Genomic DNA, 57,671 nt, shown 5'->3' with positions numbered 1-57,671 from the left:
TGCTGGACAAACGCTGGAGTATTCAGCGGCTATCATTCCCATTACGGCCCTGATTGACTATTATTTTACGGAGGGGGTTCTACGACCCTATGTTGGGGCTGAAGTAGGGGCTTATTCCGTGGGTACACGCATCAAGTTCAACGGACAGGAAAGCAGTAAAATTAATTCGACCAATGCGGGTGTGGCACCCAAAGTGGGACTTATGCTGGCCGTCGGAAATCTGGGAATTTTTGCCGAAGGTGCCTACAATATCATATTCGGCAACAACGACGGGAGCGCGAGTGTCGGTACGATTGGTAATGTGAATTTTGATCAGACCTCGAAGTTCTTTACCGTGAATGTGGGCCTGCAAATCGGCATCCCCAAAATGAAATAAAAAGCCTCGGTTAGAACCGGGGTCGAATCTATAGTGGTAGCTATACCACCATGGCTTCGACCCCGGTTCATGTTCACTGATCGAAGTCCGGTCTATTCAATAGGCACCGTTACAATGGTTCCATCTGGTTTATAGACGAGCAGGAGTTTCTCATCTTTATCCTTGGTCACCGTGTCGCCCGGGGCAATGGCTGGCTGAGATCGGTAATTCATCCGGAAGCTGGCCGCTTCTTTGGTGTCAAGATCCGTGTAGGTTATTTTAAGTGAAGCGAGTGCTGAATTAGCTGTTGCCTTAGTGCTTGCGGTATCCGTAACGATAGCGTTCAGCCGCTTATGTATGACTGGATTTGTCAGATTCCCAGCGGTTGGGTCTGTGTCCTCGCCCATGTATTCCTGATAGAAAAAGATCGCGAGCAAGGCTAACGTAGCCATGCTGGCAAGGAGTAAATAGCGTAGTATGGATTTCATGAGAACGGCGGGCTTATTTCAAGGCTTCCATGGCCTTCTTCACCGCGGCAAACTGACGCTTTTTCTGCAAGACAGTAGGGGCCGCTACGCGCTCACGGCAGTCGAAAATGCCGCATCGTTCGCAGGTTTGATTCACGATGCGAAAGGGGATTTCGTGTAGGGCGTTGATATCCTTCGCTGCATTAAGAAACTTCATCTTGCTTTTCAGGGCGTCATTTACGGCAAAACACATCGATACACTCATGTTTTGCTGTACCTGCGGCTGAAACGGATGGGCTACCGAAATAATCAGATATTGATGACCCGAATCGGCATATTCTGACAGTTGCGCCCGGCAAAGGGTACGGTCGAATCCCTTGTTTTGTTGCAGGAACTGAAGCTCCTGCAGGATCGTCCAGGCAATCCACCGCCGACAAAAATGCTCGTCTACGATGCCGCGTGGCCCCTGTTGCCGCGACAGGTGCATCTCTTTGGTCAGTTGAAACGTCGTTTGACCGGCCGTGTGATTGAAGCGGTAAAAAAACAGTTGATCAATGCCAAAATGGCTCGGCAGTACGTTGCTCAATCGGTAAAAGAACCGTTCGGGCGTGGCGCCGAAGTCGGTGATGAGTTGCAGGAACGCGTCGTTGCTCCAGGTTTCCTGAGCGAACAGTTCGGTCAGTTTTGCCACCAGGGTATCCCGGCGAATGAGAATCGCCCCGGCAAAATACGATGCTTTGTAGTTGTTGAGCATCTGCTCGAACGACTCCGCTTCGACCCACGAATACGTATACGGTCGATTTTTCAGGTTCATGAACTGGAATCCGACTTCCCGGGCCAGAATAAACGCCCGCTGCTCCTGAGACAGGCCAGCGTTGAGGTGCAGGGTTCGATGTGCGGGCCGATAGACCGATCGAAGGGACTCCAATTCTGGATTGGCGAGTGGATCAAACTGCTCAATGCGTACGTCATAGCGTGTTTTAAGCAAGTTTGCCAGCAACGTTTCGCTAACGACGGGGTTCGATGATAAGCCGGTTGGTGGCGAAAATTCAGTTAGAAATCGATCGGCATCGGCTTCAATATCGAGGAAATAATTGTCATGCATTTCCTGATACGAACGTAGCATGGTCAGATACAGCCGCTCCACGCTCATGTTATAACTCAGGGCAATATCCATGAACGTACGGATCATGGCACTGACTTTGGCGGGCGCTTCGGCCAGCAATTCGAGCAGATCAGACGGGTCGATGCCGAAGAGTTCGAGCGGAATCTCGGTCAGGAATTTCGACCGCAGTAAATCCGAAATGGGCTCCAGTTTTTTGCTCAGTTTCAGGGATACGAGCGTATCGTAGTCCACCTGCATGGCATTGGCCAGGGCCGAAATTTTATCCGCTTTGGGGTACTTTCGTCCCTTTTCAATTTCGGTTACGTACGAAACCGATAAGCTGGACTTTTGTGCCAACTCGCTGACCGACAAGCCTCTGTCGATTCTCAACTGGCGTAGTTTCAGGCCAAACAGCAGGCGGATATGATCGGTAGGAAGATTCAACGGATAGGTAAGTAATTAGTGGGATGCCGCTCCGGATTTATTAACCGCCAGGGAGCCGAAGTTCCAGAGCCGGGCCGGATCATAGTGCAAACACCCGTGGTTAATGTATAACGGACTATCGACGTTATTATGGTATAATTGACCCGTTCCCAGTCCCTGTGGCAACAAATGTTTGAACTGTGCCGTGTATTGAGCCACCGCGTTCAGGCCAATATTCGATTCCAGGGCCGATGTGATCCACCAGCCAATATTGAGTCGTCCAGCTACTTCGATCCATTCGTCGCAGTGGTGTAAACCACCCAAAAGCGTTGGTTTGAGGATAATGAACTGAGGTTGAATTTTTTTCAGCAGTTTGAATTTGTTCACATATTCCATGTGGCCAATCAATTCTTCATCAAGGGCAATGGGCACCGGCGAGTGCTGACAGAGGTCAGCCAGCAGGTCGGTCTGTCCCGCGCGAATCGGCTGCTCGATCGAGTGCAGATCGTAGGTGGCCAATCGGTCCAGTTTCGCCATGGCTTCGCCGGGTTGAAACGCACCGTTGGCATCGACCCGCAAGGTAATCTGGTCGGCGGTAAACCGATCCCGTATCATGGCCAGCAGGTCGCACTCCTGCTCAAAATCAAGGGCACCAATTTTGAGCTTTATCGTTGTGTAGCCTGATTGAAGCTTTTCGTCAATCTGCTGACGCATGAATGCCGGACTGCCCATCCAGATCAGGCCGTTGATGGGTAAGGCCCGGTTCCCCGCCGTAAAGTCCGATGCCTTGATGATACGTTGCCCACCCCCCAGAAAGTCGAGCATGGCCGTTTCAAAGCCGAATAAAATGCTCGGAAAGCGGGGGCTGATGAGCTGGTCGAGCACAATGGGGACGTTCCAGCTGAACAGCTGAAGATCTAACTCATTGAATTCCTGGCAGTACTGTTGTAGGGTATCCTCAAAATCGGGCCGATCATCATAACTTAATCCTTTAAGGGGCCCGCATTCACCATACCCAACAACCGCCGGATCGTCGTCATCGAAGATCCGAAGAATATAGGACATTTTTTCCGTAAGGGTGCCGCGCGACGTACCCGCTTCGAAGCGAAAATGCAACGTGTATGTTAGGTAGTCGACTTTTAAACTCATTGTACCGGGCGGTGAGGACGGGTGTTCCCAGTCCTAAAAGTACTACTTTTGACTGCTCAAGCGGGCAATATTACGAAATTATTAATGAAGCATTTGTTTAGCCAATGGCTGCTCTTGCCACTCAGTGGACTATATGGACTAGTAACCGATTTTCGTAATTGGCTATTTAACAATCAGTTATTGAAAACGATACGTCCCTCCGTCTATACGGTGGGTATCGGTAATTTAACGGTGGGCGGTACAGGAAAAACGCCAATGGTTGAATTTTTGATTAAATGGTATCAATTGACAGCTACGGAAAGGAGCAACTGGACCGCTACACTCAGCCGCGGATATGGTCGACGCACGACGGGATTTCGCATCGCAACCGATTCGGATACGGCCGCGACCATTGGCGACGAACCGCTCCAGCTCTACCGTAAGTTTAGGTCGAAGGTGCGTATATGCGTGGGGGAACGCCGGGTCGAGGCTATTGAAGCCTTACTTCAACGGCATCCTGACACCCAGCAGGTGCTGCTCGACGACGCATTTCAGCACCGGGCCGTGCAGCCGCACCTGAATATTCTCCTGATGGATTACAACCGACCGTTTTACGACGATTACCCGTTTCCGGCCGGTCGACTGCGGGAGCGACGGAAGGGTGCCCGGCGGGCCGATGGGATTGTCGTGACCAAATGCCCGGCGAATCTGTGGGCCACGGAGCAGGAACGTATCGTGTCCCGCATCCGGCCGTATGCCCGCCCCGGCACGCCTGTTTTCTTTGCCGGACTGCACTACAGTCCACCCGTTTCGTTCGCTGATCATCGGGCCAACTCCAGCCTGACCAGCGTAGTCCTCGTGTCGGGGCTGGCCAATGCCGATCCGCTCGAGCACTACGTTCGGCAGGCGTTTCACCTCCATCATCATTATCGGTTTGCAGACCACTACAAGTACACCCGGGCGGATCTCGATGAGCTGCTGGACGGGTTACCAACTGACACGGCGATCCTGACAACCGAGAAAGACTGGGTAAAGCTGGATGCCCTGCTAACGCCCGCTGAACGCGAGCCACTCCCGTTATTTTACCTGCCGGTGGCCGTGCAGTTTTTACCCGGTCAGGAAGCGCAATTTCTAGCCTTTCTAGACGAACATACCCTTAAAAATCGTTAACTGATGACGCCGGATTTCGGCCATCCGTCGTTTTGGTGTACTTTTGATCTGATGAATCGGAGTTTTCTTGCCTTACTTTTTATACTGGGTCTGTCGCTTATTGGCCGGGCGCAACAATTTCCGGGTTCGCCTACCCAGAATCCCAATAGTTTCGGGGGGCGGCAGGCCATGCCGACCTCAACGACGGGTAACCGGGGCCAGGGGATCATCGACGACTCGACGAAGGTAATTTATGGTCCGAAGTCAACGCGCTACGTGCTGGAGGGCGATATTTTCAATAACCGCCGGAAACTTTACACCATGGATACCACCATGGACGATGTGCACCGGTATACCTACGTACAACGGTATCAGAATCTGTACCAGGACTTAGGTAACCTCGGAACGCCCATGCGCCCCGTGTTTGTGCAGGAGCCGCAGCAGTTGGGGGCTCAGTCTGGTTATTACGTATTTTCGCCCTACGCTTACCAGACGATGGACGTTAAATACTTCGATACGAAATCGCCATTCACGGATATGTACATTGCCCTGGGCGGAAACAACCAGAATATTCTGCGCTTCGATATGGCCCAGAATATTAATCCCCGCCTGAACGTCGGCTTTAACGTACAGCGGTTTACGTCGCAGAAACAGTTTGGTACCGCAGGAACCAATGACACGTATAAACTGCTGACCCAGAACTGGGGACTCTTGCTGCACACGAACTACCGCTCGAAAAACGACAAGTATATCCTGCTGGCGCATTTTAAGAACATGAATCACAGCCTTGACGAGCAGGGGGGCGTGTTGCCGGGACAGAGCACCGACGGGTCAATCATCATCTATAACTACACCGGTGATTCCCGCTTGCGGAGCGGTAGCACGTCCATCCATGGCCCACACGGCTGGGAAATTCGAAACGACCTGCATGCCTACCATCAATACGTGCTCGACAAGGGGTTTCAGGTTTACCATCGATTTGATTACCAGACACAGAAGAATTTTTACCAGGACGATACGTTGCGGCTGAATCAGTCGATTACCCCGCTAGGCAGCAATTCTCCGCTTCGTTTTTACCCGTCCATTGTGGGCGATACGTCCCGCATTGAGCAGCATACGCGCTTTCGGCTGTTGGAAAATCAGTTTGGCTTAAAAGGCATTGCCCAATATAAAGGCGCGTCGTTCAATTACCGGGCCTACCTGCGCGTCCGGAATTATAAACAGACCACCCTCTACAATACCGCTCGGTATACGTATAACCAATATGAAATTCCACGTACCGAAACCTTCCTGGGTGGCTGGCTGGGGTATTATTTTCCTGACAGCCTGTCCCGGATCACCGCTGAACTTGAGTACCAGGTTGGGGGTGGGTATCGGCTACAGGGTCAGTTGGAGAGTAAGTTGCTAACCGCCGGGTACTCCTCGGAACTGGTGAACCCAACGTTGTTGCAGGAACGCTATCAGAGTATGATTTATAGCTGGCGCAATAATTTCAGCTTGCGGGGTTTCAACCATGCCTATGGAAAACTGAACCTTCGGTATAAACAGCTACGTATCGAACCGGGACTGGATTATTACCTGCTCAGTAACTACACCTATTTCGATACGGCCGCCGTAGCCCGCCAGGCCGCCGGTTCGTTTAGTGTGCTCAGAGCCGGGCTGGGGTATCATCTGCCAGTTGGTAAATTTCTGATCGCCGGGCAGGCCTATTACACGGTTCAGTCGCGGACGGACATTTTGCGGACACCGCCTTTGTTTGTCAATATGCGCCTGCAGTATGAATTTCTCTACGCGAAAGTGCTGTACATTCAGGCCGGGATTGATTTACATTATAAGTCGTCTTATTATGCCGATGCGTATATGCCACTCAATCAGCAGTTTTACCTTCAGAATCGGCAGGCTGTCGAAGGCGCTGTGCTGGCGGATCTCTACGCAAATCTACGGATCAACCGCACCCGCTTGTTTGTGAAACTGACCCACGCGAATCAGGGCCTATTCTCACCGGGCTATTTTGTGGCGCCCGATTATTTGCAAATGCGCCGGGGCTTCGCCTTCGGTGTCGACTGGTATTTATTTGATTAATTTACCTTGACAACAGGTAAGGAAAAACGAAATTCTACTTATTAAATTATTTAAGAGACAATTGCGCGTCTCGTTGGCTTTGAGTGAGTGTTGTTTGATTGCTTTTTTGATTAGAACCAATAAATCGTTAATTTTTACATGGACCCATTTCAGATTCAAAAAGCTCCTGTCCAGTACGACGTAGCCATTATTGGCTCGGGGGCCGGGGGAGGTATGGCGGCTTACACGCTGGCAAAAGCCGGGGCGAAAGTCGTGCTGCTGGAAGCGGGCGGCTACTTTGACCCCGCCGATCCGAAGTATATTACACAACTGAAATGGCCGTGGGAGTCGCCCCGGCGGGGGGCAAGTACCACACGGGCTTTCGGCGATTTCGATGCCGCCTGGGGGGGCTGGGAAATTGAAGGCGAGCCGTATTCAGCTAAACCGGGCACCGAATTTCACTGGTTCCGCTCCCGGATGCTGGGCGGACGTACCAACCACTGGGGGCGTATCTCCATGCGATTCGGCCCCGACGATTTCCGCCGTAAATCCCTCACCGGTGTCGGCGATGACTGGCCAATTACGTATGAGGATTTTAAACCCTTCTACGACCGTGTCGACAAATTAATCGGCGTTTTTGGGTCAAATGAGAATTTTCCGAATGAACCAAACGGGTACTTTCTGCCGCCACCCAAACCGCGTCTGCATGAGCTGATGCTGCGGAAAGGCGCGCAGAGTATTGGCATTCCCGTTATTCCGTCGCGGTTAAGTATCCTGACCAAGCCCATCAACAACGAGCGTGGTTCCTGTTTCTACTGTAGCCAGTGCGGGCGTGCCTGTCAGGCCTATGCCGACTTTTCATCCTCGTCGGTGCTTTGTATCCCCGCGGTTAAAACCGGGAACGTAACCCTTATCAACGGGGCTATGGCCCGTGAAGTGTTAACCGATCCGCAAACGGGTCTGGCCACGGGCGTTAGTTACGTAGATACCCGGACCCTGGAGGAGGTGACTGTGCGGGCAAAGTCCGTTATCCTGAGCGCCAGTACCTGTGAGTCGGCCCGGCTCCTGCTCAATTCCAAATCATCTCGCTTCCCGCAGGGGCTGGCTAACAGCAGTGGGGTGGTCGGTAAATACCTGAACGACTCCACGGGTGCCAGCCGCTCCGGGTTCGTTCCCGCGTTGATGGATCGCAAACGGTATAATGAAGATGGCGTGGGCGGCATGCACGTATTTACGCCCTGGTGGCTTGATAACAAAAAGCTGGATTTCCCGCGTGGGTATCACATCGAGTACGGTGGCGGCATGGGGATGCCCGGCTACGGGTTTGGTGGCGGTATTGAGAACATGAACGGAAAAGTGCCGGGTCGCGATGGTAAAATGAAACCCGGTGGCGGGTATGGCGCGAGTCTGAAAGATGACTATCGTCGGTTCTACGGCGCGTACGTCGGCATGGCAGGCCGTGGCGAACCCGTCCCCCTCGAAAGCAACTACTGCGAAATTGACCCGAACTCCGTCGATAAATACGGGATTCCGACCCTACGTTTTCACTACAAATGGTCGGACTACGAGATCAAGCAGGCCAAGCACATGCAGGATACCTTCGAGCAGATCATTACCTCGATGGGAGGCACGCCACTGGGCAATAAGCCCGGTCCTGAGACCAATTACGGACTGGAAGCACCCGGTAAAATCATCCATGAAGTAGGTACCGTTCGTATGGGCAATGACCCTAACAAATCGGCGCTGAACAAATGGCAGCAGGCCCACGATGTGAAAAACCTGTTTGTTGTGGATGCGGCTCCTTTCGTTTCACAGGGCGACAAGAACGTAACGTGGACGATTCTGGCGGCTTCGATGCGGACGAGCGAATACTTGATTGACCAAGTCAAACAGAAGAATATTTAGGGTTTACGGTTTTTGGTTTACGGGGAGAGACCAGGGTAATGGCAACGATTAATCGATTTGAGGATTTGGACGTTTGGAAATTGGCTCGCCAATTGTCGGATGACATTTATTGGCTAACGCAGAAAGATACTTTCTCAAAAGATTTCGAGCTGAAAAATCAGATTAATCGGGCAACTGGTTCAATCATGGATAATATTGCTGAAGGATTTGGACGAGCGAACCGGGCTGAATTTATTTTGTTTTTGGGCTATTCACTAGGCTCGGGTACTGAAGTGAAGTCTCAATTGTATAGAGCTTTTGATCGTCACCATATTGATCTGGACTGCTTTAATGACCTGTATGCCCGAACTGATCGTATTGGTAAAATGCTGTTTGGTCTGGTTCAGTCTTTGAAAAAATCGCCCGTCCGCGGACTGAGATACAAAGTAGATGAGTCCGAAATCGTTTATTTGGTCGAGGATTTTCCAGGCCTGGCACCGTAAACCGAAAACTAAAAACCGATAACCTTACTATTTATGAAACGCAGAGATTCCTTAAAAGCCATTTCTCTTACTGGTTTCGGTCTGGCTGTCAATCCTGTCGAAGCCGCTGTACCCGCTCCACCGGATGTTAAGCCGTTAAAAGTTCCGGGTGGCCGTCAGCAGTTTGAAGCGGAGCGCGATGCCAAACTGAACGCCGAAAAATTCTTCACACCGCACGAGCTGCAGACCGTAACCCTCCTGTGTGACATCATTATTCCGGCTGATGCCAAATCGGGGAGTGCCTCACAGGCGGGCGTGCCGGCCTTCATCGAATTTATGATGAAAGACCAGCCCAGAAACCAGACACCTATGCGAGGGGGGATTCGCTGGCTCGACAATACGTGTGTTAAACGCTACGGAAAGAAATTTGCCCTTTGCACCAAAGCGCAGCAGATCGACATGGTAGAGCAGATTGCCTATCCAGCGCAGGCTAAACCCGACATGACGCAGGGCGCTTCTTTTTTCAGCTTTATGCGTAATATGACGGCCTCTGGCTTTTTTACGAGCCAGATGGGCATCAAAGACCTTGGCTACGTGGGTAATACGCCTAATCAATGGGACGGAGTTCCAGAGGACGTACTGAAGCAATATGGGCTTGCCTACGAAGAACGTGAGATAAAGAAGGATTGGCCGGAAGATTATAAAAAGTAACCTACAGAAAGGGCCTTGTCAGACGATGAGGCCCTTTTCGTTTAGGTGTAGGGTGCTGGAGTGGGCTTGTTCGCTTCGATACTACGTTAGTTTGATCGTGCCAGTATGGCTACTTGCTGCCTTCGTAAGTCTACCGGGAAAATTTAATGAACAGCTGACTGATGACCAACTGATTAGCCAAAACCTACTAACTTTCTCCTTATTTTTTCACCCTTTCCGCCTTTTTTCCTGTACCTTTACATCCCGTAACGACCTAAACAGGTTTCAATCATGGCGGCTACGGGACCAAAATCCGCAAAGTATATTTTTGTTACGGGCGGGGTAACTTCATCACTGGGCAAGGGCATTATCGCTTCTTCGCTGGCAAAATTGCTTCAATCACGGGGGCTTACGGTAACGATTCAGAAATTCGATCCGTATATCAATATCGACCCTGGCACCCTGAATCCTTACGAACACGGCGAGTGCTACGTTACCAACGACGGAGCTGAAACCGATCTTGATCTGGGTCACTACGAGCGGTTTTTGAACCGCCCAACGTCTCAGGCCAATAACATCACCACAGGACGTATCTACAACAATGTCATTACCCGCGAACGTCGGGGCGATTTCCTGGGTAAAACGGTGCAGGTTGTACCGCATATCACCGATGAAATCAAACGGAACATCCGGCTGCTGGGCGAAACGGGCGAATACGACATCGTAATTACCGAAATTGGCGGTTGCGTGGGCGACATCGAGTCGTTACCCTTTGTGGAAGCGGTTCGCCAGTTGAAGTTTGAACTGGGCGAAAAAGATACCCTCGTCATTCACCTGACACTGGTGCCTTACCTGCGTTCGGCGGGTGAATTGAAAACCAAACCGACCCAGCACTCTGTTCGGATGCTGCTCGAAAACGGGGTTCAGCCCGACATTATTGCCTGCCGTACCGAGCATCCACTGCCGCAGGACATTCGCCGGAAAATTGCCCAATTCTGCAATGTGCAGGTGAGTTCCGTTATTGAAGCCATCGACGCCGAGACAATTTACGACGTACCGTTGCTGATGCAGAAAGAGCGGCTCGATCAGCGGGCGTTGTATATGCTGGACCTATACAATGATAAAGATGCGGATCTTGATTCCTGGAAGGCGTTTCTGGGACGGCTCAAGAATCCGGGCGACACCGTCAAGATCGGGCTGGTGGGTAAATACGTCGAATTACACGACGCCTATAAATCCATTGCCGAATCGTTTATCCACGCAGGTGCTACCAACGAATGCAAAGTGCAACTGGAATGGATTCAGTCCGAGACGCTGGTCGATGAACACCACTGTGCCAACGTACTGGCGCCCCTGGATGGCGTGCTCGTGGCACCTGGCTTTGGCGAGCGGGGTATCGAAGGGAAGATTAATGCCGTTCGCTACGTTCGCGAGCACGGAATTCCGTTCCTGGGTATTTGTCTGGGTATGCAGATGGCCGTCATCGAATACGCGCGTAACGTGATGGGGATTGAGGATGCGCACTCGACCGAGATGGAGCCTCATACACCGAACCCCGTCATCAGTATGATGGAAGAGCAGAAAAAAGTCACGGATAAGGGCGGTACGATGCGGTTAGGCGCCTATGCCTGTAAGCTCAAGCGGGACTCGAAGGCGCACCAGATTTACGGCAAAACCCAGATCAGCGAACGCCATCGCCATCGGTACGAATTTAATAATAATTACCTCGATGCGTTTGAAAAGGCCGGTTTTCGTCCAACGGGTATCAATCCCGACACCGGGCTGGTCGAGATTGTTGAACTCAATAACCACCCCTGGTTTGTGGGTGTGCAGTTTCACCCGGAACTAAAAAGTACGGTTATGACTCCGCATCCACTTTTCGTACACTTTGTGCGGGCTGCTCTCACCTATAGCCAGCAGAAACGAAATGCCTCTGAATCAAGCTCAGAACTCACTACATCCGACATTTCTACCGCCCGTGTAGAAACTGCCGAGGTGGTTGATTAAGCGGCCAGATTGCCGTAATTTTGCAAAAAAATAGTTTTCAGTTTACGGTTTTCAGTTTTCAGTTCGGGTAACCGGCTTTTCAACTGAAAACTGAAAATTGAAAACCGTAAACTCAAATAATGGATCGTAATCAACTTATTGGCATTGTCCTGATTCTGGCGATGCTGGTCGGCTATCAGCTACTGGTACCGAAACCCGCGCCCCAAAAGGAACCGGCCCAAAAAACACAGACTACCAAACCGACGACGGCATCGGGTGCGGCTGCTGCCATCAGTAAGGCAGAACAACCACTCGATTCAGCCGCTGCCCAGGCCCAATTTGGCGATTTTGCCACGGTTGCTACGGGTGAAGCCCGCGACATTGTGGTTGAGAATAAAGAGATCAAAGTAACGTTCAGTACCCTTGGTGGGCGTGTGAAAGAGGTTGTGTTGAAAAATTACAAAACCTACGATCAGAAACCGCTGATGCTGATTGACGGGCAGAGCAGCCGAACGCTTCTTGAACTGCCAACCAATCGGGGTAAGGTTGATCTGCATAAAATCTATTACCAGACAACCGCCCAGAATAGCACCCTAAACGGCCAGCCGCAGAAAATAACGTTCCGGGCTGAAATCGCACCGGGTCAGTCGGTTGAACAGGTGTACACCATACCGGCTGAAGGTTACGTACTGGAGTATGACCTGAAACTGAATGGGCTGGGTAATGCGGTAGCGGACGGCAATATTCGGTTCTTCTGGGAAGATAAGATGCGGCAGTACGAGAATGACCTGGCTAACAACCGCCGGGCCGCTACGATCGACTACCTGACGGCGGATGATAATTTCGATAAATTGAAGGAGAGTGAAGCCAGTGAAGAAGCTACCCTGGAAGAGCCCGTGCAGTGGTTTGCCATCAAGCACAAATACTTCCTGTCGGCCTTTGTGGCTAAAAATGCCCCCTTACAAAAAGCCAGCTTCAAGGCATTGGCTGATCCCGCTGACAGTAGCGTAGTGAAAACCGCCCTGGCTGATGTGTTTCTGCCGATGGCCGATGTGAAAGCGGGCAAAGGGAATTACAAATTTTACTACGGCCCGAACGATTTTCAATTGCTGGGCAGCGTAGCCCCCGAATTCGATCAGAACGTTTACCTGGGGTATTCGGTCCTGAAGCCAATTAACAAATACTTTTTTGTACCGGTATTTAACTTCCTGGAGAAATTTATCACAAACTATGGCCTGCTGATTATTGCGCTGGTCGTCTTCGTCAAGCTCATCATCACCCCATTAACCTACAAGTCGTACGTCAGTATGGCGAAGATGCGGGTGCTGCAACCCGAGCTGAATGAAATGAAGGAACGCGTTGGCGATGACATGGCCAAGCAGCAGGCCGAGCAAATGAAGTTGTATCAGGAAGTGGGCGTTAGTCCATTGAGCGGTTGTGTACCGGTACTGGCTACCATGCCGATCCTGTTCTCCCTGTTCATGCTCTTCCCGAACCTGATTGAGTTGCGGCAGAAGTCATTCCTGTGGGCCAATGACCTCTCGACCTACGATGCATTCCTGACGTTCCCGGCCATTCCGTTTATTGGCAGTCACCTGAGTTTGTTTACGGTACTGATGACGGCTTCGTCCATCGCCTACGCTTATTACAATAATCAGACAACCCCAACGCAGCCGGGTCCGGTTAACATGAAAGCGCTGAGCTACGTCTTCCCGCTCATGTTCATGTTCGTGCTGAACTCATACCCCGCCGGTTTGACGTTCTACTATTTTGTTTCGAACGTAGTGACGATCTTACAACAGCAGCTCATTCGCCGGTTTGTCGACGAGGATAAAATCAAAGCGGTGCTGGACGAAAATCGCCGGAAAAATGCGGCTGGTCTGGGCAAGAAACCGGGTGGATTTCAGGCACTGTTACAGAAGCAGCTTGCCGCTGCTGAGGAAGCCCGTAAACAGGCTGACGAAGCCTCAAAAAGAGCCAGGCAGAAAAAATAAGAGCAAGGTGGCATGAACCATGTTACGAGGCAGAAATGCATCCGTCATATCTTCATCAAACCATTGTCTAGAACAAAAGCAACGCGAGGGCGTTGCTTTTGTGTATGAACGCTTAGTATTTATGACTAGTAAGCTTTATTGGCTAACCATAGTGATCACTTTTTGGGGATTGTTGGGTGGGCCCGTTGCCAATGCGCAGGTAACTGTCGATGCCCAGAAACGGTACAAGGCCGCCGTACAACTGCTACAGGCCGGCGACTATGAGCGAGCCAAATCGGAATTGAACAGTTTCACGCAGCAGGAGAGCCCGTTAGCCCCTTACGCCCATTATTACTACGCGCTGGCTGCGTTTCGGCAGAAGAATTACAGTCAGTCCCGGCTCATGCTGAAACAATTAATGACGCGCTTTCCCACCTGGCGCAAGCTGGACGATGCCCATTATCTGTTCGCGGCTGTGAACATGGAACTGAGTCAGTACGAAGATGCGCTAACCACCATCCAGCAAATTAGTGACCAAACGCTGCGGCCGGACGTAACGAAACTCGAACAGTATTTTATACCGCGCCTTACGGACCTGAACCGGTTGAAGCAGTTGAACAGGGATTTTCCGAATGATCGAATTATTGGCCTGGCGTTGATCGACCTGATTCAGCGGACGGCCAGCGATAAGGATGATCTGGAATTGTCCGATCGGCTCACGAACCGGTTCGGGGTACCGGGCATGGTCGCTACGTCTGCCAGCAGTACGACCGTTTCTTCGGCCACCCGGCCACCATCGGCCGTAATGCAACCAAGTCGTAATGCGCGCCCCAAAGGATATTATAACGTAGCGGTGATGTTCCCCTTTCGATTGGATGAGTTCGATGCCCAGAAACGGGGGCGCTCCAATCAGTACGTATATGATCTGTACGAGGGCATCAAAATGGCTAAGGCGCAGTTGCAGGAAGAAGGAATCACGGTGAACCTGTTTGCTTATGACCTTGACAACGATGCCAATAAGACGCTGGAGTTAGTAAACAGCCCTACGTTTGCCCAGACCGACATGATTATTGGACCGCTCTACGTTGAACCCAACCGGATTGCTGCGGCCTATGCCAATCAGAAAAGTATTCTGCTGTTGAATCCTACGGCAACGAGTAGTGAGTTGATTGCCAACCAGCCAATGTCGTTTCTGGCGCAACCATCGCTGAATCAGCAGGCGTTGAAAGTAGTCGAACAGGCCATTAACCTCAATACAGGGCGTCGGGCTGCCATTTATTTTGGTACGTCCCGCAAGGATTCACTAATGGCTGTAGCCTATCAGAATGAACTGAAGCGGCAGAATTTCCAGGTTGTTGACTTTCGGAAACTAAGTGGTAATGCCCAGATGATGGCCAATGCCATGCAACCCGCCGGTCCGGTCACGGCATCACGCCCGGTGAATATGACGGCCACCATTAGCCTGGGTCATGTTTTTTATGCCAGTAGTAATGACGAGGATGGGGCCCGCCTGCTGGATGCTCTAAGTCGCCGGAAGGTGAGTGGCCCACTGATTGCCACGGCTTCTGCCTTTGACTTTTATCGAAATTCCCTGTCGACATTCACCCGTCGGGAGCTGTATTTACTCTATCCTGATTTCATAGATTCATCCCGGGAGCCGGTCATTGCGTTTGAGGAAGAATACGTAGCGAAGCGCAACACCATCCCCTCTGTTTTCGCGAGTGAAGGCTACGACATGATGCTATTCTTTGGACGACAGCTGGCTAAGAATGGTACCCAACTGCGCAATCGAGCCAATCTGCGTTCCGATACGGATGACTATTTACTGTCGGGATTTGATTATACACAAACTAATGAAAACCAGATCGTTCCCATCGTGAAGTACGAAGACGGGCGGTTTGTGAGAATTAATCAATGAAAGAGTGCAAGAGCGGAAGAGCGAAAAACTGCCTAAGCCAATTTGCTCATTCACCGCTACGGCGGACCGTTCATTCACTCTTTCGCTCTTTTACATTATGACAACGAGCGAGCAACTGTTTGAAAAAGCCAAAACACTGATTCCGGGTGGAGTTAACTCACCGGTTCGGGCGTTTCGGGCGGTGGGAGGATCACCGGTCTTTATTAAATCGGCGAAAGGGCCATACCTCTATGATGAGGATGGACGCCAGTATATTGAGCTGATCAACTCATGGGGCCCCATGATTCTGGGTCATGCGTTTGAACCCGTTGAAAAAGCGGTTCGCGATGCCATTCAGCATTCGTTCTCGTTTGGAGCACCCACGCGAAAGGAAGTTGAAATGGCTGAATTAATCACCACGATGGTTCCTTCTGTGGAGAAGGTGCGTATGGTCAATTCCGGTACGGAGGCTACGATGGCCGCTGTTCGGGTGGCACGGGGATTTACGGGCCGCGACAAGATGATCAAGTTTGAGGGGTGTTACCACGGACACGGCGACTCCTTTCTGATTGCGGCCGGGAGTGGTGCTATGACGATGGGGATTCCGGACAGCCCGGGCGTGACCAAAGCTACCGCTGCCGATACGCTTACGGCGCCTTTTAACGACCTGGCCGCTGTTGAAGCCTTATTGGATAACAACCATAACCAGGTGGCTGCCATCATTCTGGAGCCCGTTGTGGGTAATATGGGGTGCGTACTGCCCGAGCCAGGTTTTCTGGAGGGCATCCGTGATCTCTGCAATAAACACGGTATCATCCTGATTTTTGACGAGGTGATGACCGGTTTCCGCCTAGCGAAAGGGGGCGCTCAGGAACGGTTTGGTATCACACCCGACCTGACCACAATGGGTAAAATCATTGGTGGGGGAATGCCCGTCGGCGCCTATGGCGGTCGGGCTGATATTATGAATATGGTGTCGCCTGCCGGGCCAGTCTATCAGGCGGGTACACTTTCGGGTAATCCAATTGCCATGTCGGCGGGATTGGCCATGCTGCATCATCTGAATGAGCATCCGGAGGTGTATACACGCCTGGATGAAATCGGCGAAAAATTAACAACAGGTTTTCGGGCCGGATTGCAGAAGGCGGGTCTGAACTATACCATCAATCATATTGGGTCGATGTTCACCCTGTTCATGTCTGAGCGGTCCATAACGAACTTCACGGAAGCCAAGACCTGTGATCTGCCCGCATTCGGTCGATATTTTCACGCCATGCTGGATCGGGGTGTTTACTTAGCTCCGTCGCAATTCGAGAGTCTATTCATGTCTATCGCGCTAACGGATCAGTTGATCGACCAGATTATTCAGGCGAATGAAGAAAGCCTTCAACTAATGATGAATGATTAAGGTGAATGATGAATGATGAATGATAAATGATTTTGTCGAAAGGCAGTTATTTATCATTCATCATTCATCATTCATCATTCAAAAGATGCGCTACTCCATTATCATCCCTGTCTTTAATCGTCCCGATGAACTTCGTGAGCTGCTGGCTAGTCTGACCAGACAGACGTACCGAAATTTTGAAGTGCTGGTCATTGAGGACGGTTCCGAAAACCGGGCCGATGGGGTGGTGGCAGAGTTTGCGAATCAACTCACGATTCGCTACTTCTTTAAAGAAAATTCCGGACAAGGATTTACCCGCAACTACGGCTTCGAGCGGGCCTTGGGCGACTATTTTGTTATTTTCGATTCCGACGCGCTGATCCCTGAGCATTACTTCGCCGTTGTGAATGAACGCCTGACCAATGATTGGCTGGATGCCTATGGGGGACCAGACGCGGCTCATCCTGACTTTACGCCCGTTCAGAAAGCCATCAGTTATTCCATGACCTCACCCTTTACGACGGGTGGCATTCGGGGGAGCAAGAAAAATCTGGGTGGTACGTATCATCCCCGTAGTTTCAATATGGGACTGTCCCGAAACGTTTGGGAGACCGTAGGCGGGTATAAAATGAGTCGGATGGGCGAGGATATTGAGTTTGCCATCCGAATTATCGAAAACGGTTTCACGACGGGACTCATTCCACAGGCGTTCATTTACCACAAACGCCGGACGAACTTCGGGCAGTTTTTCCGGCAATTACGTTTTTTTGGGCGCTCCCGCATCAACATCTCGCGTTACTACCCGGCTGAGTTAAAACTTGTCCATGCCATACCGGCGCTGTTTACGTTGTTTCTGGTGTCAATTCCTGTTTGGGCATTGATTAGTTGGGTACTTTTCAGTCTGGCGATCGGTGCATTGATAGGGATTACTCTCCTTATTTTTGTAGATGCTACACGCAAAGAAAAAAGTCTGAAAGTCGGTTTGTTGAGTGTAGTAGCCACATTCGTTCAACTGACTGGCTATGGAGTAGGTTTTTTGAGTGAAGGCTGGAAGCGGTTAAGGGAACCGAAAGGCTTTCGCGAAACGGGCGCCAGTCTGGAGTATCCGTCATGAACGTATCCAATCACTACGTCTCACTACGTCAATTGCCACTAATTCCGGCCATTGTATCGAATATAATAGTAAATTCGGCTTGTTCGTCGTTTACAATTCAGGAACCTACATTCGATATAACGCACTATGGCAAAGCTTGCTAAACCACCCGGCCAACGATTAGTTAAACAGATGAGCACGCGCACAAAGGGACTTATTGCCGCTCCCGTGGGTCTGCTTCTGTTTAGTGTGGGCTTGTGTGTGTTTAGTGCCGCTGCGGATGCTAAATATGCCGGTGCTCCGTTCCGGCAGTGGTTTTTGTGGGGTGCTTACAGCCTTATTTTAATCAACGGAGGGCTGTTGCTGTTCGGTCAGGCCGTTCGGTATCGAGCTCAGTTAGACTACCGTCGTTTTGTGCGTCGCGAACTTAAAAAGCGGGATCGTGAATGGAGTCGGTTCCGCCAAAAACGAAAAACCTCGCCGAGTAAGGGCGAGGCTTGATACGCTACAAAATACCTGGGTACTTGGTCGTTGCCAGATTATGCTGTTTTTTTCTCGGCGAATGATGCCTTGATGGCTTCTATATCCACATTTTTGATCGTTGGCTTGCGCAACAGTTGCTTGATAGCATTAGTCTTGTTGTTGGCAATGGCCCGATTCCGACGCGCTTTACGCTTTAATTCCGTTACTCCCATGATGGTATCTTTTTATATATCAGTTCAAATCAATTCGCCAAACCTGTTGAGGTGGGAGCGATTAAAACGCAAAAATAGCGTTTTTACAGGAAAAAGTAAATTATAGTGGCTCATATATAAAAAAAAGTCCCTGTACGTAGTAGGATACATAAGCTATACTAAATTCAATTAGCCATTCAGCCAGTGCGTATACCCCAACCCCCTGAAGGGGGCTTAGCTCGACTATTCTCTACCTAAGCCCCCTTCAGGGGGTTGGGGGTATACACAATAGCCATATCAAACCAGTATTATTTGTAGCGTGTCCTTGTAAAGTCGGTAACCGATTCGACCTGGTAAGAAATTATAGTCAGTTTATATTGACCAATACTGTATTTGTCTCCTTTGATAACTCGATTTTATGCATAGACTATAAAAAGGTAATTATATTTTAACAATTGTATCAACTGGACAATCGATCGCATAAATTGAGTTTTCTGATCGCTATAATGTATTTTATATGAAAGGGTATAATAGCCTATAGGCAATCGTTAACTGCCTGTATGTGAATTGATTATTTGAGTAGATAGGCGCTAGCGACTGCTTTATTTTCAGCCGGTCAAATGCGTTTGTTCCGTTACCTATAGAACGTGAGTACGTCATGAATACCTTCTTTTTGTTTAGTATTATTGTAACTGGAAACAAGGAAACGGGCCGTAATATATCCTCCACTATATGACTTTATCGCAGCGCATACGCTTATTGTCGTTCGATGACCTGCTAACCATAGCTGACACTGTTGAAAAGGAAACTAGCCGAAGAAACGACTTCATTAATTGCCTGGCGGATAGGCAGGTGAAGGCGTTGCAACTCACGATCAATACCCGGGATCTTTTATACCGTATTGTTACTACCAAAGCAATCGTCCCGACCTCTAAGCCCCATGGCGACCTGACGATCAAGGACTTGTTTGCCCTGTTAAAAAAAGAAGATTGGCTGCACATCGAGTACCTTAACCCCCGGGCTTTTCTGGAAATTAAAGAGTCGTTGATTCGCCATAAAGCGCCACTGGAAGAATACTACGGTGTATTCGTCAGGAAAACGGTTAAATCAGCGAAAGTACTGCAGCAGCAGCTTACACAGATCGTTGATGATGAGCTGTACAAATAAGTATTGTCTAGCGCTGATGCGGATTCTGCTTCCGCTTCTCTGACGATTTGCCGCTCGAAGCACCTGTTGCTTTTTTCATGGATGAAGGAGCCGAACCATCTGGCGAGGCAGCGCGATTAGTCGAGTTTGTGGGGGGCACATACATATAAGCTCGTGAAGCACCTTCGTCGGCAATGGTCATGCTGGCGGCATTGGTTGTGGCCGGTCGTTTGCCTGGAGTCAGGTAACCTGTACCAGTCGACGCAGTTGAGCCCCCGCTACGTCCACCCGTTGTTGATTGTGCCCAGCTTTTTTGTACAAAGCCTATTGTTAACAAAAGGCAGGTTGCCATCAGGATTGTTTTCATAAGATGTAGTAGCAAAATCCCCGAACAACTAATTCGGGGATTTTGCTGTTCGGTCCTTAATTGATTTTCTTATCGATTGCCGTTATCGCATCCAGGTGTTTTTGCAGCGTTGGCAATGTTTTAGCGGCAAATTCCTTGATACTAGCGTCGTTCTTGTCGTCTTCGCTTGCTTTTTTGAACAGGTCGATGTCTTCTTTATGATCGTCGACCATCATGCTGACATACTTCTTGTCAAATTCTTTCCCTGACAATTTAGCCAGTTCATTTACGTGTTTCTGCTCATCTTCGCCCAGCGTAGACGGTAACGTAATGTTTTTTAGCGTAGCTATGGCTTTAAACTCATCGTTGGCTTTCGAGTGATCTTTTACCATCATAGCCCCGAAGTCCTTTACATCCTTACTCAGCGCTTTTTCCTGCGCTAACCGGCCCAGTTCTACCTCCAGCATGCCACCATTAGCGGCCTTTACCGCAAACTCATTGGTGTCTTCTGGCTGGCCCGTCCCGGCATCTTCTTTGGCATCATTAGCATTCTCTGCGTTTTCAACGCTATCCGTGCTCTCTTTCTTTTTGTCGCTGCACGCCTGGAAACTCAACGTAGTAACGGCCAGTAACAGCATCAAACTTATCTTTTTCATAACGTGATTAATTGGTGAATTATCTATACAACCATTAACAACCACTTAGGTTTTGACTAGCTGAACACAGACAGGATCACCCGACTATATTATTGTCAGGTAAGGTGATCAGCAACACGTATTATGAACTATTGGACAAAATTCTAAGTTATTCAGACAAAATTCCTACCTTTGGTATATGGTTACTCCAGATCGCATAGCCCTTGTTTTTCGGGCACTCAAAGGTGTTCCGGCGACTCATTTTTTTGAGATTGCCGACCTGACCGGCTATAAACGTGAACAACTGGCGGAGGTTTTTGATACGTCGCTCAAGACGTTCCAACGCTATGAACGCGAGCAAAAAAAGCTTAACCCGCAGGACAGCGAGAAAGTACTTAAAATCATGGCGCTATTTCAAACGGGTGAATCGGTTTTCGGTACGGGTAGTGCCTTCCGGCGGTGGATGGACAAACCAGCCTATGGGTTAGGGAACCAGATTCCGTTCGATCTGTTGCATACCTCGGGGGGGATTGACCTGGTCATGGACGAAGTCATCCGTATCGAATACGGCGACCTGGCCTGACGGATGCTTGTCTATCGAATTACCAAGGCGATATATGCCGATCGGTTGGTAGCATCCGGTGGGGCGGCCCGCTGGAATAGTCGGGGTCAGTTTGTTATTTACACGGCCGCTACGCGGGCGCTTGCCTGCCTCGAAAACGTGGTGCACCGCAGTGGGGAAGGCCTGCTGGATAATTTTCGGGTGATGCGTATTGATATCCCTGCTACCCTGCCCGTCGAGATTATTGACCCTGACCGATTACCACCTGACTGGTATGAGTTTAGCCAATACGACGCCTGTCAGCAGATAGGAGGGGAGTGGCTTCGGAAAGGCCAGTCGGCCGTTATGCGGGTACCATCGGCCATCATTGCCAATGAATGTAATTACCTCCTGAATTCCGCCCACCCTGACTTTTTACGTATTAAATTAGTTGGTGTAGAGCCATTTACATTCGATCCACGAATTAAATCCTAGCGTGGGCGTCCTTGTTTCGATTGGCCAATAACGTGAAAATCTGCCGCCCTTGATTTGATGCGTTTTAGTTGAAATAGAATTGTATTTCATTTAGATGATAAAATGGTCCAGTAAGTGGCTTCCGGCCTGAACAGACCGGCTATTCTTGTGCCTTCTTTAGGCCATTATAAGGCTTATTTACGGGATTATTCTGTTTTCTCCTGAAATTTTTGTATATTTGTATATAGCGTGGTTTACGCGTATTGTGTGAGCCATAATAGTAATTTTCTGAGAAACTCCTTGAACACATGGCGGAAGAAAATCCCGACCTCGAATCCCCCAGTAACATCATTCCCATTAACATTGAGGACGAAATGCGTGGTGCCTACATTGATTACTCAATGTCGGTTATCATTTCCCGCGCGTTGCCTGATGTTCGTGATGGCCTGAAGCCGGTGCATCGCCGGGTGTTGTTCGGAATGGCTGAACTGGGCGTCAATTACAACAAACCACATAAGAAGTCAGCCCGTATTGTTGGGGAGGTATTGGGTAAATACCACCCACACGGTGATGCCTCTGTTTACTCGACTATGGTTCGTATGGCCCAGGACTGGTCACTACGGTATCCGCTGGTCGATGGTCAGGGAAACTTCGGCTCTATTGACGGTGATTCTCCGGCTGCTATGCGGTATACCGAAGCCCGGTTGAAGCGAATAGCGGAAGAATTGCTGACCGATATTTATAAGGAAACGGTAGATTTTCAGCCCAACTTCGATGATTCGCTCGAAGAGCCAACGGTTATGCCGGCTAAACTGCCGAACCTGTTGCTTAACGGATCGTCGGGTATTGCGGTGGGTATGGCCACCAACATGGCTCCCCACAACCTGACTGAAGTCGTCGATGGCATCACGGCTTACCTTGATAACAACGATATTACGGTTGAGGAGCTGATGCACTACGTCAAGGCACCTGACTTCCCAACGGGGGCTACCATCTATGGGATGGAGGGCGTGAAGTCGGCCTTCAAGACCGGTCGGGGACGGGTGGTGATGCGGGCGCATGCGACGATTGAAGAAAATCGCGGCAAAACCCAGATCATCGTAACGGACGTTCCTTATATGGTCAACAAAGCAGAAATGCTGGAAAAAACGGCCGAACTCATCAACGATAAAAAGATCGAGGGCATCGTGGCGTTCCGGGATGAATCAGATCGGGATGGCCTTCGGGTCGTTTATGATCTTCGCCGGGATGCTATTCCGAACGTCGTATTGAATAATCTGTATAAGCATACAGCCTTGCAATCATCTTTCAGCATCAATAACGTAGCACTCGTGAAAGGGCGGCCTTTGTTGTTGAACCTGAAAGATATGATGAAATACTACGTCGAGCATCGGTTCGAAGTAGTAACGCGCCGGACACAATATGAACTTCGGGAGGCCGAAAAGCGGGCGCATATCCTGGAAGGTTTGCTGATTGCGCTCGACCATATTGATGCGGTCATTACATTGATCCGTTCGTCGCGTGATGCTGACATCGCTAAAAATGGGTTGATGGAGCAGTTCTCGTTGAGCGAGCTGCAGGCCAAAGCGATTCTTGAAATGCGTTTGCAGCGTCTGACTGGTCTGGAGCGGGATAAACTCCAGGCAGAGTATGACGAGCTGATGCGTGAGATTGCCGACTACAAAGAGATTCTGGCTAGTGAGGAACGCAAACGGCAGGTTATCAAAGACGAACTCGCCGATATCCGTGCCCGCTACGGGGATGAACGTCGGACGGAGATTAACCCATTGGGTGACGGAAATATCAGTGACCTATCGCTTATTGCCGATGAGGACATGGTGATCACCATCTCGCACGAAGGGTATATCAAACGAACGCCAACGACCGAATACCGGTCGCAGAGCCGGGGTGGAGTAGGAGCGAAGGCCGCCGGTACCAAGGAAGAAGACTTTACGGAGCATCTGTTCACAGCCACTATGCACAATACCCTCCTGGCGTTCACGCAGAAAGGGCGTTTGTACTGGTTACCGGTTTATGAATTACCCGAAGGCACACGGACATCGAAAGGTCGGCCGCTGGCTAATTTTATCAATATCGAATCTGATGATAAAGTGCGGGCAGTCATCAACGTAACGGATCTGAAGAATGAGGATTACATCAACAATAATTACATTGTGATGTGCACGCGCAAGGGGACGATTAAGAAAACCATGCTGGAAGCGTATTCACGTCCGCGTCAGAATGGGATCATTGCCATAACGATTGATGAGGACGATCAACTGCTTGGGGTTTGCATGACCAATGGCGATAACGATATTGTCATTGCATCCAGTGCGGGTAAGGCCGTCCGGTTCCACGAAAGTCGCGTTCGGCCGATGGGTCGTACGGCGGCTGGGGTACGGGGTATCTCGCTCGATGATGAGGATACGACGGATCATGTCGTGGGGATGGTTTGTATCTCCTCTACCGATGCCCAATTATTGGTCGTTTCTCAGAACGGGTACGGTAAACGGTCCGATATTGATGGATACCGTATTACAAACCGGGGCGCTAAAGGCGTCGGTACGTTAAAAATAACGGAGAAAGTTGGTCGCCTGGTAGCGGTGCTGGACGTAGCGGATAATGATGATTTGATGATTATCAATAAATCGGGAATTGCGATCCGGACACCCGTGGCCAGTATTAGCGTTATTGGCCGGAATACCCAGGGTGTACGATTAATCAGTCTGCGCGACGGGGATGAAATATCATCCGTAACAAAAATAAAACAGGAAGAAGGCGTGGAGGTAACGCCGACTGAACCGGAACCTGTTGTTGACTAGTCATTGATTAACAGTTACTAGTGTTCAATCCGTTGAGCCGTCCAGTTGATTTAATCGTCGAGCTGGGCGGCTCAAACAATTTAGGTGAAGTCATGCTTATACAGACAGATTCCGTAATTTCGTTTCTGAAAAGAAAACACAACCCCATTTAAAACATGAAACAAGTTTTTGTAATCCTCGTAGCGTGTTGCCTATCGGTAGGTGCATACGCACAGCAAGCGGCTGCGGGCGCGTCGGCGTTAGATCAGGCAGCCATGGATAGCTTTAAGAAGGAGAAGGAAAAAAGCGATAAAGATATTGCAGATCCTAAAGCTTCTGCCAAGGCCAGTACCTGGATGGATCGGGCTAAGACGTATCAAAACATTGCCGGTCAATATATTCGAATTGATTCGGCAGCTGCAACAACCGCTTATGACGCCTTCAAAAAAGTCATAGAACTGGACAAGGACAAAAAAGGTGGTCCTGGTAAATTAGCGAAGGAAGCGGAAGAAGCCTTAAAAGGCCAGGCGATGTATGGGGCCTTTATGCAGCAGGGGGTAGCCAAGTTCCAGGCAAAAAACTACGCCGATGCTATGAAGGCAATGACAGTGGCGGGCGAAATTAATCCTAAAGATACGTTAGCTCCTCTCTATACGGCCATCGCTGCGCAGCAAATTAAAGACAATGCGACAGCGAAGACACAGTTAGAAAAGTACATAGCCGGGGGTGGGAAAGATGCGGCTATCTACGGGTCGCTGGCGATGCTCTATCGCGGTGATAATGAAATTGACAAGGCATTAGCTGCGCTGGATAAAGGGATCGCCTTAGCGCCAGGTAATAAAGATCTGGCTAATGAGAAGATCAATCTGATGCTGACATCGAACCGGATGGATGAGGCTATTACGGGCATGAAGGCGATGGTGGAGAAAGATCCTAACAACGTACAGAATCTGGTAAACCTGTCGATTGTCTATAACAACATTGCGAGTAAAGGCGATGAGGAGATTCGGAAACTCGAAGGAGACACGAAGAAGGGCGGTAACACGGCTAAGCAGTTGGCTGACAGCAAAAGTATTATTGATGCCTACAACAGCGAAATTACCCGGTTGGGTGGGTTGATCAAAAAACAGCCAAAGAATGCCGATCTGAAACGCCAGCTATCGGATGTTCAGAAAAAATTAGCTGAACAGAAAACGGAAATGGCCAAGCTGGAAGCAGATGCTAAAGCCGCAGCGGCTAATGCGGGTGCGGCAGCGGATTCAGAAAAACGATTGGCAGAACTGAAGCAGAAAAAAGCAGAAACGAAAGCGCTGGAGAAGCAATACCTGGAGAAGGCATTGGCCGTGGATGCCAACAATTACGATGCCAATTATGCAATGGGTATTTTTGTATTCAATGAAGCGGTCGAATTGAAGAAGGCTGTGGATAAAATGGATATGGCCGAATACAGCAAAGTCGGTAAAGAAGCGGATGGTAAAGTGTGCGGCAAATTCAAGCAGGCATTACCTTACTTTCAGAAGGCCAAGACGGTTAAGGACGAACCTGAGCTGACGGATAATTTAACGAATACGGAAAATATTTTGAAGCAGTACGAAGAGAAGAAGATCGTCTGTATCGAAAGCAAGTAGAGGTAGTAGGGCTGGTACCAGGCGTATCGGCCCTATTTATTTACCACTTTACTTAACATAATATAAATTATACAACAAAAGTGCTACGTTATTATATTAGGCCAACCATTATAGAATCCACGTGGAACACTAAAGCATTGCTTTACAGTAAGTTACGTACTTTGGTGATAAAATGGCCTCTATGCACTCAAAAGAGGCCATATGATGGAGAACGTATTAGTTTAAAAGTTATGAGTAAGTATACTAAAGTTATATGTGAATTAAGAAAACAAGTGGGATTGCAAGCCAGGTTTCAAACGAACTTCCATTAAGACATGCATTACTGCTACTAGATTTATCCGTTTAGCTATTCTACAATTATTTTTACTGACTTGCAGAGCCATCCGTTCTGTATTAAGATTTTTATGATTAGGTTAGTCAATACTTTATCATATCTATTACCTCCGTTTAAATTCGAAGGATTATTGATATTTAGGGTAGACTAATTCGTCGGAGTATATTCTCGGAATGATCCATCCGTGTAGAAAATCAAAATGCGTTCTACCTTTTTTTCATTAGTCAATACAGGTTGTTCTATTAGTGGTGCAGAAGGTTCAACAGATGCCGATGTCGAAACGCCCGCTGGCGGAATTTCATTACGCTGACTTCGAATAGTAATAGGCTGTGGCGCGTAAGAAACCGGTGCTGGTCCAGCGCTAAATTGATCGGGTGTCGATCGCATGGCCGATGAGCCACTACGAGTTGGGTAACCTGATGGAGACGTAGTGAATTGATTATCTTCTTCCATAATCCACTCATAGCCTAACTCAGGAAATCGTCGAATTATTTTTTGAATAATATCGAAGCTTGGGCGATTGCGACCTGAAAGAATATGTGATATACTAGATCGCTGCACACCAATCTCATCAGCGAAGTAAGACGGCGTCAAATTCTTATCAATCAGGATCTGCTTAATTTTATCGTTAATTCCCATAATGGTAAGATATAGATGCTAAGTGACAAATATAAACGTAAATTATGTACATCGTTTACATGATCTATTATTTACAAATAAAAAAAGCACACAAACAATGTGTGCTTTTGTAAAATTTAACAATAATAATTTAACATATCACAATTGACATATTTAAACAGTGGTCTAACTTAAACGGATACGTTGTTTTCACGGAGCGCATCGTTCAGCGATGTTTTTAGATCAGTAGACGATTTTCGTTGGCCGATAATAATGGCACAGGGTACATGGTATTCACCAGCCGGAAATTGTTTAGCATAACTCCCGGGAATTACCACAGAATTAGCCGGTACAAACCCTTTGTACTCGACAGGTTTAGTACCAGTCACGTCAATTATCTTGGACGAGCCTGTGATAGTTACTCCTGCTCCTAATACAGCCCTTTTACCAATATGAGCTCCTTCAACCACAATACAACGCGATCCAATGAAAGCGCCATCTTCAATAATCACTGGCGCTGCTTGGGGAGGTTCCAGGACTCCGCCAATACCCACCCCCCCACTTAGGTGAACGTCTTTACCAATTTGTGCGCAGCTACCCACCGTCGCCCAGGTGTCCACCATTGTACGCTCATCTACATACGCACCAATATTTACATACGATGGCATAAGGATTACGCCGGGTGCCTGGTAGGAACCGTAGCGGGCCACGGCTGGTGGAACAGCGCGGACTTTCGCTTCAGCAAAATTTGTTTTTAGCGGAATCTTGTCATTGAAGGTAAAAATGCCCACTTCTTCTGCCTTCATCTGCTGGCTGATAAAATAGAGTAAGATAGCTTTTTTTACCCATTCATTAACCGTCCATTCGCCGGACTCGTTGTTTGGAGGAGTGGCAACCCGGAGTACTCCCCTATCTAATTGATCAATTACGTTTCGAATAAGTTGAATTGATTCGGGATTTGCTAACAGTTCTCTATTAGCCCATATGTTCTCTATTTCGGTGGTCATTAAGATAAAGTAATTGTTTATATATAAGAATATAACTTTCTGATAATCAATATACTGAATATATAGGCAAAATTTCCTTTGGTATAGAATATAGTCTACTGTTTCAGGCTATTAAGTTGATTCAAAGGTAATCATTAGACGTGTATAGTTGAAATATATGGTTTAAATATTTTTCAGTGAGTTGTTTTGCCAGACCGAATGCATGATGGTCTCTTAAGTTTCAAGACTTACAAGTAGCATATCGAACAGGCAGAGTTAACATTGAATGAAATTGTAAAGTTTATGGAAATAAGGATTCGGTGCAGAAGGTATCTGAATGGTGTTGAAAAAAGATATACACTTTGCTAACAGAGCTTGTGTGACCTTCTCGTTTGTGATGACAGTTGGTGGTGAATCACATGAACTAACTCCAGTATTATCTTACTCAAGTAGCTGAACTAAGATTCTGCGATCAAGCAGTGGATTTTACCGGGAACGTTCTAGTAGCGTAGCATTTTTGTATGGGTGGTGCGTTGTTATCTTGATCAAACTGTTCGCGGCTTTTTATAGATTGACAACGAATGCTTCTGCATACGACGATTGTAATACTATCTAAACGTACGCCTACCTCTAGCATCCTTTCTATACTCAGAATGTATCTCGCTCGCTCTGTTAACGTTATAATGATGTGTGTGTAGGTCTTGCTAATTTGTGCTAATCTTATTTTAAACATCTCACGTTGAATCAAAGACATGATGTGATCATTCAAATCTGGCTAACTAGGCTACCCTGTAGGCGCTATTAAACTGACCTCTATTTAGTATTTAGCTGTGATTGATAAATTTTAACGGTATGAAAGTGTAAGCAGATAAAGAAATGTAAGCGTATATCTTAAGTAGTAGCCACATTACCCCATTAGTAAAATGTAAGGACTGTATCTTTAGTAACATTAGAGTAATACCAAAATTATTTAGTAAACTAAAGTCAAAATACTAATAAATTTAGTACATTTTGCTAAAATTGCTATTTATATTTAGCAAATTACCACTTGAATACTAATTAATGCCCTAAAATTGATCGTTTTGCTAAAACGTCTCCCCTGTTTTACTAAATACTATTACTTATTAGGTTTATTACGGACCTTATTTAATCCGTATATTTGCCCCTGAAAACAAACCAATTTTCTCTGTTCATGGAAAAAATACGTGTTGCTATTAATGGATTCGGCCGCATTGGACGATTATCCTTTAGAAAACTACTAGAAAAAGAAAACATTGAGGTCGTAGCTATAAACGACCTTACAGACAACGCAACATTAGCTCATTTACTGAAATACGATTCGGTTCATGGAAAATTCAATGGCGAAGTCGCTTCAGATAACGAGAGCTTAACTGTAAATGGAACACGTATAAATGCGTATGCTGAACGGGATCCTAAGAAACTACCCTGGAAAGAATTAAATATTGATGTAGTATTAGAATCAACAGGGCGTTTCGTTGATGAAGCTGGTGCTGGCCAACACCTGGAGGCCGGTGCTAAAAAAGTAGTTATCTCCGCTCCTGCAAAAGGCAACATTCCTACAGTTGTTCTTGGTGTCAACGACGATACGCTAACCGGCAACGAAACGATCGTATCGAATGCTTCGTGCACAACCAACTGCCTGGCGCCAATGGCAAAAGTTCTGGACGATGTATTCGGTATTGAAAAGGGCTACATGACTACGATCCACGCCTACACGGCGGATCAAAATCTACAGGATGCTCCCCACTCCGACCTACGTCGGGCCAGGGCTGCTGCTTTATCCATTGTACCAACGTCAACGGGTGCTGCGAAAGCTGTAGGATTGGTTCTACCTCAATTAAAAGGCAAACTGGATGGCTATGCGCTACGTGTACCAACACCAGACGGCTCATTAACCGACCTAACAGTCATTCTTAAAAAAGAAGCTACGGTTGAAGAAATCAACAACGCACTAAAGGAAGCTTCTGAAACATCACTCAAAGGTTATCTTGAATATTGCACCGATGAGATTGTATCGATCGATATCGTGGGCAATTCTCACTCCTGCATTTTCGATTCTAAATTGACATCGGCCAACGGTACACTGGTTAAAGTTGTTGGCTGGTATGATAATGAATACGGATACTCTAGCCGCGTGGCTGATTTAATTGTAAAGCTATTTAGTTAAGTGAACAACTTAACCAAATACAAATATGTGAATTTTTAGTTGTATACAATTATAGATTTACATTTAATATGGTAACGGGTGTAGTTTGTTAAACTGCACCCGTTTTACATTGTAAATAGTTAATTGTAAACCCTTTATTAAAGAAAAGCTGTTCGTACCTAGTCTTAATTCCCAAATGTAAATTATTCAATGAGGACTGGTATAAGTTAGTTGTATATTGTAAATTTACAAATCCCAATTGCCTAACGGTTCCTAAACTATACGCGAATAGCTCAGGATTATCTGTTTTTAAATGCAACATGCCGTCCGGCACAAGTAGCTTTTTATAGAGTTCAAGAAAGCGGGGATGAGTCAATCGATGTTTCTCCTGCTTGGGACGGGGCTGCGGATCAGGGAAAGTAATCCAGATTTCATTAATCTCCCCTTCTACAAAAAATTCAGTCAGAAAATTTATGTCCGTGCGTAAAAACGCTACGTTGGTCAGCCCCAATGTTTGGGCAGCTTGTGAGCCTCGGGCAATACGATCTCCCTTAATATCTACACCAATAAAATTAGTGTCAGGGAAAGCCTGTGCCAGGCCGACAGTATACTCGCCTTTACCGCAGGCCAACTCCACAACAATGGGATTTCCGTTCCTGAAATAGTCACGTTGCCAGTGGCCACGAATGGTTTTGTAGAGAGGTTTACCTACTTCAATAACGTTTTCACTTTCGGCATTTTGCAGAAAGAACTGTGCTTTACGACGCGTCAAGGTTATTATAAATCGATTAATTCGGCAATGGTGTAGTTACTGCCAGTTAGTAGGATTAAATCGTTTGTAGAGGCTTGCTGCAGCGCTGCAGCAAGCGCTGTATTAACATCGGAGAATACATCCCCCAATAGACCGACCTCAGCAGCTTCAGCCTGCAAGTCAGTAGCCGCCAGCGAGCGGGGTGTGTTAGCCTGACAAAAATAATACACCGCCGTTGGTGGCAGGGTTGCCAGTACGTTAGCGCGTTCCTTATCGGCTACCATACCAATGATAATGCGCAGCACGTCGTAAGACAGTGTCTGGACTGTTTCGAACAACGCGGCTAAACCCGCCTGGTTATGCGCCGTATCAGCAACGACACGAGGGGCGTTCTGAAGCGTCTGGAAGCGTCCCTTTAAACCAGTTAACGACGTAACAGCCGCTAAGGCTTTTTCCTCGTCATCCACTGATACGGGCAACTGCGACTGCAATACATCAACGGTCGCTAGCACAGTGGCCAGGTTTCGGAGTTGATAGCTGCCAAGCAGATCCAATTCAATTGTCCGGGATGAGCCCCCACCGTGGGCTACCCTCGCTTGTCGAAATCCCCTAACAACCCCATTGTCCTCGACCGCATACTGCTGATCAGCGAATAGAATTGGGGCTTGAATGGAGACTGCTACATCCCGGAAAATAGTACCTGTTTCTGGATGGGTCTCTCCTACTATTACCGGCACGCCAGCTTTGATGATACCTGCTTTTTCGCGGGCAATCTGGGGTAACGTATCCCCCAGGATGTCCGTATGATCGTAGCCGATATTCGTAATGACCGAGGCCATGGGGGTAATAACATTCGTTGAATCGAGTCGTCCCCCTAACCCCACTTCGATAATGGCCACATCAACGGCCTGTTGCGCAAAGAAGTCAAACGCCATCGCCACGGTTAGCTCGAAAAAAGAGGGCTCTATCATTTCGATTAATACCCGATGCGTTGTTACAAACGCAGCAACAACGTCCTCTTCAATCGGCTGGCCGTTGAGCCGGATACGCTCGGTAAACGATTTCAGATGGGGCGAAGTATACAGGCCCACCCGGTAGCCCGCCAGCTGATAGATGGCGGCCAGCATGTGTGAGGTGCTCCCCTTCCCATTCGTTCCCCCTACGTGAATGCTGCGAAACTTCTGGTGAGGGTTTCCAAGCGCTTCACACAAGGCAAGCGTATTCCCTAAGCCCGGCTTTATCGCTTTGGGACCAATCCGGTGAAAAACGGGGAGCCGACTGTATAGATAGTCGATCGCTTCCGGGTAGTGCATTAATCTTTAGACTTAATGATAAACGTAATGGTGCCGCTCGACGTAGGCGGGGTAGCTCCTCCTTTTGGACGGAGCCGGAGTTTCTGAACCGCTCTCCGGTACGCTTCCCCGACAGAAGGGCTTACGGTGCTTTGCAACTGCCGGACGGACGTAATTTCGCCATCACCATCTACCGTGATCTTAAAGACAATTTTACCCGTTTCATCCGAGTCATCGTTGACATTCGGCTTGCTGGCCATCGACCAGCCGGATACGTCAAAAGCAACACCTGTTGGGGCACCACCCGGCGTACCATAAAACTCCTTTGCATTTATTTTGCCATTGGGATTTCCCTTGTCACCTACCCCACTGGCATCGTCGCCGTTGTTGTTGCCTCCGGTGCCGGAGGCTTTCCCTATGGTGCCGTTCGAGCCCCCCCCGCCCGACGATTTTTTGAAAAGCGCATCGTTATTCACCGTTTCCACTTTTTTGGGTGGAGCCGGGGGGGCTATCTTCTCGACCGGAGCCGTTGCCTTAGGCGATTCAACCCGTTTAGGTTCAGGTCGATCCGGTACGGTAACGGGACTTTCGGTTTTACTGGCAATGACCGGTTTTTCCGTGACCGTCTTAGCCGGTTTCGCATCCTCTACCTTGGGGCTGGGCGTTACGTGGGTTTTCTCAATCCGGGGGGTTGTATTGACTTTGGGATTTGGTGTCTTCTCGGCGGGCCGCTTTTCTTCCGGATCGGGCGAATCCGACGCTTTATTGTGCGTCTGGATGCGGCCACTACCGCGGTTGGTCGTGCCGAAGTTTACTTCCACGAATTGAATCGGGGGCGGGTTTGGAACGGTTTGCGAGAGGTGAACGAGTAACAGCAACGCAATTAAAAGTACATTGATGATAAGCGCACCAGCTAAGGATTTCACCCGAATGTCGTCCTCATTCTCAAATGTTATACGGGTCATACAGTACGTATGGTTTTAGTCTTGTTAGTCTTCCTTCTGCCTTATAACGCTGATACTGTCCGCTTCGTTATATGGGTCGTTAGGCAACATTGGTATCGGCGTAAGCAAAGTAACATAAAATCCCGGATAGATGGCTACGCTAACCGGGCGCTTTACTAAACTTTAGTACCTATGTTTGCAATTTGCCGACCCAATGTTCAGTTTTTAGGAATATGCCCGTTCTTCAGCCAATCGTCAACATCGCCGAACTACTTTACCAGAAAGGAATCATTGATGTCGTTGTTTCGCCCGGTTCACGCTCAGCGCCCCTCACCCTGGCCGTTGCCCGGCACCCGCATCTACGCGTCCGGGTGGTGGCCGATGAACGATCGGCTGGATTTGTCGCCCTTGGGATGGCGCAGCAACGTCGGAAACCGGTAGCCGTGATCTGTACGTCGGGCAGTGCCGTCTATAATCTGGCACCCGCCGTAGCCGAAGCGTTTTTCCAGCAGGTACCCCTCCTGCTCCTGACCGCCGATCGGCCTCACGAATGGCTATACCAGCAGGATGGCCAAACCATCGATCAACCGGGAATATTCGGGTCGCAGGTAAAACGTAGCTATGATCTTCCCGCCGATTATGCACACCCCGATGCCCGCTGGTTTATCGAGCGGTCAATGAACGAAGCGATTGCCTTGAGTCGATCGTATCCTACAGGGCCGGTGCATGTGAACGTCCCCCTGCGGGAACCCTTTTACCCAACGGCCAGGGAGACATTCCAGGCTGAGCGTTTACGCCTTATTGATACGCTTACCGGAACACCAACCCTGGCCCCCGACACCTGGCATCAGCTTCTTGCGGTATGGGAACGTAGTGAACGGATTCTGATCGCCGTTGGACACTATCCCAGAAACCCTGATTTGCTACGTATACTCCGAAAAATAAGCGAAGAACTTGGCATTCCGATTATTGGCGAGATTACGGGCAATATACCGGTTAATGACCTGTTTATTACCCATACGGATACGATTCTAACACTGTTAGATGATAAAACAGGGGATGCCCTACGTCCCGATCTGCTCATTACCGTCGGCAACTCATTTTTAACACGAAACCTAAAAACCTTCTTCCGGACCTACGCGGCTCATCAGCACTGGCACCTTCAACCCACGGTTGACCGGATCACGGATTCGTTCCAGAGCCTGACCACGCTGATACCCGCCGACCCGCTGCTGTTCCTGGAAAAACTATTTGCCGATGTCGATTACCAGCGGTTTCTCCAGGGCGACGATGACGACGATCGTCATGAGTACCTGAATCAATGGCTTGCTCTTGACCGTCGGGCCGCCCGGCACATTGACAAAACGCTCAATCAACCCGATACCCCCCTCACCGACTGGTCGGCCGTTCAGGTTGTGCTGGAACACCTTCCCAACGGCTCTATCCTCCACCTGGCGAATAGTATGCCCGTACGCTATGCTAACCTCTGCGGGATTCAGGAAACGCAACAGATCAGCGTCTCGGCCAATCGGGGGGTTAGCGGAATCGACGGCTGTCTGAGTACGGCAGTGGGTGCCGCCCTGGCTACGGATCAGCTCGTAACCGTCCTGATTGGGGATATCGCCTTCTTCTACGACCGCAACGCACTCTGGTCGGCACCGGTACCACCCAACCTGCGGATTGTCTTACTCAATAATGACGGGGGACATATCTTCCGAATTATTGACGGCCCCAGCCGTCAGCCAGAGCTGGAAACCTATTTTGAAACACCCCACGGGTACACCGCCCGTCATACGGCGGAAGATGCGCATGTAGCGTATCAACTGTGCGATTCGCTCGAAACACTACGTCCCCTCCTGGCTGATTTTTTTCAACCGGGTCAACAGGCTAAACTCCTGGAGATATCAACCGATAAACGTATCAACCAGGAACAGTTTCTGGCTTACAAGGCGACTATAAAATAATCGAATAGCTATGGAACTATACCTGTAGTTATAGTTAACAGATATACCTTTTCAGGATGACATACCACCAGAAATTGGCTGGCCGTCCCAGTTACTCAGTTTCTATGAAGTATTCCTGTTTTAATACGACTACCAAACTTTTTTGTTAGTAATTTTCAATCTTACCATCCTATAACACGATCGGTTGTAACCAGCGTATCCGTAAACAACCTATGCGTGGCCCTATTTTTTGAAACCAACTACCTATCTCTCTTCCCTCACCTCCCTCAGGGGAATCGCAGCCCTGCTGGTTATTTTTCTGCACATTGATGGCATTTGCTTTCAATTAGCCCCGGCAGGTAGCCATTTTTTTATACGAAAGGGGTATCTATGGGTTGATTTCTTCTTTCTGCTCAGTGGATTTATTATGGTGCATGTCTATGGCCATTCGTTCTCGGCGATTAGCAACCTGCACCTGTTTAAACGCTTTATGTGGGCGCGCTTTGCCCGCATTTACCCATTACACCTGTTTTCGTTTTTATGCATGGTTTCTTTCTACTTCTGGTATAAAGCAACCAATACATTAACTGCCTTCGACCATCAGCTCTATAACCTAAACGCCATACCGACCAACCTTTTCTTAATCCACGGGTTGGGCGTACATACGTTTCTCAGCTGGAATGCCCCTTCCTGGTCAATAAGTACAGAATGGTGGATGTATGTTCTCTTTCCCCTGCTGATGCTGTTCTTCCAGAAAACAACGCCAGGTAAACGATTGGGTATGCTGTGGTTTATTATCGCGGGTTATCTGTTTATCAGTTACTACTTACACCCGTTGTCTATGGCGAAATCGCCTTATCCCGACTTGACCAGAGTAAACTCGATTGATGTTACGTACGACTATGGCTTTGTCCGGTGTTTTTTCGGCTTCCTTTTTGGTATGCTTATCTATGACCTGTATAAAATAAAATGGCTTTATGCAACCTTGAAAAGCAGTCTTTTATGGATGGGCCTGGTAGCGCTGATTTTCATTACGTTAAGTATCCATATACCTGATATGATTACGGTACTTCTTTTTGCCGCTATTGTGTTGATGAGTGCGTATAATTCAGGAGCCGCTAATGTATTGCTGAATCTGAGACCATTGGTATGGCTGGGTGATATTTCCTATTCATTATATTTGATGCACCTGCCAATTATGTATTTCCTGTTAATATACATAAAGCGCTTTCCATCCATTACCTTCAGTGCGAGTATGCCTGTTTTATGGCTGTACAGTTTTGCCTATATTACGATTGTGCTGTTGATATCGGCGCTGACCTATAACGTGATCGAATTACCCATGCGGAAAAAGTTGAATCAACTGGCGCAGCATACCAGGAAGCCAGGAAAAAGCCTGGCTTCGTAAAGACTCCTGAGAGTAATCAATATATATCCCCTACGAGTAAGGCTCCATGACCGTAGTTACTCGTCAATCGTACACTTATGCTGGATCGTAAATTTCCCATCGGCCCGTTAGTTCTTCAGCCAACCTACACCCCCGACGAACGTCGACAGGCGATTGAAGTGCTTGAAACCAGTCCGGCTCAATACCGGCAGTTAGTAGAAAACCTCGCCCCCAATGACTTGGCCAGAACGTATCGGGAAGGTAGCTGGACCATCCAGCAACTGGTGCATCATGTTGCCGATATCCAGCTACTGCACTATGTCCGCATGAAGAAAGCCCTCACCGAGCCTGACTATAAAACAGCCACGATGATCGATATGAATGCCTGGGCTACTACGTCCGATGCAACATCGGCTCCCATCGAGGATTCGCTGCTTTTGTTCGAAGGCGTTCACCGTCGCTACGTTTACCTGGCAAAATCACTGGATAACACAACGCTGGCTATTCGGTATTACAATCCGGTACGTCAGTTTTGGGTCGATCAGGCCCAGGCGCTGGCCATGTCGGCCTGGCATGTACAACATCATCTGGCTCACATAAAGCTGGCATTAGCTTCCTGATAAAAAAAAAGAGGTAAAAACGGAGAGAGCCTTCCAACGGAAACCTGCTCAATGAGGTCTTTACGGTACACTAACCAGCCCTGTTGTGCATGAAAACCCAACTACTACTCCTGTTCATAGCCTTAGGCGGGATAGCCTGCCAACCCAATGACGCATCGACCTTCGGCATAGACCCGCAACTGGGTACGTATACAGACGAAGCGCCCATGACCAAAAAGCTGATTTGCGGTTCGATTAATTGTGAAAACCCATCCAGCGAAGAAGTTTATACGTATAATGCCGCCGGGCAAGTAGCCCGTATGGAACAATTTAGTCGTGCGATTTCCGGCCAGATGGAACGGTTCGGGTATACCGACTACCTGTATGCCCCGAACGGTCAGCTTAGTAGCAAGATCACTTATGGGAAATACGGAAATACAGCCACCTGGGTTCCTTACAACGAGTCCACCTATGTATATACCAACGGGGTCTTGAGCCAGGAACAGACGTATTTCAACCAGCATAGCCCGGAGCAACGCGTGTTGACGGCTACAATTGACTACACGTTTCAGGACGGTAAAAAAACGGAGCAGAAATGGTTCGATGCCCAGCATATCCTGAACCATCGGGTCGTTTACGAATACCGAAACAACACGCTCGTTCGTGAAACCTGGTCTGGCGCCAACGACGTAGTATTCCGGCGTTTTGAACACCGGTTTGCCGATAATCGCCGTCAGATCAGCGAATACCTGCCCAATTCGACCGAACAAATTTCGCTGGTGGAGAAAACGTATGATGCGCAGGGCCGCCTGGCCAGTGAAGAGACCAAAGTAAATAACCCCCTCCTCTGCTCAATGATGGCCGGTGTTATTCGCTACGTTTATTAACTGAACATTTGACGTGCGAATTACCGGCAACGTAGCACCCGTTCGCGCTTGGCCGCCTGATCACCGGCAGATTCGCCCCGTTGCCAGGCCGTGCAGGCAGCTGCTCTGTTCCCGGTTGCCCATTCGGCCAGTCCTAGTGTATAATACAAGGCATCGACGGATGCGTCCAGCTTTTCCGCCTGTTTTAATTCGGGGAGTGCCTTATCCGGTTGTTTTACGCTCAGGAAGTAGAGCCCAAGGGTTTGATGCGCCCAGGCATTCTGGCTGTCGAGCCGCAGGGATTCCTGCACCAGGGGCAGCGCTTCGGTTGGGCGATTCAGTTTCAGCAGTAAAAACGCTTTATTGTTCAGGTAATAAGGTTGATTCGACCGTACAGCTAAGGCCCGCTCTACATAGGTAAGCGCTTCAGCATAGTTTCCGGCATGGGCCAGTAACAAACTTTGGTTGTTCAGCGCGGCATCCTGATTGGGGTTAAGCTGCAGCGCCCGCCGAATGTCCTGACCAGCCTGTTCATAGGCTTTTTGACTAAAAAACAAGGCGCCCCGATTCGTAAGGGCTTCTACGTTATCCGGCTTAAGCTGAACGGCCCGATCATACGCTGCCTGAGCATCGGCAGGTTTGTTGAGCCGTACATACGTATCGCCCAGTCGGGTTTGATAGAAAGTAGAATCTATATACTGTTTTTCGATGCGTTGTAAATCGGCCAGACTACCCGTAAGGTCACCCATGTCCAGTCGAACCTCCGCCCGGTTAAAATAAGCCGTACTAAAATCAGCGTCGGCGTCGATAGCCCGGGTATAATCGGCGAGGGCACCCTCCCGATCGTCGTTTCGAAACTTTGCTAAACCCCGATTACTGTACGCATCCGCAAAGTCTGGCTTTTTTGCCAGCGCTTCCGAATAATACCGGATGGCTTCCCGATACTCGCGCTTTTGCAGTTGTACATTGCCCTTCAGAAAAAACTGAGCCGCTTCATCAGTGGCAGTAGAACAGGAAAGAAGGATGAGTGCTGAATGATAAATGATGAATACCCAAATGAACGAGTGGCAGAAAGAGTTGCCTACCTTTGTCAGTCTATACCCCATTGTCAAAACTAGTAATCATTGTTAATTAATCATTGCTACCATGCGTTTCGTTCAGGATATCCCCCACCCTCAATTCCGTATCGGCCTTTACGCCTGGAATGGCAAATATATCGTCAAAATTGAAGCGGGTCCCTATGAACAAACGTATAAGATCAACGAAATGGATATGAGTGATCCTACCGCTGTGCACCTGATGCTCGACGAGCCCTTTCTTAGTAGGGTAGCCAAACGATTTGGCGACATGGATACCGATTGGCAGGACGCCGGTAACAGGCACGACATGTTTTAAGCAATACGCAACATGACTGAGGAGTGTGCCGGTCCGCAAACACTGCGGTAGTAAATAACAAAAAAAGATCGGTCCATGGGAAGCGTCTTCCCATGGACCGATCTTTTTTTGGCCTAAGTTTCGTTAATCAGGTAAATTAAAGGCCTGTTTAACGGCGGCATAATCATGGAAGTCAACCGCCCCCACACGACCTTTTACACTACCGTACACCACGACGATACGGTACTGCGGATAGGTAGCCAGCATATCCCGATATAACTGGTCTGGCTTGAACATCAGTTCCGGAATTGCATCATAGGAACCCGAGGTGGTATTGTAAATACCTGAAAATATGAAGATCCTGGGCGAAAAGTAATTTTGCCCCAAATCATCCGTAACAATCTGATAACTAGTGTAATCGTTGATATTATTGGTCGTACGGCCGGGAATTTTGACGGCGGCCGTTACAGTGTCCTGCTTGATCCGTTCGACCAGCGTGTAGCCGGACGTCTGATTGTACGAAAGCTGACCAAATTTATAGTAGACATAAATGACACCCTTATCGATCGCGTCTTTTGTAAGCAAGGCATTCGACGTACTGGCTGGCACCAGTTGAACCCGGCTAAGGTTCGGGTATTTAAAAACAGTACCGCTTATATCAACGGCCTTCCAATCCGTATAAACAACATTGGCATTACCCATTGGTCCAGTGGCACCCGCTACACCACTGGCTCCGGCAGGCCCCGTGGCGCCTGTTGCTCCAGTAGCACCCGTTGCGCCTGTTGGTCCGGCCGGGCCTTCAGGACCCTTGCAGGAAATAACAAGCATGAGCAACAGCGCTACCAGCCCAGTTCCGAATGTAACAAAATGAGAAAAACGTACTTTCATAGTTTTAAAAGTTAAAAATGAATTTAGAATGAAAAGGCCCAACAAGTAATCGAACGCGAAGACTCGCAAAAATCGTCAATATACGGCAAACTTTTGAATTCCCCTTATCTCCAAAAATACAACAATTGATTTTAGGTAAGCGAAACCAGCCCTAAAAATAGTTCCGAAATCTATCTATAAGCCTTTGGTTGAGGCTAATCTATCATTTCAGCGAAAAACACGTTCGTCCACTTACCGCCTTATTGGCCACCACAACGACGCTAATCCGGCTGACCGTCTGGCTATTCCCTCCCTGATAAGGCTACTGTTTCGTAAAACAGACGGCATTAGTACGCTATTTCAACGCCCAATATAATGACATTAGCCAATTATCGGTCAACCTACAAGTGGTCTGAACTTAACCCAGACTCTCCCTACCATTCGATTACAGGGGTACAACTAGATAAAACAGGTCGCTGTTTGACAAGAGTTATGCAAAAGCCCGATAAATTATCGACCTGACGGTCATGAGAATTGCGTATTGCTCCTCACTACGTTAAGAACCGGAAAGATGAAAAGATTTACTCCGACCGGGGAGCAACAGGCGTGGGTTTAAAAATGAGGGGATAGACCGGTGTATGATCCTGAACGGCCGGTTAGGGTGACGGTTTCTTTAGTGCCCGGTTCAATCTCACATCGGCCTCATTTGGTGGCACGAATGTGTCAATGACTGTTCCCTGTGATGCATACCCGGATATAACCACACTTTATCGTCCATAACCAGAAGTTGGGCATTTGGTGAACTTAACCGGGGCCAATGGGTTTTATATTTGTACGTAAATCAAACGCCGGAATGACCCGGCGTTTCGTTTTAAGATATTAGTTGATTAATCCTATAGACTACATACCATTATGTCTATCCTACTGACCGATAACGTAAGCCAAGCCGCCCGTCGTGACATTCTGGACCTTGAACAGAAAATCAGTTCGTTCCGCGCCGGCGATATAGCCGATGAAGCGTTTCGGAAATTCCGGCTCACGCGGGGGGTGTACGGCCAGCGGCAACCGGGTGTGCAGATGATTCGCATCAAACTGCCCCACGGACGGATCACGGCCGACCAGCTCATTCGCATTGCCGATTTATCGGACACCTACGCGACGGGGAATCTCCACGCGACCACCCGGCAGGATATTCAACTGCACTTTGTTAAACTGGCCGACTCGCCCCAGCTCTGGGCCGACCTCGAAGACGCCGGCATTACGCTCAAGGAAGCCTGCGGCAACACCGTTCGGAACGTAACAGGTTCGGCCCGGGCAGGCATTGATCCCGAAGAGCCCTTTGACATTACGCCCTACGCCTACTCGATTTTTGATTATTTCCTGCGCAATCCAATCTGTCAGGATATGGGCCGGAAATTCAAAATCTCCGTTTCATCGAGCGAAAAGGATTCAGCCTACGGCTATATGCATGATGTCGGTTTAGTGGCACGTGTTCAGGATGGCAGACAGGGCTTCAAGGTGATGCTCGGTGGTGGCCTGGGCGCGCAGCCTTTTTCGGCGCAGACGGCCTTTGAATTTCTGCAAGAAGACCGCGTCATTCCGTTTATAGAAGGCGTTATTCGGGTATTCGATCGCTACGGCGAACGCCAGAAACGTCACAAGGCCCGGATGAAATACCTGCTGAACGACATTGGACTGGATGAACTGCTCCGCCGGGTCAACGACGAAACACTGGCCCTCAAAAACAAAACGTTCACCGTTGACAGCTCACCGTTTTCGGCGGAAAAACAGTATCCAAGCCGTCCGGAAGTCGGCAACTACGTTCTCCAGACCGAAAACCCAAAACTGAATACCTGGTTCAGGACCAACGTGTTCGAGCAAAAGCAGGCGGGCTGGTATGCGGTGCAATTACGGGTTCTGCTGGGCGACATGCCTTCGGATACCGCGCGGGCACTGGCTCAGATCGTGAAGCAGTATGCGGCCGATGACATACGGGTAACGGTTAACCAGGGGTATTTACTACGGTTTATCCGGCCGGAGGATCTTACCGCTGTATTCAACGCGCTCGACGCGTTGGGGCTGGCTGAGCCCGGTTTCGATACCACCGCTGATATTACGACTTGCCCTGGAACGGATACCTGTAACCTCGCCATATCGAGCAGCTACGGCATCACGCGGGCGCTGGAACGGATGATGCACGATGAATTTCCCGACCTGGTGTACAACGATGACATCAAAATCAAGATTTCGGGCTGCATGAACGGCTGCGGGCAGCACTCCGTAGCCAACATCGGCTACCATGGTTCGTCCCTCAAGAATGGCGCGTATGTGTTACCGGCGCTTCAGGTTTTGCTGGGGGGGGGCTTCAACGGAAAAGGGGAAGGGTTAATTGCGGATAAAGTCATTAAGATTCCGGCGAAACGCGGCCCCGATTCATTGCGGGTTCTATTACGTGATGCTGAAGCAAACAGCCTGGACGGTGAATATTATAGTGACTACTATGCCCGCCAGGGTAAAAACTATTTTTACCAGCTCCTGAAGCCGCTAGCCGATCTGAAAACGCTGGTCGACAGCGATTACATTGACTGGGACCATACCGAACAGTACGTTACGGAAGTGGGGATTGGTGAATGCGCCAGTGTGCTGATCGACCTGGTGGCTACTACGTTAACCGAAGCGGCCGAGAAACTGGGCTGGGCGCGGGAAGCGATTGGGGAAAGCCGCTGGGCCGATGCCTTATACCATAGCTACAACGTATTTATCACCGGGGCCCGGGCCGCGTTAATGAGCCGCGACATTCCGACCAATACCCAGCACGGCATCGTGAGCGATTTCGACAAAAACTTCCTGGGCGAAACCGATTTCCATCAGGAGGAAGGCGAGTTCAAAACCCTTGTGTTCAGTATCAACAAGCAGGAGCCGTCGGAAGAATTTGCCCGCCGGTTCATTGCGCAGGCAGACGCCTTCCTGCAGGCGGTTCAAACCTACCGCGAAGCCCAGATTGAACGGGAAGGCCTCCCTGAATTACAGGCATTAACGCAGGCCCAGGACAGCTAAATTTATGTATGATGTATGATATAGACTGTATTTCTTCACCCAGGAAATCACATCCTATACCATACATCCTATACCATACATCTTCATGAAACTCACGCTTGTAGGAGCCGGTCCGGGCGATCCGGACCTGATAACGGTAAAGGGAATTCAGGCGTTACAACAGGCCGATGTGGTTATGTACGACGCCCTGGTTCATCCTGATTTACTCGACCATTGCCGCCCCGATGCCCTCAAGGTGTACGTAGGCAAGCGTCGGGGTGCCTATTCGTGTATGCAGGAAGACATCAATCCGCTGATCGTGCATTATGCGCAGCAGTACGGGCACGTCGTACGACTCAAAGGTGGCGATTCGTTCGTGTTCGGACGGGGGTACGAAGAAATTGAGTTTGCCCGTCAGCACGGCATCGAAACCCAGGTTATTCCGGGTATTTCAAGCAGTTACGCGGTACCGGCTTCCGTGGGTATTCCGCTCACAACCCGTGGTATTTCGGAAAGTTTCTGGGTCGTCACGGGTACGACAAAAGCCGGACAGCTCTCTACCGACCTTCGGCTGGCGGCCCAGTCATCAGCCACGGTTGTGGTCTTGATGGGCATGCACAAACTCGCCGAAATAACCGCCGTTTTTGCGGACTGTGGTAAAGGTGAAACCCCGGTGGCTATTATCCAGAACGGTACCCTGGCCGATCAGCAAATGATCGTCGGGCGCGTATCGACTATAGAAGGACAAGTAGCCTCCAGCACCATTGGCAATCCGGCCATCATCGTCATTGGAGACGTAGCCAGCCTGGCACAACCCGATAGCTTGGCCGCTGTTCATCTGGCTGCCAGGTCAATCTAACGTAGTAGCCAGGCTGACATGGTCACAATCGCCTACCCGGTCGTCGATTTGTCACACATTTCCGGCGTGACTATGGCTTGGCTGCTTGGGAAGAATGCGCTCTAAAGGCAGCATTTTAGGTGTGGCCAGCACCAGCGGCACTTCCTCGACAACGATATTGCTGGTATCCAGCCCGTAGGTAGCTTGGGGTGTCAGGGAAATGTATTTGAGGGCCAGGTAGCCATTCATGATAAGTTTCTGACCAATTGACAGGTCGTTGTCGTACGACAAAAATCGCTTGAAGAGCACGAACCGGAAATCGCCCGGAACGCGGTGGACGTTAAGTGATTGGTAACGACTTTCAACCGTGACTTCCTTATTCTTTTCCAGTTCGGACACGACCATGCGGAATAACAGGTTGATCCGTGGCTCGACGCGAAAACCTAAGAAGAACGTAACGAAATAGACGTCCTCCTGCGCCAGCGTATCCACTTTATACCGCATCCCATACGGATCATCTTCGACAACGACGTGGATAAACCAGTAAATATCAGCCCGTTTGGGCGCCCGGTTCAGGATGGAATAAAGAATTTCCGATTCAATCTCTTTCGCATCCTCAGCGGTGGTCATGTAGACCAGATGCGTAGCGAATTTGGGGATTGACGTGTCATTGCTCAGGGCTTTCAGTACGTTTAGATTGCCCGGCAGCGAATCATACTGGATAAACGTCTTCAGGATTGACTCGCCCTGGTGCCAGAATAACATCAGGGCCATCAACAGCAGCCCGAGCGTCACCGAAATCCAGCCGCCTTCTTCAAACTTAACCAGGTTAGCGGCTAAAAACGTGATATCGACAGTCAGGAAAAGGGCGGTTATCAATACTGTGATGATTGAATTAACCTTCTTATGGCGTAAATAGGCATTGATCAGAATCGTGGACATGAGCATGGTCAACGTAACAGCCAGCCCGTAGGCCGCTTCCATGTTTTTAGACTCGCGGAAGTGCAGGACGATCAGAATACACCCTACCATCAGCCCCCAGTTCACAAACGGTACATATAGCTGACCCCGTTCATCGGACGGATAGGCGACGCGTTGCCGGGGCCAGAAGGTTAGCCGCATGGCTTCCCCGACGAGCGTAAACGCCCCACTGATCAGGGCCTGTGAGGCAATAATGGTCGCCATGGTCGCCAGAATAATACTGAACACGACGATCGGCCCCGGTACGATGCTGTAAAATGGGCTGGTTTCGCTTAATCGTGTGCCCAGGTGCTGCATAAGCCAGGCCGTTTGGCCGGCATAGGAAAGCAGTAACGTAAGTTTTACGTAGGCCCAGCTCACCCGAATGTTACCCCGGCCACAATGCCCCATATCGGAGTAAAGGGCCTCCGCTCCGGTCGTGCAGAGAAAAATACCGCCCAATAGCCAAAAGCCGCCGGGATATTGCATCAGTAACCGGGCCCCGTACAGGGGATTGATCGCTTTCAGGACCGACGGTTGCCCCCATAACGCATAGAAGCCGATAGCGCCGATGAACGTAAACCAGACCAGCATAACCGGCCCAAATAAGCGGCCCAACTGCTGCGTACCGAATTGCTGGCTCACGAACAGGGCGATCAGAATCCCGATGACAATCGGTACAGTGTTGAGTTTCGGATCGAAAATCAATAACCCTTCGATGGCCGACGCCACTGAAATAGGTGGGGTGATCAGGCCGTCGGCCAGCAGGAAGGCGCCCCCGATAATGGCCGGGTACATAAGCCAGCGGCCCGAAAACTTACGCACCAGTGCATAGAGCGAAAAAATCCCTCCCTCGCCATTGTTGTCGGCGCGCAGGGTAATGATCACGTATTTGATCGTCGTCTGGAGGGTTAGCGTCCAGATCACACACGACAGCGTACCCAGCACCAGCGTTTCGGATAACTCCTTACCGCGCATGACAGCAGCCAGGGTGTATAAAGGCGACGTGCCAATATCTCCAAAAACGATACCGATGGCGACCAGCAGTCCCTGTGGCGAAACTTTGTTAATTGAATTAGACGACATACAGGGGCTAAAGGCCCAGCTATTTACATGAACGAGTACCGTAAATAAACCGTATTCTGACCGCTATGAGGTATTAAAACTACATTAAAATGAGCCAGGTGCCAGTAATTGAATCAATTCACTGGCGGTTGTCTTCCCTTGTTGGCCTGTCACCATATCTTTACTGGTTAACAAACCCGTCTGCACTTCTTCTGATCCGATAAGCACTACGTATGGAATGGCCTTTGCATTCGCGTAATCGAGCATTTTCTTCACTTTCGCTATGTCGGGATAGACCTCGGCCGTAACGCCCGATGCCCGTAGCTGACTCAACAACGGCAACGCTACCGCACGGGCTTCTGGATCGAAGGGAACAATCAGCAGGCGTGTACCCTGCCCGGCACCGGCGGGAAACAGGTTGAGTTCCTCCATGACATCATAAATCCGATCCACCCCGAACGAAATGCCCACACCGGACAGGCCCGGCATACCAAATGCTCCCGTCAGGTTATCGTATCGCCCGCCCCCACTCACGCTACCCATGGACACCCCGTTGGCTTTTACTTCAAAAATGGCACCGGTATAATAGGAAAGTCCGCGCGCCAGGGTAGGATCCAGCTCAATACGAGAATCCGTCAGACCGTACTGATCGACAAATTGCAGTGTCTCTTCCAGTTCAGTAAGGCCCTGTTGGGCGGTTTCGGACGTAGTGAGCCACGTTTTTAGTTGCTTTACTACCTGCAACGGATCAAGTTCACCAAAGCTGAAGAGCGGATTGAGCTGGCTGATAGCTTCCTCCCCAAAACCCCGCTCACGCAGTTCATCCAGCACCTTTTCCTTCCCGATTTTGTCGAGTTTGTCAATCGCTACGCTCAACAATCCCTCCTGGCCCGGTACGCCAATGACCTCGGCAATACCCGCCAGAATTTTGCGGTTGTTAATTTTCAGCGTAAAATCCAGAACACCCAGATTCCGGAATACCTCATGGATCATCAGCACAATTTCGGCCTCACATAGCAGTGAATCCGTTCCCACTACGTCGGCGTCGCACTGATAAAACTCCCGATACCGGCCTTTCTGGGGCCGGTCGGCACGCCAGACGGGCTGCATCTGGTACCGCTTGAACGGCATGGTCAGCGCATTCCGGTTCATCACTACGTAACGGGCAAACGGTACCGTCAGATCGTAACGCAGTCCTTTTTCGGCAATTTTAGGCGTAATTTTTTTTGAACCGGCCTGTAAATCTGCCGCCGTCAGATCCCCGGCAAAGTCACCGGAATTCAGGATTTTAAAGAGAAGCTGATCGCCTTCATCCCCGTATTTTCCGGTCAACGTAGTGAGATTCTCCATGGCCGGTGTTTCCAGGGGTTGAAAGCCAAATCGTTGGAAGGTCTGCCGAATGGTATCGAAAATAAAGAGCCGTTTGCGCATTTGCTCCGGACCGAAGTCACGGGTGCCTTTGGGTACTGTGGGTTTTTGCATGCCGCAAAATTACGGACAGGGGCGAAATAAAGTAAGAATGATTTTGGCGAATCGAGCGGCCCATAAATCGAAGGAGCCGCGCTCGTTCAGGTTCGCCAATTGAAGCACCTGTTGCCTCATTTCAACAGGTGCTTTTTCCGTTTCGGAGACATTCTGATTGAAAACAGGGCGCTCCGGCTACAATTTTACCCAAATCAGTACCCAACAAATCTCCTCTTTTTAATTCGTTAGTGACCATGAAAAAAATAAGTAAAATCATCGGCGTTGTGCTGGGAAGCGTCCTTGCACTGCTGGCCGGCTTCTGCATCTACGTAGCGATTTCGGGCGTACCAACCTACGATCCACCGGCGATTCCCGACCTGAAGGTGGACGTCACCGCCAGCCGAATTGCCCGGGGGGAAGCGATCGCTCAGATTCAGTGCATGAGTTGCCACGCCGATAAAGATAATCGGGTGACGGGCAAGTACCTGGCCGAAGTACCGGCCCTGTTTGGCAAGCTTTATTCCAAAAACATTACCCAGGACAAAGAGAAGGGTATCGGCAACTGGACCGATGGAGAACTTATTTATTTTCTCCGCACGGGCGTTCGGCGCGATGGGTCGTATGCGCCGGTTATGCCCCAATACCCGAACATGGCGGATGAAGATCTCCGGTCGGTGGTAGCCTGGCTGCGCTCGGATCGGTTCCCGGTGCAGGCATCGAAGCAGGAGCCTCAGGCATCCGAGCTAAGCCTGATTTCGAAGGTGCTGACGCATACGCTGATGAAACCACTGCCTTACCCACAAACGATTGTGGCGTCGCCTGATAGCAACGATATGGTGGCCCTGGGCAAGTACACAGCGGATGCGATCGGTGATTGTTACGCCTGCCATTCGGGCGATTTGATTGACCAAGACAAAGTCCATCCGAGTAAAACCAAAGGCTATTATGGCGGGGGCATTGAGATGGTCGGCGAAGGAGGCAAAAAAGTAATCACCGCCAACCTGACGTTCGACCAGGAGACGGGCATTGCCAAAACCTACACGAAAGAGCAGTTTATCCGGGCCGTAAAAACGGGGGTTCGGCCCGATGGCAGTATTTTAAAATACCCGATGGAACCTAAGCTGTCGTTGTCGGACCGCGAAGTGGGCGCTATCTACGAATACCTGAAAACCGTACCCAAAATCAGGAATAACGTCGCCCAAAAGAACGCCGAACTGCAATTGGCGCGTAAATAAGCCGGGACATCCCGAAAACCACGGTGGTTTTCGGGATGTGGCCAAATCGCTAAGTAAACCACCGAGCTGACGATTAATTCGCCTGTCTACAAGCCAATGATTACGCGACCAACGTAGCAGCGGCTATTTGATGTACAGCCATTTGTTATAGAGCGCTTTCTGGGCGGGCGATACGTTCGGCAGCGGTTCCAGCCGGTAGCTGGCCAATGGGTTTTGTGTCAGCGTGATGGGGATTTCCCGCAGAAAACCACCCCGGTTAACGAGCACGTTAATGGTTTCCCCAGCCCGGTGACCGCTGATGAGCCGGAGCAGATCGTCGCCGACCCGCACGCTATCGACCGAGATGATTTCATCGCCTACGTTCAGGCCACCGATATAGGCACCCGACCCACGCCGGACACTCGCGATGGTCGCTTTCCCGTTTGACACCGTCGTAGACGCCCCCAGGAAACCGTCCTGGTTCCGGGCCGCCGGGCCGCTAGCCGCTACGTTGACGAGTCGCAGGCCTACCGGTTCGAAATACGTGTTGTAGTTGATTGGCTCCGCCGAATTGACACCGATGGTAAAAAAATCGTCAAGTGATCGACCGGCGATTTGCTCAGCCGCCCGCCGGAACTCCTCATCGGTGAAGCCACGTTTCTGTTTTTTGTAGTATTCGGCATACAGGAACCGCATCAGGTCGTCCATACTACGTTCGCCGTTGCTTCCCGCCAGTATCGCCAGATTCAGCAATGTTCCCAGCACACTGCCTTTGCTGTAATAGGAAATGGTGGTGTTGGCCGAATTTTCGTTGGGCCGGTATTCTTTTATCCACGCATCCCAACTCGATTCAGCCGCTGACTGAACGCGGTTGCCGGGTTGGTTTTCGATGTTGGTAATATCGATCCCGACAATATTCAGGTAGGTCTCCGGGGTGTGAAAGCCGGCCCGACGCAGAATGTAGTCTTCGTAAAACGAGGTGCCGCCTTCCGACAACCAGAGCATATGGGTGTAATTTTCGGCCTCGTAATTGAACGGTCCCAGCGCGACGGGTCGAATCCGTTTTACATTCCAGAGGTGAAAATACTCGTGGGCAACCAGCGTCAGAAATCCTTTGTAGTTCGCTTCGGTGGCGTACGCATTACGGGATGTTTCCAGCGTCGTGGAGTTCAGGTGTTCCAGCCCGCCCCCACCCGACGGAATATGATGCACAATGAAGGTATAGTGGTTGCACGGGTGTTCGCCGATAACCGTCGCAGCGGCTTCACAAACGCGCTTATAATCCGCGGCTAGTCGCTTTTCATCGTAATCTACATCCCCAAACATGGCCACCGAGTGCGGTACGTTTGAAGCCGTAAAGGTAAATGTATGATGATTGCCAATCTCAATGGGCGAATCCACCAGTAGGTCAAAATCGGGCGCTTCATAGGTAAACGTCTGTCCGACAACGGGTTCCAGCGCTGTAGCTACGCTTTTCCAGGTTTTATACGGCTGCACAACCACGCGCAGGGGTATATTTTTCAGCGCATCATGGTACATAAACATACTCGCGGGCGTTACGTACCCGTGGTCGGCATCGACAAAACTCGTCCGAACGGTGAGTTCATTGGCATACACCCGGTAGCGAATCGTCAGGTTGTCTTCCGTTGCAGCAGGGTATGTTATGCGCCAGGTGTTTTTGCTGACCTTTTCGCTGGTCAGCGGTTTCCCGCCCGCCGTGGCCGCAAATCCCTGGACGTTCCGGGCATACTCCCGAATCAGGTACGAACCCGGTGTCCAGACGGGCATTTTGATATCCAGGTATCCATTTTTTTTCGCATTCGTGGCTGATGCCGTATTCTTTACCTGCATCTCAACCTCAAAGTAGTGCGTCTGGGGTTCGGGCATCGACAGGACGTACGTAATGACGGGCGACGCGGCTGCCGGTGTTTCATCATCGGCCAAACGGGAACGGGCAATTGAAAAAAATGGGATAAAAAATGTCCAGACAGTAAGTAAATACAGGAGCCGGGCGTTTTTTTTCATACGGAAACAGGAATACCTTCGTTTTTTGTCCAGATTTGACATGTAATTCGCCAATTCGTCGGCGAAACTACGACGCATTCCAAGCATTCACAACCGTTGATTTCGTTTATGCCCTATTCAACCACCCAATTGGGTCAACGCCAGCCAGTCTATTTCTTAGGTAGTCGGCTTTTTCTCTCCCTGACCCTTGGGCTACTTACAACGCTGTCGGTTTTTGCCCAGCGCACCCAGAGTTACGCCGAGCCCGATTACCATTTTCGGAATGGGCTCGAACTGTTCGAGAAAGCTAATTATGCCGCTGCTCGCTATGAATTTCGTCAGTATCTGGAACCAAGGCGGGGCGATGGCTCGCAGACACTGCTCAATACGGGCGATCAGAACGCGGTAGAAGCCGAGTACTACGTGGCCCTCACCAGTTTGTATGTCGATGAGCCCGGCGCGGAGTTGCTTGTCGATCGCTTCGTCAAGAACCACAGCCAGCACCCAAAAGCGAGCCAGTTGTACGGCGATTTAGGTACGTACTATTATAATCGGCAGGATTATACCAAGGCCATCGATTTCCTGGAAAAAGCGGTAGCTCAGGGAGGCAGCAGTGCCCAGCAGACAACGTTTAAATACCAGCTGGCGCTTTCCTACTACAATACCCAGGATTTAAAAAAGGCGCTGCCGCTGCTGAACGACGTAAAAGTTGATCCCAACTCGACCGATGCGCCGGCAGCGTCCTACTACGCGGGCGTCATCAACTTCCGCAACCGGAACTTCAACGAAGCCGTCGCGGATTTCCGGCGTATTGAAAACAATCCAACGTATCAGAATCAGGTTCCGAACTGGATCGCGCAGGCACTGTACCGCCAGCGTCGCTTTGATGAGTTGCTGGCGTATACCGAACCCTTGCTAAAGCGGAACCAGGGGTCGGCCATGAGCGAAGTGGCTTTATATACCGCCGAAGTGTATTACCAGCAGAATCAATTCGCCAAAGCGATTCCGTATTATAAGCAGTACCTCACGGCAGCCGGGGCCAAAACACCGGGCGCTGTTAAATTTCGCTACGGTCAGTCGCTGTTCCGGACGGGAGCTTATAATGACGCCATTACCCAATTGAAGACCTTGGCGGGCGGCAAAGACACCACGGCGCAATATGCCGCTTATACGCTGGGGGTTAGCTACTTACAGACGCAGAATCCAAGTTACGCTTTAAATGCATTCGATCAGGCGGGGCGGTTGTCGTTCAACCCCGAGATCCAGGAAGAAGCCCGGTTTAACCATGCGAAACTGCAGGTAGATCAGAACAACGGAGCCGATGCCGTAAAGGAATTGACCAGCTTCCTGAAACAGTACCCGAACAGCAAATTTGAGAATGAAGCCAATGAGTTAGTCGGCGAGGCCTATTTTGCCTCCAACAACTACCCGGCAGCCATTGCTTACATTGAAGGCTTGAAGAAGAGGACGCCTAAAATAAACGCTACGTATCAACGACTGACCTACAACCAGGGCGTGAGCGATTTCAATGCCGAACGTTACCCGCAGGCTGTCGCCAACCTCGACAAGTCCTTGAAATTTCCCGTTGACGCCGATCTGCAGCAGGCCGCCCAGTTCTGGAAAGCCGAAGCCTATTCGGCGGGCAAACAATATGATACAGCCATTCCACTCTACGCCAGTATCTCAAAATCCAGTTCCGGCACTTACGCAACCAAGAGCTTGTATGCGCTCGGGTATGCGTACTTCAATAAAAAAGACTACACCCATGCGCTGCCGTACTTTCGCGATTACGTCAGCAAGGGAGCGACGGCCGAAGACCGGGCCCAGGTGCAGGATGCGACGATTCGCCTAGCGGATTCATATTTCGCCACCAAGCAGTACGAAAACGCTATGCGCTCCTACGATCTGGCGATTGCGCAGAACGCCCCCGACAAGGATTATGCCGCCTACCAGAAAGCGGTTATTCTGAGCTACGTAGGGCGCGATGCTGAAGCAAAGGCGCAGTTCGATCAGGTGCAGAAGCAATACCCGACGTCCCGTTTTGTGGAAGAAGCCCTCTTCCAGACAGCCAACGTGGATTTTGAAAAGGGTTCGTATCAAGCCGCTATTCAGGGATTCACCAAACTTATCCAGGATAAACCCAACAGCCCGATCATTCCGGCCGCGCTGCTCAAACGGGCTATTGCTTACGGCAACATCCAGCAATATGACCCCGCCGTAGCCGACTACAAACGCATTCTGGATAATTACGGCAATTCTGAACAGGCCCAAAGTGCCTTATTAGGCATTCAGAATACGCTGAACGATGCGGGTCGTCCGGAAGAGTTTTCGAAGGTGCTCGGCCAATACAAGAAAAGCAACCCGGCCAGTACCGATGTGGAGCGGGTGCAGTTCGAGAACGCCAAGGATATTTATTCGAGTGGAAAATATCCGCAGGCCATCCAATCGTTGCAGGCGTTTATGCAGGAGTATCCGGCCAGCCCGAATACCAATGAAGCCCGTTACTACGTAGCGGAATCGTATCGTCAGACCAGCGACGTAGCCAATGCACTTCGCTATTACAACCTGATTGTTACCGACAATAAATCAGACTACCTGGTACGGGCGGCAACACGGGCGGCTGATCTGGAAGCGAAGCAGAAAAATTACCCCCGTGCCATACGGAACTACCAGATTATCCTGAGCAAGTCGAGCAGCAAAGCCGAGCAGGTAGCGGCTCAGTTGGGGATGATGGATACGTACTTCGTCTATCCCAAACCGGATTCAGCCGCGGTGATTGCCCGCGACCTCGTAGCGGGCGGCAGTGTCGTGCCGGGGGCCCAGAACCGGGCGCAGTTGATGCTGGGTAAAGTTGCGTTCGGAAAAGGCGATTACAAAACCGCCCAGACCGAGTTTGACAAGACAATTGCGCTGGCCAAAGACGTCAATGGAGCCGAAGCGCAGTATTACCTCGGCGATATACTGTTCCGGCAGAAAAAGTATAAAGAGTCGGTTGCTACGTTGCTCAAATTCAACGAACAGTTTGCTGAATTTGAGTACTGGAAAGGTAAAGCCTTCATCTTGGTAGCCGACAACAACGTAGCGCAGGATGAAACGGCCCAGGCCAAAGCCGTCCTGAATTCAATCATCGAAAACACATCCGACGAAACCATCAAAGCCGAAGCCAAACAAAAACTGGCCACGCTGGAAGCTAAAAATTAACATCAGGATGTAGGACGTATGATATAGGATATATGAATGCTAAAAAGCAACTGTACTATCTATATCATACACCATACATCATACATCAAAAGTATGACTTACCTTACCCGTTCCCTAATTACCCTTACCCTCCTTTCATTGTCGGCCACGCTGTTCGCGCAGCAGGAGCCGAAGCCAACCCGGCCCGTTAAAGAAGGCGAAGTCGACAATCAGGAAATTACGGTTGAAAAAAGCCGCAAAATCGTGGTACCGCCCGCGAACCGGCTGTTCAATAAAATACAGTCGCTCAAACCATCGGCCGAGCAGCGCAAACTGACGTACGAGTTTGAAGACCGCAAGCTCACCGTTGGCGACCCAAAAATCACGCCCAACGTGCTGTCGCCCGCAACGACCCAGCCCGACGATTCGCCCGCTTACAGTAATTACGTGAAGCTGGGCGCCGGGAACTACAGTTCGTTTCTGGGCGAAGGGTTTGTAGGTGTAAATACCATGCCCAATCTGGCGCTGGAGGGTTCCCTTCGGCATCTGTCGTCGGGCATTGGCCCGGTGGATGGCAAGAATTCGGGGCAGAGTGATACGCGGGTTCGGGTGACGGGCAAATACCTGGCCGATGCCTTTAAACTCCAGGCTGACCTGGGCTACGACCGGAACGCGTATAATTTTTACGGCTACAGCCGCGAGTACGCCAGCCTGCCCACCTTCAATCCTGACTTGATCAAGCAACGCTTGAGTACGGTTAATTTTAAAGTGGGGATTGAGAATGCCAATTCGGATAACGCCATTGACTATTCACTCAAAACGGGCATTACGTCCCTGAAAGATCTTTACAATGCTTCGGAAACTGACTGGGGTACCAATTTCAATGCGTCGCTTGGCATTACCGACAATGTTTTTGCGCTCGTGGCGGCCGATGCGTACGTAACGCAACGCACGGACGGTTCCATTGTCGATAACCGAAACCTGTTCCGGGTGAAGCCAACCTTTAAATATACCTCGTCACTCTTCACCATAACGGCGGGGATCAATGCCGTCAATCAAACCGATCAGCGGCAGGGCATCAATGACACCCGAGCGTTCCCCGTCGTGGATATTGACGTAGCACCACTCGCTAATATTCATATTTTTGCGGGGGTTGACGGGGATATCAACCGGAATACGCTCCGGTCGTTACTCGCGGAAAACAAGTGGCTTGGTCCGCAAGTCGTGTTAGCGAATACGGTCAAATCGTTTGATATTTACGCGGGTTCGAAGGGCAATGTAGGCGGTGGGTTCTCCTATGAGGGCAAAGTTTCGTACGCCCGCTACCGGAATTTCTCGGTATTCAACAACAGCATGACAGATACGACGAAGTTCTCGGTGCTGTACGACGGTGGGGTTTCGAACGTACTGACCATCTCCGGACAGTTGGCTTATGCTCAGAAAGACAAATTTCGCTCGACCCTTAAAATCGACTACTTCAATTATGGACTCGACCGGCTGGAAGCCCCCTGGGGGCGGCCCGATTTCACGTCGACCTGGAGTAATTCGTATATCCTGAACAAAAAACTGTTCATCACCGCTGATTTGTACTTTTATCAGGGCATTAAAAACAAAAACTTCAGTTCGAACGTAACGTATACCCTAAAACCCATCTACGACGCAAACGTAAAAATTGACTATTTCCTGGGTAAGCAGGTGTCCGCCTTTGTATCATTAAATAATATCTTCGGGCAGAATTACCAGCGGTATTTGTATTATCAGTCGCAAGGCCTTAACTTTCTCGGAGGAATCAGTTATTCGTTCTAATTTTTCCACCGGCACGTACCTATGGCTTCCGTAAACGATTATTTAAAAAAGCTGCTCTATCAGTACGACTGTGTGGTCGTACCGGAGTTCGGGGCTTTCCTGACTCACTACCAACCTGCAGCCTTTACCGAAACCAGTGGCTTATACCTGCCGCCCCGTAAGCGCGTGGCGTTCAACGAAGCGCTTCGTTTTGACGATGGCATTCTGGCCAACTACATCATGCTTCATGAGCCGGTCACCCGCGAAGGGGCCCAGCGTCATATTCATCTGTTTGTCAATGAGTTACTGCAAGATGTAGAAAGCGTAGGCCGTTTTGAACTTGATGGCATTGGTACGTTCAGCCGGAACGACGAAGGCCGCTTACAATTTGATCCCAGTCTGCGGCATAATTTCTACGGTGAAGCTTACGGCATGAGTGCTTTGTCCGTTCAACTGGTCAACCGCCAACCCCAACTCGAACCAGCCATCGAAGCCGTTCCTGTTACAACCCTTGGCCCTGTGTTGGTTCGTGATGAAGATACGACGTTAACCCCTTTACAACCAGGCCGTTCTTACTGGCGTGTAGCCGCCATCGCGCTGTTGGTTAGCTCATTAGGGGTAGCCAGTTATTTCTCCGTTATTAAACCGGGCCAACCCCTGCAAAGTAGTTTAGACCCGGCCAACCTGTTTCGTTTACCGGCCTCGTTCGCATCGAAGCCAGCAGCCGTAAAAGAAACCCCTACGCTGGTGGCAGTACATAAAGTTACACCCGCGCCCGCGCCAATTGCCGAAACAAAGCCGGTGGCTTCCCCGGCTGTTGAACCCATAGCCGTTGCTCCGACACCCGCACCCATTGAAACGAAGGCTGAAGTTGTTGCCGGCACGTCTGTGGAGGCCGTTAAAATGCTTCCGGCAAGTGTAGTTGCCAAAACGCACGCAGGCGCTTATTATACCGTGATTGCGGGTGTATTCGCCAGTCAAAAGAATGCCATTCCCCTTATCAAGTACTTACACAAAGCGGGCTATAGAGATGCCTTTATCATGGTGCAGGGTCGGAAAGGACTACGGTATAAAGTAGCCGCGGTAGGCTCATCCGACCGGGCTGAAGCACAGGCCAACGTACCGGCTATCAGTAAAATGATCGGCTCAACCGCCTGGATATTTACGAACTAATCGTTTCGACTTCATACAAAAATGACAGCTCTTCGGGGCTGTCTTTTTTGTGAGTTACCCTACCGTTTTATCATTAACCGGAACCACAAAGTTATGTCGTTGAAATCGGAGGAGGACCTGACAGGTATGCAGCAGATTAGCCAGATTGTTGGCTCAGCCCTTAAGCGCATGCAGCAATATGCCCGGCCAGGGATGTCGACGCTGGAGTTGGATCAATATGGGCGACAACTGCTGGAAGAGCACGGTGCCCGTTCGGCTCCCAAGCTCACCTATAACTTTCCGGGTTGGACCTGTATCAGTTTAAACGAGGAAGTCTGTCATGGCATTCCTTCGGCGAGACGGTTCCTGCAGGAAGGGGATTTGGTCAACATTGATGTATCGGCTGAACTGAATGGCTACTGGTCAGACAACGGTGGTTCCTTCGTGTTAGGAAACGATATTCATCAGCGTAGTGGCCTGGTGGAGGCCTCAAAGCGAATCCTGGCCAAAGCTATCAGCC

General features: G+C 49.7%; 46 protein-coding genes (2 of these 46 running past the window's edge). 30 read left to right on the top strand and 16 right to left on the bottom strand.

Features of this window, described 5'->3' with window-relative positions:
* On the top strand, positions 1-376 hold the 3' portion of the coding sequence (locus tag ACYVEA_RS20365; RefSeq protein ID WP_461115272.1) for a hypothetical protein. The gene continues 221 nt to the left of window position 1, outside the view; the window shows 376 of its 597 coding nt (coding positions 222-597); its start codon lies beyond the left edge, outside the window; its stop codon occupies positions 374-376.
* A 92-nt stretch (positions 377-468) separates the two neighbouring features.
* Here the strand turns inward: ACYVEA_RS20365 and ACYVEA_RS20360 are convergent, their stop codons facing one another.
* The 3 genes from ACYVEA_RS20360 to ACYVEA_RS20350 are packed head-to-tail and all read right to left on the bottom strand — an operon-like array spanning position 469 to position 3,499.
* Positions 469-843 carry a hypothetical protein gene (locus ACYVEA_RS20360; protein ID WP_461115271.1) on the bottom strand — a complete coding sequence of 125 codons (375 nt, stop codon included), beginning with the start codon at positions 841-843 and terminating at the stop codon, positions 469-471.
* 13 nt (positions 844-856) lie between these two features.
* A complete protein-coding gene (locus ACYVEA_RS20355; protein WP_461115270.1) occupies positions 857-2,371 on the bottom strand; it encodes a helix-turn-helix domain-containing protein in 1,515 nt (504 codons plus the stop codon).
* A gap of 15 nt (positions 2,372-2,386) precedes the next feature.
* Positions 2,387-3,499, bottom strand: a complete 1,113-nt coding sequence (locus ACYVEA_RS20350) for an o-succinylbenzoate synthase (RefSeq protein ID WP_461115269.1) — start codon at positions 3,497-3,499, stop codon at positions 2,387-2,389.
* An 84-nt stretch (positions 3,500-3,583) separates the two neighbouring features.
* Between ACYVEA_RS20350 and lpxK the strand changes: the two genes are divergently transcribed.
* From lpxK to ACYVEA_RS20295, 11 genes are all read left to right on the top strand, one after another.
* Positions 3,584-4,648 carry a tetraacyldisaccharide 4'-kinase gene (gene lpxK, locus ACYVEA_RS20345; protein ID WP_461115268.1) on the top strand — a complete coding sequence of 355 codons (1,065 nt, stop codon included), beginning with the start codon at positions 3,584-3,586 and terminating at the stop codon, positions 4,646-4,648.
* Positions 4,649-4,699: 51 nt separating this feature from the next.
* On the top strand, positions 4,700-6,709 hold the full coding sequence (locus ACYVEA_RS20340) for a putative porin (RefSeq protein ID WP_461115267.1): 2,010 nt from the start codon (positions 4,700-4,702) through the stop codon (positions 6,707-6,709).
* A 138-nt stretch (positions 6,710-6,847) separates the two neighbouring features.
* On the top strand, positions 6,848-8,593 hold the full coding sequence (locus tag ACYVEA_RS20335) for a GMC oxidoreductase (protein WP_461115266.1): 1,746 nt from the start codon (positions 6,848-6,850) through the stop codon (positions 8,591-8,593).
* A gap of 38 nt (positions 8,594-8,631) precedes the next feature.
* Positions 8,632-9,075, top strand: coding sequence for a four helix bundle protein (locus tag ACYVEA_RS20330; protein ID WP_461115265.1), 444 nt, complete (start codon positions 8,632-8,634; stop codon positions 9,073-9,075).
* Positions 9,076-9,108: 33 nt separating this feature from the next.
* The gene (locus ACYVEA_RS20325; RefSeq protein WP_461115264.1) at positions 9,109-9,765 is read left to right on the top strand and encodes a gluconate 2-dehydrogenase subunit 3 family protein; all 657 of its coding nucleotides are present in this window, start codon (positions 9,109-9,111) and stop codon (positions 9,763-9,765) included.
* 270 nt (positions 9,766-10,035) lie between these two features.
* The gene (locus ACYVEA_RS20320) at positions 10,036-11,751 is read left to right on the top strand and encodes a CTP synthase (RefSeq protein ID WP_461115263.1); all 1,716 of its coding nucleotides are present in this window, start codon (positions 10,036-10,038) and stop codon (positions 11,749-11,751) included.
* A 119-nt stretch (positions 11,752-11,870) separates the two neighbouring features.
* The gene (gene yidC, locus ACYVEA_RS20315) at positions 11,871-13,724 is read left to right on the top strand and encodes a membrane protein insertase YidC (RefSeq protein WP_461115262.1); all 1,854 of its coding nucleotides are present in this window, start codon (positions 11,871-11,873) and stop codon (positions 13,722-13,724) included.
* Positions 13,725-13,845: 121 nt separating this feature from the next.
* Positions 13,846-15,621, top strand: coding sequence for an outer membrane protein assembly factor BamD (gene bamD / locus ACYVEA_RS20310; RefSeq protein ID WP_461115261.1), 1,776 nt, complete (start codon positions 13,846-13,848; stop codon positions 15,619-15,621).
* A 97-nt stretch (positions 15,622-15,718) separates the two neighbouring features.
* Positions 15,719-17,008: a glutamate-1-semialdehyde 2,1-aminomutase gene (gene hemL / locus ACYVEA_RS20305; protein ID WP_461115260.1), complete on the top strand. Its 1,290-nt coding sequence runs from the start codon at positions 15,719-15,721 to the stop codon at positions 17,006-17,008.
* An 85-nt stretch (positions 17,009-17,093) separates the two neighbouring features.
* The gene (locus tag ACYVEA_RS20300) at positions 17,094-18,101 is read left to right on the top strand and encodes a glycosyltransferase (protein ID WP_461115259.1); all 1,008 of its coding nucleotides are present in this window, start codon (positions 17,094-17,096) and stop codon (positions 18,099-18,101) included.
* A 126-nt stretch (positions 18,102-18,227) separates the two neighbouring features.
* A complete protein-coding gene (locus ACYVEA_RS20295) occupies positions 18,228-18,581 on the top strand; it encodes a hypothetical protein (protein WP_461115258.1) in 354 nt (117 codons plus the stop codon).
* 38 nt (positions 18,582-18,619) lie between these two features.
* On the opposite strand, the gene ACYVEA_RS20290 is transcribed toward ACYVEA_RS20295, so the two are convergent.
* Positions 18,620-18,775 (bottom strand): hypothetical protein, encoded by a 156-nt coding sequence (locus ACYVEA_RS20290; protein WP_461115257.1) that lies wholly within the window; start codon positions 18,773-18,775, stop codon positions 18,620-18,622.
* Between the two features lie 711 nt (positions 18,776-19,486).
* Between ACYVEA_RS20290 and ACYVEA_RS20285 the strand changes: the two genes are divergently transcribed.
* Positions 19,487-19,921, top strand: a complete 435-nt coding sequence (locus ACYVEA_RS20285; RefSeq protein ID WP_461115256.1) for a hypothetical protein — start codon at positions 19,487-19,489, stop codon at positions 19,919-19,921.
* 7 nt (positions 19,922-19,928) lie between these two features.
* Here the strand turns inward: ACYVEA_RS20285 and ACYVEA_RS20280 are convergent, their stop codons facing one another.
* Entirely contained in the window at positions 19,929-20,267 is a 339-nt protein-coding gene (locus tag ACYVEA_RS20280; protein ID WP_461115255.1) for a hypothetical protein, read from the bottom strand.
* A 56-nt stretch (positions 20,268-20,323) separates the two neighbouring features.
* Positions 20,324-20,902, bottom strand: a complete 579-nt coding sequence (locus tag ACYVEA_RS20275) for a DUF4142 domain-containing protein (protein WP_461115254.1) — start codon at positions 20,900-20,902, stop codon at positions 20,324-20,326.
* Between the two features lie 178 nt (positions 20,903-21,080).
* Between ACYVEA_RS20275 and parS the strand changes: the two genes are divergently transcribed.
* From parS to ACYVEA_RS20255, 4 genes are all read left to right on the top strand, one after another.
* Entirely contained in the window at positions 21,081-21,464 is a 384-nt protein-coding gene (gene parS / locus ACYVEA_RS20270) for a type II RES/Xre toxin-antitoxin system antitoxin (RefSeq protein WP_461115253.1), read from the top strand.
* 3 nt (positions 21,465-21,467) lie between these two features.
* Entirely contained in the window at positions 21,468-21,917 is a 450-nt protein-coding gene (locus tag ACYVEA_RS20265; protein WP_461115252.1) for an RES family NAD+ phosphorylase, read from the top strand.
* 287 nt (positions 21,918-22,204) lie between these two features.
* Positions 22,205-24,718, top strand: a complete 2,514-nt coding sequence (gyrA, locus tag ACYVEA_RS20260; RefSeq protein ID WP_461115251.1) for a DNA gyrase subunit A — start codon at positions 22,205-22,207, stop codon at positions 24,716-24,718.
* A 155-nt stretch (positions 24,719-24,873) separates the two neighbouring features.
* Positions 24,874-26,325, top strand: coding sequence for a tetratricopeptide repeat protein (locus ACYVEA_RS20255; protein ID WP_461115250.1), 1,452 nt, complete (start codon positions 24,874-24,876; stop codon positions 26,323-26,325).
* Positions 26,326-26,806: 481 nt separating this feature from the next.
* On the opposite strand, the gene ACYVEA_RS20250 is transcribed toward ACYVEA_RS20255, so the two are convergent.
* Entirely contained in the window at positions 26,807-27,298 is a 492-nt protein-coding gene (locus tag ACYVEA_RS20250; RefSeq protein WP_461115249.1) for a helix-turn-helix transcriptional regulator, read from the bottom strand.
* A 170-nt stretch (positions 27,299-27,468) separates the two neighbouring features.
* Positions 27,469-28,284 (bottom strand): 2,3,4,5-tetrahydropyridine-2,6-dicarboxylate N-succinyltransferase, encoded by an 816-nt coding sequence (locus ACYVEA_RS20245; RefSeq protein ID WP_461115248.1) that lies wholly within the window; start codon positions 28,282-28,284, stop codon positions 27,469-27,471.
* A 1,171-nt stretch (positions 28,285-29,455) separates the two neighbouring features.
* Here ACYVEA_RS20245 and gap point away from each other — a divergent pair.
* A complete protein-coding gene (gap, locus tag ACYVEA_RS20240) occupies positions 29,456-30,451 on the top strand; it encodes a type I glyceraldehyde-3-phosphate dehydrogenase (RefSeq protein ID WP_461115247.1) in 996 nt (331 codons plus the stop codon).
* An 88-nt stretch (positions 30,452-30,539) separates the two neighbouring features.
* On the opposite strand, the gene trmB is transcribed toward gap, so the two are convergent.
* Genes trmB through ACYVEA_RS20225 form a run of 3 tightly spaced genes read right to left on the bottom strand, consistent with a single transcriptional unit; the run spans position 30,540 to position 33,438 of the window.
* Positions 30,540-31,202, bottom strand: coding sequence for a tRNA (guanosine(46)-N7)-methyltransferase TrmB (gene trmB / locus ACYVEA_RS20235; protein WP_461115246.1), 663 nt, complete (start codon positions 31,200-31,202; stop codon positions 30,540-30,542).
* Between the two features lie 5 nt (positions 31,203-31,207).
* Positions 31,208-32,494, bottom strand: a complete 1,287-nt coding sequence (locus ACYVEA_RS20230) for a bifunctional folylpolyglutamate synthase/dihydrofolate synthase (RefSeq protein ID WP_461115245.1) — start codon at positions 32,492-32,494, stop codon at positions 31,208-31,210.
* Complete coding sequence (locus tag ACYVEA_RS20225; protein WP_461115244.1) at positions 32,494-33,438, bottom strand: energy transducer TonB; 945 nt, start codon at positions 33,436-33,438, stop codon at positions 32,494-32,496. The genes ACYVEA_RS20230 and ACYVEA_RS20225 overlap by 1 nt, the downstream gene beginning before the upstream one ends.
* A gap of 212 nt (positions 33,439-33,650) precedes the next feature.
* Here ACYVEA_RS20225 and menD point away from each other — a divergent pair, with 212 nt between their 5' ends.
* The 4 genes from menD to ACYVEA_RS20205 all read left to right on the top strand — a co-directional run bounded on the left by menD (position 33,651) and on the right by ACYVEA_RS20205 (position 38,233).
* Complete coding sequence (gene menD, locus ACYVEA_RS20220; protein WP_461115243.1) at positions 33,651-35,381, top strand: 2-succinyl-5-enolpyruvyl-6-hydroxy-3-cyclohexene-1-carboxylic-acid synthase; 1,731 nt, start codon at positions 33,651-33,653, stop codon at positions 35,379-35,381.
* Positions 35,382-35,610: 229 nt separating this feature from the next.
* The gene (locus ACYVEA_RS20215; protein WP_461115242.1) at positions 35,611-36,768 is read left to right on the top strand and encodes an acyltransferase family protein; all 1,158 of its coding nucleotides are present in this window, start codon (positions 35,611-35,613) and stop codon (positions 36,766-36,768) included.
* Positions 36,769-36,845: 77 nt separating this feature from the next.
* Complete coding sequence (locus ACYVEA_RS20210) at positions 36,846-37,367, top strand: DinB family protein (RefSeq protein WP_461115241.1); 522 nt, start codon at positions 36,846-36,848, stop codon at positions 37,365-37,367.
* Positions 37,368-37,456: 89 nt separating this feature from the next.
* Positions 37,457-38,233, top strand: a complete 777-nt coding sequence (locus tag ACYVEA_RS20205) for a hypothetical protein (RefSeq protein ID WP_461115240.1) — start codon at positions 37,457-37,459, stop codon at positions 38,231-38,233.
* Between the two features lie 20 nt (positions 38,234-38,253).
* Here the strand turns inward: ACYVEA_RS20205 and ACYVEA_RS20200 are convergent, their stop codons facing one another.
* Positions 38,254-39,318, bottom strand: coding sequence for a tetratricopeptide repeat protein (locus ACYVEA_RS20200; protein ID WP_461115239.1), 1,065 nt, complete (start codon positions 39,316-39,318; stop codon positions 38,254-38,256).
* Between the two features lie 40 nt (positions 39,319-39,358).
* Here ACYVEA_RS20200 and ACYVEA_RS20195 point away from each other — a divergent pair, with 40 nt between their 5' ends.
* Complete coding sequence (locus tag ACYVEA_RS20195) at positions 39,359-39,607, top strand: hypothetical protein (protein ID WP_461115238.1); 249 nt, start codon at positions 39,359-39,361, stop codon at positions 39,605-39,607.
* 123 nt (positions 39,608-39,730) lie between these two features.
* Here the strand turns inward: ACYVEA_RS20195 and ACYVEA_RS20190 are convergent, their stop codons facing one another.
* The gene (locus tag ACYVEA_RS20190) at positions 39,731-40,474 is read right to left on the bottom strand and encodes a hypothetical protein (RefSeq protein ID WP_461115237.1); all 744 of its coding nucleotides are present in this window, start codon (positions 40,472-40,474) and stop codon (positions 39,731-39,733) included.
* A gap of 891 nt (positions 40,475-41,365) precedes the next feature.
* Here ACYVEA_RS20190 and ACYVEA_RS20185 point away from each other — a divergent pair.
* Together ACYVEA_RS20185 and cobA are read left to right on the top strand one after the other, a co-directional pair.
* On the top strand, positions 41,366-43,510 hold the full coding sequence (locus ACYVEA_RS20185) for a nitrite reductase (RefSeq protein ID WP_461115236.1): 2,145 nt from the start codon (positions 41,366-41,368) through the stop codon (positions 43,508-43,510).
* A gap of 85 nt (positions 43,511-43,595) precedes the next feature.
* Entirely contained in the window at positions 43,596-44,348 is a 753-nt protein-coding gene (cobA, locus tag ACYVEA_RS20180) for a uroporphyrinogen-III C-methyltransferase (RefSeq protein ID WP_461115235.1), read from the top strand.
* Between the two features lie 51 nt (positions 44,349-44,399).
* On the opposite strand, the gene ACYVEA_RS20175 is transcribed toward cobA, so the two are convergent.
* Both ACYVEA_RS20175 and hisS read right to left on the bottom strand, forming a co-directional pair.
* Entirely contained in the window at positions 44,400-46,373 is a 1,974-nt protein-coding gene (locus ACYVEA_RS20175; RefSeq protein ID WP_461115234.1) for a KUP/HAK/KT family potassium transporter, read from the bottom strand.
* Between the two features lie 84 nt (positions 46,374-46,457).
* Positions 46,458-47,834: a histidine--tRNA ligase gene (hisS, locus tag ACYVEA_RS20170; protein ID WP_461115233.1), complete on the bottom strand. Its 1,377-nt coding sequence runs from the start codon at positions 47,832-47,834 to the stop codon at positions 46,458-46,460.
* A 236-nt stretch (positions 47,835-48,070) separates the two neighbouring features.
* On the opposite strand from hisS, the gene ACYVEA_RS20165 reads away from it, so the two are divergent.
* Positions 48,071-49,051 (top strand): c-type cytochrome, encoded by a 981-nt coding sequence (locus tag ACYVEA_RS20165; protein ID WP_461115232.1) that lies wholly within the window; start codon positions 48,071-48,073, stop codon positions 49,049-49,051.
* 123 nt (positions 49,052-49,174) lie between these two features.
* Here the strand turns inward: ACYVEA_RS20165 and ACYVEA_RS20160 are convergent, their stop codons facing one another.
* Entirely contained in the window at positions 49,175-51,055 is a 1,881-nt protein-coding gene (locus tag ACYVEA_RS20160; protein WP_461115231.1) for a M61 family metallopeptidase, read from the bottom strand.
* A gap of 108 nt (positions 51,056-51,163) precedes the next feature.
* Here ACYVEA_RS20160 and ACYVEA_RS20155 point away from each other — a divergent pair, with 108 nt between their 5' ends.
* The 4 genes from ACYVEA_RS20155 to map all read left to right on the top strand — a co-directional run.
* A complete protein-coding gene (locus tag ACYVEA_RS20155; RefSeq protein WP_461115230.1) occupies positions 51,164-54,235 on the top strand; it encodes a tetratricopeptide repeat protein in 3,072 nt (1,023 codons plus the stop codon).
* Positions 54,236-54,328: 93 nt separating this feature from the next.
* Positions 54,329-56,020 carry a TonB-dependent receptor gene (locus ACYVEA_RS20150; RefSeq protein WP_461115229.1) on the top strand — a complete coding sequence of 564 codons (1,692 nt, stop codon included), beginning with the start codon at positions 54,329-54,331 and terminating at the stop codon, positions 56,018-56,020.
* Positions 56,021-56,041: 21 nt separating this feature from the next.
* Entirely contained in the window at positions 56,042-57,172 is a 1,131-nt protein-coding gene (locus ACYVEA_RS20145; RefSeq protein WP_461115228.1) for an HU domain-containing protein, read from the top strand.
* Between the two features lie 93 nt (positions 57,173-57,265).
* Positions 57,266-57,671: the 5' portion of a type I methionyl aminopeptidase gene (gene map, locus ACYVEA_RS20140; RefSeq protein WP_461115227.1), read on the top strand. The gene runs 356 nt beyond the window's last position; the window shows 406 of its 762 coding nt (coding positions 1-406); its start codon is at positions 57,266-57,268; the stop codon falls past the right edge of the window.

It is taken from the genome of Spirosoma jeollabukense (genome assembly GCF_054777855.1).
Note: the sequence above shows the minus strand (reverse complement) of the source record. Positions and strands in the feature narration are given on the sequence as shown.

Bases quoted from the DNA above. Each gene is read 5' to 3' on its own strand.
- ACYVEA_RS20190 (WP_461115237.1), bottom strand. From the start codon at position 40,474: ATGAAAGTACGTTTTTCTCATTTTGTTACATTCGGAACTGGGCTGGTA.
- ACYVEA_RS20230 (WP_461115245.1), bottom strand. From the start codon at position 32,494: ATGCACTACCCGGAAGCGATCGACTATCTATACAGTCGGCTCCCCGTT.
- ACYVEA_RS20250 (WP_461115249.1), bottom strand. From the start codon at position 27,298: ATGGGAATTAACGATAAAATTAAGCAGATCCTGATTGATAAGAATTTG.
- cobA (WP_461115235.1), top strand. From the start codon at position 43,596: ATGAAACTCACGCTTGTAGGAGCCGGTCCGGGCGATCCGGACCTGATA.
- ACYVEA_RS20245 (WP_461115248.1), bottom strand. From the start codon at position 28,284: ATGACCACCGAAATAGAGAACATATGGGCTAATAGAGAACTGTTAGCA.
- ACYVEA_RS20340 (WP_461115267.1), top strand. From the start codon at position 4,700: ATGAATCGGAGTTTTCTTGCCTTACTTTTTATACTGGGTCTGTCGCTT.
- ACYVEA_RS20155 (WP_461115230.1), top strand. From the start codon at position 51,164: ATGCCCTATTCAACCACCCAATTGGGTCAACGCCAGCCAGTCTATTTC.
- hemL (WP_461115260.1), top strand. From the start codon at position 15,719: ATGACAACGAGCGAGCAACTGTTTGAAAAAGCCAAAACACTGATTCCG.
- ACYVEA_RS20280 (WP_461115255.1), bottom strand. From the start codon at position 20,267: ATGAAAACAATCCTGATGGCAACCTGCCTTTTGTTAACAATAGGCTTT.
- ACYVEA_RS20160 (WP_461115231.1), bottom strand. From the start codon at position 51,055: ATGAAAAAAAACGCCCGGCTCCTGTATTTACTTACTGTCTGGACATTT.
- gyrA (WP_461115251.1), top strand. From the start codon at position 22,205: ATGGCGGAAGAAAATCCCGACCTCGAATCCCCCAGTAACATCATTCCC.
- ACYVEA_RS20195 (WP_461115238.1), top strand. From the start codon at position 39,359: ATGCGTTTCGTTCAGGATATCCCCCACCCTCAATTCCGTATCGGCCTT.
- lpxK (WP_461115268.1), top strand. From the start codon at position 3,584: ATGAAGCATTTGTTTAGCCAATGGCTGCTCTTGCCACTCAGTGGACTA.
- ACYVEA_RS20290 (WP_461115257.1), bottom strand. From the start codon at position 18,775: ATGGGAGTAACGGAATTAAAGCGTAAAGCGCGTCGGAATCGGGCCATT.
- ACYVEA_RS20325 (WP_461115264.1), top strand. From the start codon at position 9,109: ATGAAACGCAGAGATTCCTTAAAAGCCATTTCTCTTACTGGTTTCGGT.
- ACYVEA_RS20330 (WP_461115265.1), top strand. From the start codon at position 8,632: ATGGCAACGATTAATCGATTTGAGGATTTGGACGTTTGGAAATTGGCT.
- ACYVEA_RS20335 (WP_461115266.1), top strand. From the start codon at position 6,848: ATGGACCCATTTCAGATTCAAAAAGCTCCTGTCCAGTACGACGTAGCC.
- menD (WP_461115243.1), top strand. From the start codon at position 33,651: ATGCCCGTTCTTCAGCCAATCGTCAACATCGCCGAACTACTTTACCAG.
- bamD (WP_461115261.1), top strand. From the start codon at position 13,846: ATGACTAGTAAGCTTTATTGGCTAACCATAGTGATCACTTTTTGGGGA.
- ACYVEA_RS20175 (WP_461115234.1), bottom strand. From the start codon at position 46,373: ATGTCGTCTAATTCAATTAACAAAGTTTCGCCACAGGGACTGCTGGTC.
- ACYVEA_RS20255 (WP_461115250.1), top strand. From the start codon at position 24,874: ATGAAACAAGTTTTTGTAATCCTCGTAGCGTGTTGCCTATCGGTAGGT.
- ACYVEA_RS20225 (WP_461115244.1), bottom strand. From the start codon at position 33,438: ATGACCCGTATAACATTTGAGAATGAGGACGACATTCGGGTGAAATCC.
- ACYVEA_RS20320 (WP_461115263.1), top strand. From the start codon at position 10,036: ATGGCGGCTACGGGACCAAAATCCGCAAAGTATATTTTTGTTACGGGC.
- gap (WP_461115247.1), top strand. From the start codon at position 29,456: ATGGAAAAAATACGTGTTGCTATTAATGGATTCGGCCGCATTGGACGA.
- ACYVEA_RS20205 (WP_461115240.1), top strand. From the start codon at position 37,457: ATGAAAACCCAACTACTACTCCTGTTCATAGCCTTAGGCGGGATAGCC.
- parS (WP_461115253.1), top strand. From the start codon at position 21,081: ATGGTTACTCCAGATCGCATAGCCCTTGTTTTTCGGGCACTCAAAGGT.
- ACYVEA_RS20300 (WP_461115259.1), top strand. From the start codon at position 17,094: ATGCGCTACTCCATTATCATCCCTGTCTTTAATCGTCCCGATGAACTT.
- ACYVEA_RS20265 (WP_461115252.1), top strand. From the start codon at position 21,468: ATGCTTGTCTATCGAATTACCAAGGCGATATATGCCGATCGGTTGGTA.
- ACYVEA_RS20275 (WP_461115254.1), bottom strand. From the start codon at position 20,902: ATGAAAAAGATAAGTTTGATGCTGTTACTGGCCGTTACTACGTTGAGT.
- yidC (WP_461115262.1), top strand. From the start codon at position 11,871: ATGGATCGTAATCAACTTATTGGCATTGTCCTGATTCTGGCGATGCTG.
- ACYVEA_RS20210 (WP_461115241.1), top strand. From the start codon at position 36,846: ATGCTGGATCGTAAATTTCCCATCGGCCCGTTAGTTCTTCAGCCAACC.
- ACYVEA_RS20145 (WP_461115228.1), top strand. From the start codon at position 56,042: ATGGCTTCCGTAAACGATTATTTAAAAAAGCTGCTCTATCAGTACGAC.
- ACYVEA_RS20185 (WP_461115236.1), top strand. From the start codon at position 41,366: ATGTCTATCCTACTGACCGATAACGTAAGCCAAGCCGCCCGTCGTGAC.
- ACYVEA_RS20360 (WP_461115271.1), bottom strand. From the start codon at position 843: ATGAAATCCATACTACGCTATTTACTCCTTGCCAGCATGGCTACGTTA.
- ACYVEA_RS20200 (WP_461115239.1), bottom strand. From the start codon at position 39,318: ATGGGGTATAGACTGACAAAGGTAGGCAACTCTTTCTGCCACTCGTTC.
- ACYVEA_RS20285 (WP_461115256.1), top strand. From the start codon at position 19,487: ATGACTTTATCGCAGCGCATACGCTTATTGTCGTTCGATGACCTGCTA.
- ACYVEA_RS20150 (WP_461115229.1), top strand. From the start codon at position 54,329: ATGACTTACCTTACCCGTTCCCTAATTACCCTTACCCTCCTTTCATTG.
- hisS (WP_461115233.1), bottom strand. From the start codon at position 47,834: ATGCAAAAACCCACAGTACCCAAAGGCACCCGTGACTTCGGTCCGGAG.
- ACYVEA_RS20165 (WP_461115232.1), top strand. From the start codon at position 48,071: ATGAAAAAAATAAGTAAAATCATCGGCGTTGTGCTGGGAAGCGTCCTT.
- ACYVEA_RS20350 (WP_461115269.1), bottom strand. From the start codon at position 3,499: ATGAGTTTAAAAGTCGACTACCTAACATACACGTTGCATTTTCGCTTC.
- ACYVEA_RS20295 (WP_461115258.1), top strand. From the start codon at position 18,228: ATGGCAAAGCTTGCTAAACCACCCGGCCAACGATTAGTTAAACAGATG.